The sequence below is a fragment of the Streptomyces sp. NPDC058663 genome (assembly GCF_042716745.1).
Taxonomy (GTDB): domain Bacteria; phylum Actinomycetota; class Actinomycetes; order Streptomycetales; family Streptomycetaceae; genus Streptomyces.
Window position 1 is genome coordinate 54285 of record NZ_JBHXRV010000012.1, and the last position, 57671, is coordinate 111955.

The window sequence follows — 57671 nt, forward strand, 5'->3', positions numbered from 1 at the left end:
CTGGCGGGGCGCCTGTCCGGAGGCCGGGCTCCCCGACGCCCCCCGGTGGCCCGCCGACCAGTGCGCGTACGTGGTCTTCGAAGGCGGCCACGTCGTCGTCTACCGCATTTCGGACGGTGCGGGCGGCCACCGGGTGAACTGGGTCTGTTACACCACCCCGCCCATCGGCCTGTGCGTCCCGCCGGACGGCGGGCGCGGTCCGGCTCCTGCCCTCGCGGACCACCTGGCCCGGCTGGCGCGGCACCGGCTCCCGCCGTTCTTCGCCTCCCTGCTGGAAGTAACGCCGCCCGCCGAGCGCTTCGTCCAGCCCCTGTACGACTTCACCGCGCCCCACTGCGCCACCGACCGCCTGGCCCTGGTCGGCGACGCGGCGACGGTGGCCCGCCCGCACACCGGTGCGGGCGCGGTCAAAGCCCTCCAGGACGCGGCGGCCCTCCAGTCGGCGCTGACCGCGTCCGCCACCTGGGCCGGGGCGCTGTCCGCCTACGACGCGGAGCGCACCCCGGCCGGCCACACGATGGTGGAGCTGGGGCGGACGCTGGGCCGGGCGCTGGTGCAGTCGACGCCTGCCTGGCACGCCATGTCCGGGGCGGACCTGGCCGAGTGGTGGCGGACGGCGGACGGTGGCGGGGCGTTCGGGGGCCGGGCGTTGGGGCGCCGGCCGTAGGGTCTCAGCGCGCGGTCGTCACCGTCCGGGCCGCCGAGAAGTCGCCCCACTTTCCGTCCGGCAGTTTCGCGCGCAGTTTGACGCTGTAGCGGGTGCCCGGCGGTTCTGTGACGGTGAAGGTGTACGTGGCGGGGCCCGGCGGCGGGGCCGCGCCCCAGGCGATGGTGGTGGCGAACCTGCCGTTCAGGTACAGCTGGTACTCCCGTACGTCGCCACCGGTGCGGGGCGGGGTCCAGCTCAGCACGACGGTGCGCTCGCCCGTGCCGGCGGTACGGGCGGCGGCCGTCAGCTCTGTCGGGGCGGTGGAAGGGCCCTGTCCCGGGGCCGGAGCCGTGGTCAGGTCGACGGAGCCGCTGTCCGGGGAGGAGTTCTCTGCGGCGTCGCGCGCCCGGACCGTGAAGGTGTAGACGGTGCCCGGGCGCAGACCGCCGACGCGGGTGGCGGTTTCGGTGCCGCGCACGCTGTGGATGCGGGAGCCCTCCTGGTAGACGTCGTACGCGGTGACGCCGCCCGCGTCCGTGGCCCGCCCCCAGCTCAGGGTCACCGCACCGGTCCCGGCCACCTTCCCGCGCAGCCCGGCGGGGGTGGTCGGCGGCGTGCGGTCGTCGGGGGCGGCGGCCGGGGTGCGAGCCGTGACGGCGGCGGACGGCGCGGAGAGGTTCCCGGCGAGGTCGCGGGCCCGGACGGTGAAGGAGTACGCCTTCGACGGGGCGAGCCGCTCCACATCGACCATGGTGTCCGGCGCGGCGACCGACTCGACCCGCGCGCCCTTCTCGTACACCTCGTAGGCGGCCACTCCCCGGTCGTCCGCCGCGGGGCTCCACATGACGTGGACGGAGGTGGCACTGCCCGCCTGGGCGGTGACCCCGCCGGGCGTGGTGGGTTTGCTGCGGTCGAGCGGGGCACGCGCCTCGGCTCCGCCGCACGCGGTCACGGTCAGCAGGAGGGCACTACAGGTCAACGCGGCGTACACGGTGGGGCGTTGCACGACTGGACCTCTCATCCGTGGGGGGGGGAGGAAGGAGAGCAATGGTCCAGACCTGTATGCCATGGACTCCCGCCCCGTACAAGAGGCCGGTCATGGCTCAATCTCGAACATCATCTCGAACGCGTTGGCTCGTACGAGGACACGCCAGGGCCCCCGAGGCCTTCCCGCACCGCCCCACCCCGGGCCGCACGGCCCCACCCCCGCGCCACGGCGACGACGGGCGGGGCCGCCCCGCGACACGGCCCTGAGCAGCGGCGAAGGCTGTCGCCACGGCCTCGACCGCGACCGGCGGCGGCCGGGCGGTACGACGCGACGCCGCCGAAGAGCACCCTTTCGTGGCACTAAACATCTCCCATCAACGCCCGAGGCCGGGAACGTTTGTTCTTCTCGGCATACGGACATCCTGTGAGCGGGTGTCGACAGCGGCCAGAAATCCACCCCGGATTCCCCGCAACTGGCCTGTGGGGCGGAGGAGTTGGGGGCCACGGTGGCCACGGGACACAGGGAGTCATGAGCGTGGAACCAGACAGGATCAGCTCAGCCAGCATCAGCGAAGAACTCGCCGGCACGATCAGGGCGAACGTCAAGCACCGCTCCGCAGAGTACGTGCGCCGCGAGACGGCCGGGGCCGCGCGCCTCGCCGGCCTCACCCGCGACGAAGCGCCGCGACCGGGCGACACGGCGCTCCGGCTGGACGGAGCCCTCACCCTGCCCCCCAGGGAGTTCCCCGCCCCGGACGGCCCGGGCGCCGCACGGCTGCGGGAGCTGGATGCCGAACTCGCCGTCGTGCGGGAGGCGTTCCCGGCCCTGGAGCCCGACATCAAGCTGTGCAGGCTGGTCAGCGAGATGCTGGAGGGTGCCTGGCGCGAGCGGGCGGAGGGCGCTCCGCGGTCCGCCCCCGCCCCCGGCGGGGACATGCCGTGCACCTGCCTCCTCTGTTCCCGGCTGCCGGTCCCGCCGCCGCGCCGGATCGGCGACTACGCCTTCCGCAGGAGCGACGGGCAGCCCCTGGCCGTGAAGACCTGGCCCTACCGGCAGGAGCTCGACTGCGTACTGACCGGCGGCTGGGTCTGGAACCGGGCGCTCCAGGACGCCGACACCGGACGCGCGCTCAGGTACCGGTACGAGGACGACATCCTCACCTTCCCCGAGTACAAGCGCACCGGGATGGCCCTGGACATCTCCGCGACCACCCGGGCCGTCCGTGCGGGCCTCGCCGAGAACTTCGACATCAACGGGGCCCGCGCGCTGGTCAGCGGGATCTTCATCAACTACAAGCGGGCGGTGGACGAGTACTGGATAGGGCTGCACCGCAAGGGCGAGGTCACGCTCCCGCAGTCCACCCCCCTGGACCGGAGCACGTACTGCATGCTCCAGACGATGGACTGCCTGTGGTGGCACGTCTCCCCCGACGACCAGCTCTGGCTGGAGGAGAACCTCGCCATCCTCGTCATGTCCCGCATGATCGACGACATGGTCGACGTCAGGGCCGACGCCGCCTCCGGGGAGATCAACAACTTCTGGCTGGCGGACATGCCCGCCCACGACAAGACCATGCTGGCCGCGAGCGTCGTCGCGCTGGTCAAGTACGCGTGCATGCCGGAGTCGCGCGGCGTGCTGTGGAACGTCAACCTGGTGGGGGCCACCGCGGTCTGGATGGGGCTGAACGGCCGGCACGGCCTGTGGTTCGACGGCATTCCCGAAGTGCTGCCCCCGGTCGAGGACTGCGTGCTGTGCCGGCTCCGGCCCAACCCCTGCACCGGACTGCTCACCTCGGGAATCTCCCTGCGCACCGGCCCGCGGCCCACCGTGCGCGAGCTGGGTGCGCGGGCCGCGGAACTCTCCGAGCGGTGCCGGAGCCAGTGCCCACCGGCGTGGGAGCTGTTCCACGAGGAGCTCGCCGGCTTCGAGGCGCTGCACGGCGAATGGCGTGGTGACACCGACACCACCTGGGAAATCCTGCGCAGGACCTATGTCGCGGCGATCGAGGCCTCGCTGACGCACGGCGACGAACGGGGTGACGGCGACGCATGGGGTGACAGCGACCCGCAGGGCGGACGTGAGGTACGCGGTGAGCGCTTCGCGAAGGCCGTCGAGCAGATCCAGCACGACTCGGGCCAGGTCGGTGCGGAGTTCTACCACACGCTGAACATGGGCGGTGCTCCCGGCTGGCGGGAGAACACCGTCCTGCTCATGTACCTGTTCGGTGCCGCACACCCGCACTTCCTGTGGAACAGCCTGGGCCATGTGCCGACCGCCCTGGACGGCGACTGGCTCGACGGCTGAACCGGGCCCCCGGGCCCCCGGACACGCGCTCGCCCGCCGGGCGTCTCAGCTGCTGAAGAAGTCGCTCACCTTGTCCGCAAACTGCTGCGGGCTCCGCTCGTGCATGCGGTGGCCGCCCGGCAGCGAGATCTGTGCACAGTCCGGGATGAGGTCGGCCATCTCCGGCAGCTGGGACTGGTCCATCTCGCTGTCGTGCCCGCCCGTGATCATCAGGGTGGGGGCGACGATCTCGCCGAGCCGCTCCAGCCAGTCGGACGGCGGGTCGGCCAGCTGGGCCTGGATCTCCGGGACCGCGTTCTCGTCGTAGTCGACGGGGCCGTCGCCCGGGAGCACGTCCTGGGCGTCGGCGAACGGGGGCGGCGTGTCCTCCAGTACGAGGCGCTCCACCCGGTCCGGATGGTCCTGGGCCAGCAGGTAGGCGACGACCCCGCCCATGCCGTGACCGACCACACCCGCGCGGTCGATCTTCGACTCCTCGATGAAGCCGAGCACGTCGTCCCGCATCTGCTCGAACGCGTACTCGTCCGGCCAGTCGCTCTCGCCGTGGCCGCGCAGGTCGAGTGCGTACACCCGCCATTCCTCACCGAGCGCCTGCCCGGCCTTCTCCCAGCTCAGGGCGGAGCTGCCGAGCCCGTGGAGCAGGATGACGGGGGCGCCGTGCTGGTCGCCCCAGGAGCGGTACGCCATGCGTACGCCGCCCACGTCGACGACGGAGTGATCTTCCATGACACCGACGGTACAGGGGGTGCCCCCGTACTACCGGGTCGGGTGCGGGGCGGACTCCGGTGTGCGCAGTGCGGCCGACACGCACCGGCGGCCGGCCCCGGGGCTCGCGAAAGTGCGCCCGGGACCGGCCTCCTGTTTTCGTACGGGTCACTCAGTGGGCCGCGGCCACCGGCTTGTCGCCGCGGTGGGTCATCTCCTCGCCCGGCTCCATCGGGGCCGTCACCTCGTCGTCGTCGGCGCGCGTGCCGATGTGGTTGAAGACGAGGTTGAGGACGACGGCCGCGAGGCAGCCGGTGGAGATGCCGGAGTCCAGGATGATCTTCGCGGTCTCCGGGAAGTGGTGGTAGAAGGTCGGGGCGGCGATCGGGATGATGCCGACCGCGAGGGAGACGGCGACGATCAGGACGTTGTTGTCCTTCTCCAGGCCCGCCTTGACGAGGGTCTGGATGCCGCTGGCCGCGACCGAACCGAAGAGCACGATGCCGGCGCCGCCGAGCACCGGGCGCGGGACGACCGCGATCAGTGAGGCGGCGATCGGGCACAGGCCCATCAGGATCAGGAAGCCGCCACCGGCCGCGACCACGAACCGGCTGCGGATCCTGGTCATCGCGACCAGGCCGATGTTCTGGGCGAAGGCGCTGCACATGAAGCCGTTGAACAGCGGGCTGACCGCCGAGCCGAGGGCGTCGGCGCGCAGTCCCGCGGCGATGGTCTTCTCGTCGGCGGGGCGCTCGACGATTTCACCGAGGGCCAGCATGTCGGCCGTCGACTCGGTCATCGAGACCAGCATGACCACGCACATGGAGATGATCGCGGCGGCCACGAACTGCGGTGCGCCGAAGTGGAACGGCGTGGGGAAGCCGACGATGCTCGCCTCGGTGACCGGCGAGAAGTCGGTGACGCCGAACGGGATCGCGATGAGCGTGCCGATGACCAGGCCGAGGAGTACGGCGATCTGCTTGACGAAGCCGCGGGTGAAGCGGCGCAGCAGCAGGACGACCACCAGGGTGATGCCGGCGAGGCCGAGGAAGGTCGTCGAACCGTAGTCCGCCGCCTTGGGGTTGGGGCCCTGCGCCCAGCCGAAGGCGACGGGCAGGAGCGAGACGCCGATCAGGGTGATGACCGTGCCGGTGACCACCGGCGGGAAGAAGCGGACCAGTTTGGAGAAGAAGGGGGCGGCTATGAAGCCGATCGCTCCCGCGACGATGATCGCGCCGAAGATGACCGGGAGCGCGTCCTCCTTGGACTGGCCGTCCGCGATGGCCAGCATCGGGGCGACACCGGCGAAGGTGACGCCGTTGACGAAGGGGAGCCGGGCGCCGATGTTCCAGACGCCGAGCGTCTGGAGGAGGGTGGCGAGGCCGGCCATGAAGAGGCTCGCGCCGGTGAGGAAGGTGAGTTCCTTGCCGGACAGGCCCACGGCGGCGCCGACGATCAGGGGTGGTGCGACGACGCCCGCGTACATGGCGGCGACGTGCTGGAGGCCGGTCGTGGCGAGTTTCAGGGGTGGCATCCCCTGGTCGACCGGGTGTTTCCCGGCGGGGGCCGCCGAATCGGGCGTGGTGTTCTCGGAAGTGGGCTTCTCCTCGTCGGTGCCGTCCGTCGAAGAGCCTTGCGCGGTGAACCTGGGCGTCTTGGCCACAGCGTCCTCCTGTCGTTTCCAGTGCCGTCGTTGGCACGTGATTCAGGGAGGTGGTGCGTATGTGCAAGTGCTGGTGGTGCTCAGGGGGGGGTGCGGAAGGTGCTGTCTTGTGCCGTCGCCCGGGTACGCCGGACCGCCCCGGGGGCGTGAGGTATTGGGCCACGCCCCCGGGAACGGCTCCTGAGCAGCCCGCTCGGCTGCTCAGTTCCGGCCGGGAGCCGTCCCTCCCGGCCGGAATTCTCTGCCCCCGACGAGAACTCGGGGGGCTTGGGTGTACGAGGTGCCGCTCAGCGGGGCTGCGCGGCGATCCGCGCGAGCCGCTGGGACTCGTCCCGCGCACTGCGGGCGATGGCGTCCTCGTCCACCGTGATCAGGTGGTTGCCCTCGACGACGGGCCGGCCGTTGACGAGTGACAGGGTGACCGGTGCCGCCGCGCCGAAGACGATGGCGGTGACCGGGTCGGCGATGGTGGAGTGGCCGAGGCCGTCGATCTTCCACATCACCAGGTCTGCGAGCTTGCCGGCTTCGAGCGAGCCGATCTGCTCCGCGCGGCCCAGGACCTGGGCTCCTCCGTAGGTGCCCAGGCGCAGCGCCTGGCGGGCGTTGAGCGCGCTCTCGCGGTGCTCGGTGTTGAGGCGGTTGATCAGGAGCGCGTTGCGCAGCTCGGTGTGCAGCTCACCGGACTCGTTGGAGGCGGTGCCGTCGACACCGAGGCCGACCGGTACGCCGGCCTTCAGCATGTCGGGGACCCGGGCGATGCCCGCGGCGAGGCGCGCGTTGGAGGAGGGGCAGTGGGCGACGCCGGTGCCGGTGCGGGCGAAGGCGGCGATGTCGGAGTCGTTCATGTGGACGCAGTGCGCCATCCACACGTCGCTGCCGAGCCAGCCCGTCGACTCGAAGTAGTCGGTGGGGCCCATGCCGAACAGCTCGTGGCAGAACTTCTCCTCCTCGACCGTCTCGCTGCCGTGGGTGTGCAGCCGTACTCCCTTGCGGCGCGCCAGCTCGGCGCCCTGCTTCATGAGTTCGGTCGACACGGAGAACGGCGAGCACGGGGCGACCGCGATCTGGGTCATCGAGTCGAAGGAGGCGTCGTGGTGCTGGTCGACGGTCGCCTCGGTGGCGGCGAGCGCGCCTTCCAGGGTCTCCACCGCGAAGTCCGGCGGCAGTCCGCCGTCCTTCTCGCTGCGGTCCATGGAGCCGCGGGCCAGCGTGAAGCGCACACCCATGTCGCGGGCCGCGGTGACGATGGCGGTGGAGAGGTCGCCCGAGTTCTTCGGGAAGACGTAGTGGTGGTCCATGGCGGTGGTGACACCGCCGCGGGCCATCATGGCCAGGGAGCCCCGGGCGGCCGCCGTCACCATCTGCTCGTCGATCCGCGCCCAGGTCGGGTACAGGGCGACGAGCCAGTTGAACAGGTTGTGGTCGGTGGCCAGGCCCCGGGTGATCCACTGGTAGAAGTGGTGGTGCGTGTTGACCAGGCCGGGGGTGACGAGGTGGCCGGTGCCGTCGATGCGGCGGACCACGTTTTCCAGGCCTGCGGGCGCCGCGCCCGCTCCGATGGACTCGATCCGGTTGCCCGCGACGACGACGTGGCCCGACGCGTACTCGGTGTCGTTGGCGTCGACTGTCGCGATCGCGCAGTTCTCGATGACGATGCGCGAAACTTCTGCTGCCGGTGCTGCCATGGTGTTTCCTTTACCTCTGTTTTTATCGGGCACGGCAGGACCCTAGGAGGATTTGAGTGCCACGGGCGTCGCTGGAGTGCGCCGCTCGCGGGTGCCGAGATGGTGGAAGAACAGGTTGAGCAGGACCGCGACCAGTGCGCCGGCGCTGATGCCGGAGCCCAGGACGGTCTGTGCCCAGGCCGGGAAGTCCGCGTAGAAGGTGGGCGCGGCGAGCGGGGTGATGCCCGCGCCGAGCGCCACCGCCACGAGGATGATGTTCGAGCTGTCGTCGAGTCCGGCCTCGGAGAGGGTACGGATGCCGCTGACCGCGATCGAGCCGAAGAGGACGATGCCGGCGCCGCCGAGGACGGGCATCGGGACCATCGAGACAACCGCGCCGAGGACGGGGAAGGCGCCGAGGAAGAGCAGGGCGCCGCCCGCGACGGCGACGACGTACCGGCTGCGCACCCGGGTGAGGGTGACCACGCCGACGTTCTGGGCGAAGGCGCTGGTCGGGAAGCCGCCGAAGACGGGGCCCACCAGGGTGGCGATGCCGTCGGTGCGCAGGCCCCGGGTGAGGGTCCGCCCGTCGCAGTCGCGTTCGCAGATCTTGCCGAGGGCGAGCATCCCGGCCGAGGACTCGGTCATCAGGACCAGCATCACGATGCACAGCGAGAGGATCGCGGCGGGCTGGAACTCGGGGGCGCCGAAGGCGAAGGGCGTGGGCAGCGCGGCGATCGGGGCTTCCTTCAGCCCGCTGAAGTCGGCCAGGCCGAAGGGGATGGCGGCCAGCGTGCCGATCAGCATGCCGAAGAGCAGGGCCACCTGCTTGACGAAACCCTTGCCGAACCGCTGGATGAGCAGGATGACGCCCAGGGTGAAGGCGGCGAGCGCCAGGTATTTCATGTCGCCGAAGTCGGCGGCTTCCTTGTCGCCGCCCTGGGCCCAGGAGACCGGGACGGGCATCAGCGTGACGCCGATCAGGGTGATCACGACGCCGGTGACCAGCGGCGGGAAGAAGCGCAGCAGCCTGCCGAAGAACGGGCCGACGGCGAGGCAGAACACTCCGGCGACCATCACCGCGCCGTAGATGGCGGGGAGCTGGTGTCCGGGCGCGCTGGTCTCGGCGATGGCCAGCATCGGCGCGATGCCGGCGGAGGAGGCGGCGTTGACGAAGGGCAGCCGGTTCCCGGCGAACTGCGTCAGGCCGATGGTCTGCAGGATCGTGGCGAGTCCGGCGATCAGCAGGCTCGCGGCGATCAGCCGGGTCATTCCGGCGGCGTCCAGGCCGCAGGCCTGTCCGATGATGAGCGGAGGGGTGACGACGCCCGCGTACATGGCGGCGATGTGCTGGAGCGCGGCGGGGACGAGCCGCTTGGCGGGGAGCTTCTCGTCCACCGGGTGCACGGGGTCGAGGAGGTCGACCGGCTTCCCGGCAGGAGTGCTCTCCTCCGTGCGGGTGGAACACGGGCCTTCTGCTGCCGGCCCCTTTGCTGGCTGTGCCATGGATGTTCGTTCCCTCCGGTCCGCCGGCGCCGCCCCCTGCTGCGGGCAGGAGAGCGGCGCGGACGTGACCGCGTCAGAGGTTGGTCATGTCGACCGGGATCTGCGGCTCGACTCCGTCCCGGAGGATGGTGGCCTCGATGAGGCCGTACGGGCGGTCGGCGGCGAAATAGACCTCGTTGTCGTTCTTCAGCCCGAACGGTTCGAGGTCGACCAGGAAGTGGTGGTTGTTGGGCAGCGAGAAGCGGATCTCGTCGACCTCGCTACGGCTGTTGATGACCCGCGAACCCATCTGGTACAGCGTCTGCTGGAGCGAGAGGGAGTACGTCTCGGCGAACGCCTGGAGGATGTGCTTCTTGGCCTGCTCGTACGACTTCTCCCAGTTGGGCATCCGCTGGTCGTCGCTGGTCCAGTTGTAACGCCAGGCGGCGGACACGTCGGTGCACAGGATGCGGTCGTACGCCTCCTTGAGCGTCGTGTACTTGTCCTTGACGTAACCCCAGAACTCCGAGTTGGTGGAGTTCATCACCGTCAGGTCCTTGAGCCCGGAGATGATCTCCCAGTTCGTCCCGTCGAAGGTGATCTGGGTGGTGCGCAGCTCCTGGCCCTTGCGGGCGAAGGAGTGGTTGACCTCGTCGGAGCCGATGAACTTGGAGTTGTTGTCCGAGGTGGCGATGCGCTCCCAGGAGTACTCCTCGATCCGGATGCGCGCCCGCTCGATGGGCTCCTGCGAGGTCACGAAGTGCCGGGCGAGGTGGATGCCGAACTGCTCGGCGGACTCGATGCCGTACTCCTTGGCGAAGGCGTACACCGTGTTCTTGGTGGTGTCCGTCGGCAGGACGTTCGCGTTCGATCCTGAGTAGTGCACGTCGTCCATGTCGCCGGAGAGGGCGACCGAGACGTTCAGGTCCTTGATGTGGTGGGTGTCGCCGTCCCGCGTGATCTTGACGACGCGGTTCTCTGCTTTGCCGTACTGGTTCTGGCCGAGAATGGTGGGCATCAGTGCTAGCTCCCTCGATATACGGAGTAGCCGAACGGGTTGAGCAGCAGCGGTACGTGGAAGTGTTCGCCCGGTACGACGGCGAAGGTGATCGCCACTTCCGGGAAGAACGCGCCGCTGTCCCTTGCGCGGGGGGCGTCCTGCTGAGCCTCGGCTTCGGTCTTGCTCTTGCGTACGCTGTGCTTGTTCGAAAAGTAGGTCTCGGTCTCGAAGTCGAGCCGGACGTGGGTCGTGCCCTCCGGCAGGGCCGGGAGGTCCTTGCAGCGCCCGTCCGCGTCGGTCTGCGAACCGCCGAGTGCGACCCATTGCGCCGCGGCGCCGCTGCGGGCGCTGAGCGAGATGGCGACGCCTTCTGCGGGGCGGCCGACGCTGGTGTCCAGGATGTGCGTGGACACCGAGGCGGTGGTGGCAGTACTCATCAGTTCTCTTCTTCCGATTCCACGAAGCGGGTCAGCCGGATGCGGTTGATCTTGCCCAGTTCGGTGCGGACGATCTCCCGCTCCGCCTCGGGCGAGTTCCCGCTCCGCTCACGCACCGCGTCGCGCATCTGCTCCCCGGTGGCACCGGTGGCGCAGATCAGGAAGACATGCCCGAATTTCTCCTGGTAGGCCAGGTTCAGTTCGAGCATCTCGGCCTTGAGTTCCTCGGAGGCGCCGGCCATGCCCCGCTGTTCGCGGGAGGAGGTCGGGTCCCCGGGCTTCGGGCGGCCGATCGGCGGGTGTCCCGCCATTGCTTCGGAGAGGTCCTCGGCGGTGAGCTCCGCGAGGGCGGCGTCACTGGCGAGGAACAGCTCTTCCGCGGAGGCGTACGGGCGCTGGGCGAGAAGCCTGCTCCCCCACGCCGAGCTGGCGCACACCTCGTGGAGCGCGGCCTGGGCCTCACTCGCGGGGAGGGTGTTGAACCGGGAAAGGCCCGGTGTCTGGACCGAAGTCACGGGAGCCTCCGTGGCCTTGTGCTGGACGGGCTGCGCATAGCTAACGCTCTCAACAACTGGACGTCAACAGTTTGTTGAAACTTCGCGAACACAAAAGCCGCCGTCCCCTTGGGGGGACGGCGGCGGCTCAAAATGATCGATCAAATGGGGGTCACCTCACCCCGCATGAAGGCCCGCGGGCGGGGCGACTAGTCCCCCTTGGCGGCGTTTTCCCTGTTCAGGTAGTTGTAGACGGTGAAGCGGGACACGCCGAGCGCCCCCGCCACCGTCTCCACCCCGTGCCGCACCGAGAAGGCGCCGCGCGCCTCCAGGGTCCGTACGACCGACTGCTTGGACTTGCGGTCCAGCTCGGCGAGCGGCATGCCGTGCCCGCGCTCCAGGGCGGCCAGGATGTGATCCAGGGAGTCGGAGAGCTGGGGCAGCCGTACGGCGACGACGTCCTCGCCCTCCCAGGCGAGCACCACGTCGTCGCGCCCGGCCCTGCCCGGCTCCATCAGCTCGGCCCCCATGGCGTCGACGAGCGGCTTGACCGCCGTGACCAGCGGGTGGTCCCCGGGCTCCGTCATGTACCAGCCTCCCCGTTCTCGTCACTGCCGGCGGCCTCGCCGTTCCCGTCGCCGTCGGCGGCCTCGCCGATCACGTTGACCTGCAACGAAACCCGGGTGGCGCCGGCGGCGAGGGACTTGCGCAGCAGGGCGTCGACCGCGGTGAGCACCGCGTCCGCGCCGCCTTCGGCGGTATTGCCGAAGGGGCCCACGTCCACCGCGTCCAGCCCGGCCGCCTGGATCACCTCGCGGGCGGCTACCGCATGCGGGGGCGCCTCGTCGAGATCGAAGGGCTCGGTCGTGAACTCCACTCTCAATCGCACGCGCTCAACCTAGCGGGCGGGAGACGAAATCCGGCAGCCCCTCTTGACAAGTGCGAAGCTCCAGTTGCAACCTTCCATCAAGCAGAAAATAACTTCCGCAATACGGAAGGAGCGCCGAACGCCTTATGGGCTACACGGACCAGCGCTTCGATGTGAACCTCTCGATCCTCTTCACGGAACTCCCGCTCCTGGAGCGTCCCGCGGCAGCAGCCGCGGCGGGCTTCACGGCGGTCGAGCTGTGGTGGCCATGGATCGAGACCCCCACCCCCGACCAGGCCGAGCTCGACGCCCTGAAGAAGGCGCTCGACGACGCCGGCACCCAGCTGGTGGGCCTGAACTTCTACGCAGGGCAGCTTCCAGGACCGGACCGCGGCGCACTGTCGGTCCCCGGCGACGAGTCGGACCGCTTCCGCGCCAACATCGACGTGGCGGCCGACTTCGCCGCCTCGGTCGGCTGCAAGGCGCTCAACGCGCTCTACGGCAACCGCATCGAGGGCGTCGACCCGCAGGTCCAGGACACCCTCGCCCTGGAGAACCTCGTCCTGGCGGCCCGCGCGGCCGACCGGGTCGGGGCGATCCTCCTGGTCGAGGCCCTGAACAAGCCGGAGTCACCGCTCTACCCGCTGGTGAGCGCACCGTCCGCGATCGAGGTCGTCGACAAGGTGAACGCGGCGACGGGACTGGGCAACGCCAAGTTCCTGCTCGACCTGTACCACCTGTCGATGAACGGCGAGGACCTGGGCGAGGTCATCGACGCGTACGCGGAGAAGACCGGCCACGTGCAGATCGCCGACAACCCGGGCCGCGGCGCGCCGGGCTCCGGGAACCTCGACTTCGTCGAGCTGCTCGGCCGCCTGAAGAAGGCGGGCTACCAGGGCTGGGTCGGCCTGGAGTACAAGCCGGGCGACCGCCCGAGCGCGGGCGCGTTCGAGTGGCTTCCGCAGCCGCTCCGCGCCGCCAACTGACGTATTTGACAAGGTTTTTGAGAGAGGCACCCGTATGAGCACGCTTCCCAAGATCGGTTTCATCGGCCTCGGCATCATGGGCTCCCCCATGTCCGAGAACCTGCTGAAGGCCGGTTACGACGTCACCGGGTTCACCCTGGAGCAGGCCAAGATCGACCGCCTGGTCGCCGCCGGCGGCAAGGGCGCGGGCTCGATCGCCGAGGCCGTCAAGGACGCCGACGTCATCGTCACGATGGTGCCCGCGTCGCCCCAGGTGGAGGCCATCGCCTACGGCGAGGACGGCATCCTGGAGAACGCGAAGCGGGGCGCGCTGCTGATCGACATGTCCTCGATCACCCCGCAGACCTCCATCGACCTGGCGAAGGCCGCCGCCGAGAAGGGCCTGCGCGTCCTGGACGCCCCGGTCTCCGGCGGCGAGGCCGGCGCGATCGAGGCCGTGCTGTCCATCATGGTCGGCGGCGAGCAGGCGGACTTCGACTCCGCCAAGCCGGTCCTCGAGGCCCTCGGCAAGACCATCGTGCTGTGCGGGCCGCACGGCTCGGGCCAGACGGTGAAGGCCGCCAACCAGCTGATCGTCGCGGTCAACATCCAGGCGTGCGCCGAGGCCGTGGTCTTCCTGGAGAAGTCCGGCGTGGACCTCGCCGCGGCCCTGGACGTCCTCAACGGCGGTCTGGCCGGCTCGACCGTCCTGACCCGCAAGAAGGACAACTTCCTCAAGCGCGACTTCGCGCCCGGCTTCCGGATCGACCTGCACCACAAGGACATGGGCATCGTCACCGACGCCGCCCGCAATGTCGGTGCGGCGCTCCCCGTCGGCGCGGTCGTCGCCCAGCTGGTCGCCTCGCTGCGCGCCCAGGGCGACGGCGGCCTGGACCACTCGGCGCTGCTCCGCGCGGTCGAGCGGCTGTCCGGCCAGCAGGTCTGACACCCGTCGGGGCCGGTCCGGCGAGCAGGTCCAACACCTGTCGGGGCGTAGGCCCTGACCTGCGGCTTCTTCAACGAAGCCGCCCTCATTCTCCGGGCTGCGGCGGCGCTGACACCTGTCCTGTCGCGCCCAGGCGCCGCCGCGGCCCGGGTCCCACTCTTGCGCCACCCCGCTCCACTCTTAAATTCAACAAACTGTTGACGTCACGTTCTCCGCGTACTTACGCTCCTCACGCCGCCAGCAGATCCCGCAGGAAGGTCCCAAGGTCACCATGTTGAAGCGTGTGCTCACGACCGAGTCAGGCGCCCCGGTCGCCGACAACCAGAATTCCGCCTCCGCCGGTGCCGGTGGCCCGCTCCTCCTCCAGGACCAGCACCTGCTGGAGAAGCTCGCCCGGTTCAACCGTGAGCGCATCCCGGAGCGCGTCGTCCACGCCCGCGGTTCCGGCGCGTACGGCTACTTCGAGGTCACCGACGACGTCACCGGCTTCACCCGTGCGAACTTCCTGAACGAGGTCGGCAAGCGCACCGAGACGTTCATCCGCTTCTCCACCGTCGCGGACAACCTCGGCGGCGCGGACGCGGTCCGCGACCCGCGCGGTTTCGCGCTGAAGTTCTACACCGAAGAGGGCAACTACGACCTCGTCGGCAACAACACCCCGGTGTTCTTCATCAAGGACCCGGTCAAGTTCCCCGACTTCATCCACTCGCAGAAGCGCGACCCCTTCACGGGCAAGCAGGAGCCGGACAACGTCTGGGACTTCTGGGCGCACTCCCCCGAGGCGACGCACCAGATCACCTGGCTGATGGGCGACCGCGGCATCCCCGCCTCGTACCGTCACATGAACGGCTACGGCTCGCACACCTACCAGTGGACGAACGCCCTGGGCGAGGCCTTCTTCGTCAAGTACCACTTCAAGACGAACCAGGGCATCCGCTCGCTCTCGTCCGACCAGGCCGCGGAGATCGTCGGCAAGGACGCCAACTCGCACCAGACGGACCTGCTCCAGGCCATCGAGCGCGGGGTGAACCCGTCCTGGACCCTGTACGTGCAGATCATGCCGGCGGCCGAGGCGGCGGACTACCGCTTCAACCCGTTCGACGTGACGAAGGTGTGGCCGCACGCGGACTACCCGCTGCAGCGGGTGGGCCGGCTGGTGCTGGACCGCAACCCGGACAACGTCTTCGCCGAGGTCGAGCAGGCCGCGTTCTCCCCGAACAACTTCGTCCCGGGCATCACCGCCTCGCCGGACAAGATGCTCCAGGGCCGCATGTTCGCCTACGCGGACGCGCACCGCTACCGCCTGGGCGTCAACCACACCCAGCTGCCGGTGAACGCGCCGAAGAACGCGCCCGCGGACAACTACGGCCGCGACGGCTCCTACGCCACCCGCTACGGCTCGCGCCACGACAAGAACTACGAGCCCAACTCGTACGACGGTCCGGCGCAGACGGACGCCCCGCTGGGCGCCCCGGCCGAGCTGACCGGCTGGACCGGTACCTACACCACCACCCAGCACGTCAAGGACGACCACTTCTTCCAGGCCGGTGAGCTCTACCGCCTGATGTCGTCCGACGAGCAGGCCCGCCTGATCGCCAACATCGCCGGCGGCCTGTCCCAGGTCACCCGCGACGACGTGATCGAGAAGAACCTCGCCCACTTCCACGCCGCGGACCCGGAGTACGGCAAGCGCGTCGAAGAGGCCGTCCGCGAACTGCGCGACGACAAGTAGGCCGAGGCACAGATTTCCAGACCGCGGCCGGGATTTGACGGGAGGTCAGGTCCCAGCCGCTGTCCGTACCGACGGCCCGATTGAGGGGTGGCCGGCGGTACGGACACGAACGAGGCCCGCGGTGGCGGCGAGCCAGTGCGGTGGTGAAGGCGGCCGGGTGCTGCTCCGTGACCTGAGCGGAGTGGCTTTCGACCGCTCATCGCCCCACCGCGGCCTCATTCGTCTCCCCCTTCAGTCTCCGCCCGGCGGCGGAGGCGTCCTGTCGCGCCCAGCTTGCGCCGCCGGGCGGTATCCACCTCCCCCTACGGCACGCGTAAAGGGTGCGGAGCACGGACGGTCCCGTGCTCCGCACCCTTTTCGCATGCCCCGCGAGGTCCTGGGCCTGTGTGCACGCCCCGCGAGGCTCCGGCCGGTCAGTACCCCGAGGGGCGGACCAGGCCCGACTCGTAGGCGAAGACCGCTGCCTGGGTGCGGTCCCGCAGGGTGAGTTTCTGCAGGATGCGGCTGACGTGCGTCTTGACCGTCTGCTCCGCGACCAGCAGTTCCGCCGCTATCTCCGCATTGGACAGCCCTTGCGCCACCAGGGCCAGGACTTCCGTCTCCCGTTCGGTGAGGTCCCTGACCCGGCCCTGCACCGGTTGCCGCACCGTGCCGCTCACCCGGGAGAACTCGGCGATCAGCCGCTTGGTGAGGTTGGGGGCGAGCAGCGCGTCCCCGGCCGCCACCACCCTTACCGCTTGGGCCAGTTCGTCGGCGGAGGCGTCCTTGAGGAGGAATCCGGAGGCGCCCGCCCGCAGCGCCTCGTACACGTACTCGTCGAGGTCGAAGGTCGTCAGGACGAGCACCTTCAGGCGCGCGCCGGGCTGTTCCATGAGGATGCGGGTGGCGTCGATGCCGCCCAGCTCGGGCATCCGGATGTCCATCAGGACGACGTCCGGGTCCAGCTGCGCCGCCTTGTCGACGGCGTCGCGCCCGTTCACCGCCTGCCCGACGACCTCCATGTCGGGTTCGGCGTCGAGCAGGACGGTGAAGCCCTGGCGGACCATCATCTGGTCGTCGGCGATCATCACCCTGATCGTCATGTGCGGACACTCCCGTGGGGGTCGGTGGAGACGCGGTCGGTCAAGGGCAGGGTGGCGAGCACCTCGTAACCGCCGTCGCACAGCGGCCCTGCGGTCAGTTCACCGCCGAGCATGGCGGCACGCTCCCGCATGCCCAGCAGGCCGTGCCCGGCCCCGGGCGAGGGGGCCACGGGCCGGGCGGGGGCGGTGTTGACCACCCGCAGGGCGAGGGCGGTGGGGTGGTGGGAGACGGTGACGCGCACGCAGCTGCCGGGGGCGTGCCGCATGGCGTTGCTCAGGGCTTCCTGCACGATGCGGTACGCGGAGAGCTCGACCCCCGGGGCGAGCCGGCCGGCCGTGCCGGTGGTCTGCGCCTCGACGCTCAGGCCGGTGGCGCGGACGTTGGCAAGGAGGTCGCCGAGCCTCTCGAGGGTGGGCTGCGGGGCCTGCCCCCCGGAGCCGGTGGAGGCGTCGCCCTCCCGCAGCACGCCCAGTACGCGGCGGAGTTCGGTGAGTGCTTCGACGGCGTTCTGCCGGATACCGGCCAGGTTCTCGCGGAGTTCGGGCGAGGGGTTCTCGGCCAGGTGCGGGGCGACCTGGGCCTGGATGGAGATCACCGACATGTGGTGGGCGACGACGTCGTGCAGTTCGCGGGCGATCCTGCTGCGCTCTTCGAGGAGGGTGCGCCGGGCGCGTTCCTCGGCGGTCAGGCCCTCCTGCTCGACGAGACGGCTGCGGGCGAGCCTGGCGCGGCGCTGGGCGGCGCCGGCGAGCGCGGCGACGCCGAGGACCGTCAGGGGGAGACTGTCGAGCCCGGCCGCCGGTGTCGGCACCGCGAGGGCAGCCACCAGCGCCACCCCCACCGCGACCGCCAGGGAGCACACCCGGACCCGCAGCGCCAGCAGGAAGAGCGCCGTGGCGTGCACCATCAGGCCGGAGCCGGTCCACGGCGCGAGCGCGCCGTCCCGAGCGGGGCCGCCCGCCACCAGTGCGCCGACGACCGTGGTGGCCGTGATGAGCCACCAGCACAGCGCGGGCCGGTTCAGCGTCCCCGCCAGAGCCGCGGCCAGGACGGCGGCGATCACCGTGGCGACGCTGCCGTCCAGCTGGAAGTCGGCCTTGAGGTTCAGGAAGGTGCTGAAGTGCATCGCCACCGCGAAAGCCATCACCAGGACGTGCGGCAGCAGGGGCGGCCAGCCGTCCCGCATCCCTGGCATCGGGTCGGCGCGCAGCGTCAGCAGGTCCTCGCGGACCTGCCGTGCTCCCGCCACCACCAGCTGTTTCGTCCGGCGCACGGCCTTCGCTCCCCCCATGAACGTCACCCTATGCACGACGGTCCACCGGCTCCCGGGCGGGAGGTCCCTGCTGGACGATCAGGCCGCCCGCCGGACGGGGGCGGCCGGACGCCGGCCGCGTGCGGGCGCTTCCCTGCTCGTACGCCCGGAACGCCGTCCAGCACACCAGCAGCGCGCACCCGAAGACCGGCAGCCAGCCCAGCCTGGCGAGTACCCAGAACGCGTCGGTGGGCGGGGTGTGCAGTCCGGGCAGCGGGCGGCCTGCGAAGAGGCCGAGGGCGGTGACGGCCATCATCGCGGTCTGGTGCCAGAGGAAGACGGTCATCGCGGAGAGGTTGACCAGGGCGACCGCGGCCCAGGCGAGGGGCCGCCGCAGGGCGCGGCGCAGCGGGCCGAGGAGGAGCAGGGCCGCCCCGCACTGGGCGACGCCGAAGGTGACGGCGGCGAGGGTGGGCGGGTTGAGGTTGGAGAGAGCCGCGCCGGGGACGCCGACCATCGAGGCGGGGTAGCCCGCGAAGGCGACGAGCGCGGCCGTGGCCGCCGCGCCGCCGGCCAGCAGGATCAGACCGGTGGTGCGCAGTTTCCGGGTCTGCAGTCCGCCGCCCGCCCACAGGGCGCCCAGGCAGTACGGCACGAGCCAGCCCGCGCCGAGGTTGATCCAGCCGAGGCCGTCGGGCCCGCCGAGGCCGAAGCGGAGCAGGTCCACGTGCAGGACGACGGCCAGCGGCCACAGCGGATGCAGTCCGGCGACCAGGGGTGTGGCGGCGGTCAGCGCGGCGAAGACCAGCAGGAACCAGAGGGGGGAGAGCACGAGCTTGAGGAGGGTGTTCAGGGTGTCGAAGGCGACCCCGCCGATGAGCATAACCGCGGTGACGAGGGCCCATACGAGCAGGACGGCGGCGACCGGCCGCAACAGCCTCAGCATCCTGGCCGTCAGCCAGTCCCGGTAGCTGTCGCCCCGGGCCCGCGCGGCGGCGTACCCCTGGGCGCCGACATGTCCGCCGACCATGAAGAAGACGGCAAGGGTCTGCAACAGCCAGGACACCGGAGCGAGTTGGGGCATTTCGTGCAGGGGGCTCGTGCCGTGGACGGTGCCGGTGTCGATGACGAGAGCGGTGACCAGCCAGTGGCCGAGGACCACACCGAGGATGGCGAGTGCGCGCAGGGCGTCGATGCCGCGGTCGCGTCGCGGCGGGGTGGCGGCGTCGATACGGCGGGTCAGGGCGCGCACGGCCCTGCGGGGGTCACGCACGACCGCCCCCGGTGGCGGCGGAGCCGTCGACGATGCGGGCGATGTTCCGCAGGGAGACGGATCCCGGTTTCAGGTAGCCGCTGTGGTCGCTGTCGCCCGCGTCGAAGCGCCGTGCCCCGTAGGCCGGGTTCATCGGGTCCTCACCGAAACCGATGGTGAGCAGCGGGAGTTCGAGGGAGACGTGCGGTACGTCGGCGATCCAGTCGGCGCTGCCGCGGCCCGCCCACACGGTGGCGCGGGTGCCGAGCGCCGCGGCGCTGGGTACGCCGGTTCCGGGGCTGCCGTACAGGACGAGGTGGTCGGCGGGGAGGGCGCGGGCGGCGCGGGCGCAGACGACGCTGCCGTAGGAGTGGCACAGGTAGGTGGCGCGGGCGGAGGGGCGTATCCCCGCCAGCTGAGCGCCGAAGGTGCTGAGTTCCTCTGCCGCCGTGTCCGCCCGGTCGGGGGTCACGGCGTCCGTGCTGACGGTGGCCGGAGTGCGGTAGCCGGCCCAGGCGACGACCGCGCCCCGCTCCCCCAGCTCGTCCAGGAGCGCCTGGGCGCTGCGGCGCAGCCGGTCGTAGTGGTCCACGGAGGTGTCGGCGCCGGGGACCAGGACGGCGACCCGTTCGGCCCGTGCGAGGTCGCCGAAGACTTCGGCGGTGCGCCCGCCGTCGCGCCCGTCGAAGGAGAGGAACGTCCGCTCGTACGTGCCGAGTCGGCGCAGAGCGGCGGCCCGCTTGTGGGCTCCGTGCGCCTCTGCGGTGCGGGCGGCGGCGTGGATGTCGGCGCGCCGGGCGGCGTACCGTCCGGCCAGCTCGTCCGGCGTCGCGCGGTGCAGCGGGGCAAGCACCCGGGGGTCGGGGGCGGGCACCTCCGTCGCCCCTGCCGCGCCCACCACGGGTACGGCCACCGACCCGGCGACCAGGGCGGCGAGCAGCGTACGGCGCAGCCGCCCCCGGCGGGAGGTGCGCGGGGCTCGAGCGCGGGCGGGGGTGCCGGGGCGGGGCGTCATGGTGTCGGCTGGTCCTTCCGTACGGGCAACGTGTGTTGCCGGTACCGAAGTTATGGATCACCGGACGTCGTCCGCGTCCCGCGCGGGAGTGCACCTGCCGCGTACCTCTCAGGTATGACGAGGGGTACGCCAGGGGGCTGGGCATACGGAGGGGCCCGGATGCGGCGGCAGTGGCCGGGCACGCCGGGAGGGCCGGCCGCCGCGTGCTGCGGTGACCGGCCCTTCGCGGTGCTGCGTGCGGTTACTTGGCCGCGAACGGGCGGATCGCGGTCGGCGCGTGGCCGGGCTCGGTCACGATGTCCTCCCACTCGTTGACGGCGTCGATGCCCGCGCCGCTCATCGAGATGTTGGTGATGCGCTCCAGGATCGCCTCGACGACGACCGGCACCCGGAACTCGGCGGCCAGCTTCTTGGCCTCCTCGAAGGCGGGCAGCAGCTGGTCGGGCTCGGTGACCCGGATGGCCTTGCAGCCCAGGCCCTCGACGACCTTGACGTGGTCGACGCCGTAGACGCCCAGCTCCGGGGAGTTGATGTTCTCGAACTCCAGGTTGACCTGGAAGTTGATGTCCAGGTTGCGCTGGGCCTGGCGGATGAGGCCCAGGTAGGAGTTGTTCACCAGGACGTGGACATAGGGGATGTTGTGCTGGGCGCCCACGGCCAGCTCCTCCAGCATGAACTGGAAGTCGTAGTCGCCGGAGAGGGCGACGACCTGGCCCTCGGGGTCGGCGGTGGCGACGCCGAGCGCGGCCGGGATGGTCCAGCCGAGCGGGCCCGCCTGGCCGCAGTTGATCCAGTGGCGCGGCTTGTAGACGTGCAGCATCTGCGCGCCGGCGATCTGGGAGAGGCCGATGGTGGTGACGTACCGGGTCTCCGGGCCGAAGGCCTTGTTCATCTCCTCGTACACGCGCTGCGGCTTGATCGGCACGTTGTCGAAGTGCGTGCGGCGCTGGAGCTGGGCCTTGCGCTCCTGGGTGGAGGCGGCCCAGGCGCTGCGGTCGGGCAGCTTGCCGGCCGCCTTGAGCTCCTTCGCCACCTCGACGAAGAGCTCCAGGGCGGCCTTGGCGTCGGAGGCGATGCCGTAGTCCGGCGCGAAGATCTTGCCGAGCTGGGTGGGCTCGATGTCGACGTGGACGAACTTGCGGCCCTTGGTGTAGACGGCGAGGTCGCCGGTGTGGCGGTTGGCCCACCGGTTGCCGATGCCCAGGACGAAGTCGGACTCCAGGAAGTTCGCGTTGCCGTAGCGGTGCGAGGTCTGGAGGCCGACCATGCCGGCGTTCAGCTCGTGGTCGTCCGCGAGGATGCCCCAGCCCATCAGCGTCGGGATGACCGGGGTGCCGGTCAGCTCGGCGAACTCGACCAGGAGGTCGGTGGCGTCGGCGTTGATGATGCCGCCGCCGGCGACGATCAGCGGGCGCTCGGACTCCAGCAGGAGGGAGATCGCCTTCTCGACCTGGGCGCGGCTCGCGGTCGGCTTGTAGACCGGCAGCGGCTGGTACGTGTCGGGGTCGAACTCGATCTCGGTGAGCTGCACGTCGATCGGCAGGTCGATGAGGACCGGTCCGGGACGGCCGGAGCGCATCAGGTGGAAGGCCTCCTGGAAGACGCCCGGAACCTGCGCGGCCTCCAGGACGGTGGTGGCCTTCTTGGTGACCGGCTTGGCGATCGACGCGATGTCGACGGCCTGGAAGTCCTCCTTGTGGAGCTTGGCGACCGGCGCCTGGCCCGTGATGCAGAGGATCGGGATCGAGTCGGCGATGGCCGAGTAGAGCCCGGTGATCATGTCGGTGCCGGCGGGGCCGGACGTACCGATGCAGACGCCGATGTTGCCGGCGTTGCTGCGGGTGTAGCCCTCGGCCATGTGAGAGGCGCCCTCGACGTGGCGGGCAAGCGTGTGCTTGATCCCGCCACCGGCCTGGAGGGCCTTGTAGAAGGGGTTGATCGCCGCGCCGGGCACGCCGAACGCGTGGCTCACGCCTTCGCGCTTGAGGATCTCAACTGCTGCGAGCGCAGCGGTCATACGGGGCATCGGGTCACTCCTGCTTCAGGCCGGTTTTCCGTAATGCGGAAGTACTGTTCTGCTATGTGGAAGCAACATAAGGAGGTGAAGGCGGTCCCGTCAAGAGAGGTGTCCACGGATCGCGCGACGGGCGCCCACCGGCCGGCCCGGGAAAGCGCGTACATCGCGGGCGACAGAAAAGAACGGAAGTGCCTGCAAAGTCTTCACAGTTGGTGTGACCATGGACCACGCAGCGCATCGGGCGGTCACCGCACGTCCCGCCCCGTGTGCGCTGTGCTGTGCACTGTGTGTGCGGGGTGCCGTGCTCTGCGTGCCGCACGTGGCACGCGCACGTCGCACGTCGCACGTCGCACCGAACCCGTACCGCGAGTAACTGTCACTGCCCGGATCCGCCTGGGAGGTCCCCCCATGGGAAACAGCGTGCCGGTGCGGTGCCCCGCCTGCCGCCGAGATCACGCGTTCGTCCCGTCGGTCTTCCCCTGCCCGTGCGGTGCACCGCTGGCCCCGCCGCTGCTGCGCGGCGCCCCGCCGCAGCCGATCACGCACCGGACCTGGACGGACTCCTGGGTGACGGTTCGCTGCCCGTCCTGCGGGCGTCAGGACCAGTGGCCGCAGCCGGAGCTGGGCTGCGGCTGCGGCGCGGTGCTGCGCATCCCGGTCCGCCCGGTGCCGACGGTGCCCCCGGCCGGGGATTCCGCCCGCCACCCCGGCACGGAGCCCCCGGAGGTGCCGGACACCCCGCAGGTGCGTACGGGACCGCCGCCCGGCCGGACACAGGAACCGCGCGCGGAGGGCACCCGTCCGTACGGCAGCCCCGCGGGCGGCTTACCCCCGCAAGGTTCTGCCGCGCGAGGCACCCGGCCACAGGGCCCGGCCACGTCGGACGCTCGCCCGGCAGGGGCCGAGGCGCCGGGCACCCAGCCACAGGACGCGGACGGGCCGGGCACTCGCCCCCGAGGAGCGGACGGGCCGGGCACCCGGCCGCAGGACGCGGATGTGCCGGGCACCCGGTCCCAGGGCGCGGACGGGCCGGGCACCCGGCCGGAAGGCCCCGCGGCACCCAGCACTCCCCCGCACGGCCCCCCGCAGTACCCCGCCGGCGGGCCCGCCCCCCGCCCGCCCTTCCGCCCCCTCACCATCCGCACCGCCAGGGACGCCGTCACCGCGGCCGCGCTCTACCTCAAGTGGCTCGGCTTCCGGGGCATCCTGCAGTCCCCCGAGCACCCGGCGTCCGGCATCGACCTGCGGGCCCCCGGCCTGGTCGCGCAGGTCGACCCGGGCACCAGTCCTTCCACCCTGCGCGACGTGGAGTGCCTGTGGCTGCACGGGCTCAACGCGTCGGCGGTCCCGGTCTTCTTCTCCCTCACGGGTTACGAACCCGCCGCCCGCGCCCGCGCCGAGGAACTGGGCGTCCCGCTGTTCGTACTGGACCTCACCGGCACCCCGAAACCGGCCACCCGCGCGGCCGACGCACTGCTGGGCAGCAGCACGGGCACGGGCGGGTAGCCGGCGACCGCCCGTACGTACGGGCGGTCGGGTGCGGCCCCCGGCCGGGCGCGCATCTGACTGAGCTGGTCAGCGGACCACGTCAAAGACGTTCTTCTGCAGGCCGTTGGCGTAGGCCTCGTGCTCCACGAGCTTCAGCTTCTGGGTGTCCTTGTCCGTGGTGCTGAAGAGCCGCTTGCCCGCACCGAGCAGCAGTGGGAAGACGAGCAGGTGGTACCGGTCGATCAGCCCGGCGTCCGACAGCGACCGGTTGAGGGCCGCGCTGCCGTGCATGATGATCGGGCCGCCCTCGGTCTCCTTCAGTGCGGCGACCTCGTCGAGCGAACGCAGGATCGTGTTCTGCCCCCAGTTCGTCACCAGGTCGTCCTCGGCGAGGGTGGTCGAGACGATGTACTTGGGCATCGCCTTGTACTCGGCGAACTCCGCCATGTCGGGCCACACCGGGCTGAACGCCTCGTAGCTGGTCCGGCCGAACAGCATCGCGGTGGCCTCCTGCTGCTCCCGCCCCTTGATTTCGAAGGCCTCGGACAGGAACTCGACGTCCTTGAAGGTCCAGCCGGAGTTCCGGTAGCCGGGCTCGCCGCCCGGGGCTTCGACGACGCCGTCGAGCGAGATGAAGGCGGTGCTGATCAGTGTGCGCATCGGGACGTCCTCGGTGTCTCGTGTGATGTTCTGCTTCATAGACTGCCGCTCCTGCGGAAAATCATCGGTCATACGTCCCAGGTGACCGGGAGACTCTTCACCCCGAAGATGTCCGCCGTCTCCGGGCGCAGCACCACCTCCTCGGCCGGTACGGCGAGACGCAGCGTCGGAAAGCGCCGGAACAGCGCGGGGAACGCGACTCGCATCTCCACCCTGGCCAGCTGCTGGCCCAGGCACTGGTGGATGCCGTGGCCGAAGGCCAGGTGCCCGCCCTCCTGCCGGCGCAGGTCCAGCACGTGGGGGTCGGTGAAGCGCTCGGGGTCGTGATCGGCGGTGTGGTACGAGAGGACGACGGTCGTGCCCGCCTCGATCAGCTGACCGCCTACCTCGACGTCCTCCAGCGCCGTCCGCATGGACGTCTTGGCGACGGTCAGATAGCGCAGCAGCTCCTCCACGGCCTGGTCGGCGAGGTCGGGTGCGGCGCGCAGCGCGGCCAGTTGCTCCGGATTGCGTAGCAGTGCGAAGGTGCCCAGCGCCAGCATGTTGGCGGTGGTGTCGAGTCCGGCCGCGAGCAGAATCAGACTCATCCCCTTCAGTTCCTCGTCGGACAGGTCGCTGTCGGTGAGCTCGCTGAGTACGTCGTCGGTGGGGTGTGCGCGCTTGGCCGCCACCAGTTCGGCGAGGTAGACCTGGGTCGCGGTGTAGGCCGCGATCAGCTCCTCGTCGCTCGACTCGCCGCCCATGAAGGTGTCGATCTGCTCCTGGAAGGAACCTCGGTCCTCGTACGGCACTCCCAGCAGCTCACAGATGACGATGGTCGGGATGGGCTTGGCGAAGGCGGTCACCAGGTCGGCCGACGGCCCCGCCTTCGCCATGGCATCCAGGCACTCGGCGGTGATCTGCTCGACGCGTTCGGTGAGCAGACGCATCCGCCGCACGGTGAACTTGCCCACCAGCGGCTTCCGGTAGCGGGCGTGCTCGGGGTCGTCCATGAGGAGGAATTCGCCGGGCGGCGCCGGCGGAACCTCGAAGTCGACCACGTTCAGCAGCTCCTTGCGCGAGCTGAAGCGCGGGTCGGCGAGCACCGACCTCACCAGGTCGTACCCGGTGATCAGCCAGCCGGGAATGCCGCCGGGGTGGGTGAAGCGGCTGACGGGTCCGTGCGCGCGGGCCTCGGACAGTTCGGCCGGCGGGTCGAAGGGGCAGCCGGGCCTGCGCTCCGTCGGCATCGCCGTGACGGTGTACGGGGATTCACCCATGACCATTCCTCATCTCGCGATATGACGTGTTCGACTCTCCCTGAAAGCTACGCTGCACATCGAATGACGGTCAATCATCGGAAAGGTATTCCTGCAGGTGAAGCGCCCAATATTGATGCAACGACGCTGCTCTCGAATGCAATGATGCGTTGCAATGAATGCCCTTGAAGGCAATACTGGCCGGCATGCCAGGAGGACGTCTCACCCCACGGGAACGCCAACGCATCGCGGCCGGTCTCGCCGACCGGCTCACCTACGCCGAGATCGCCAGACGGCTCGGCCGGCCGACGTCGACGGTCAGCCGAGAGGTCGGACGCAACGGCGGCCCCCGTGACTACCGGCCGCGGGAGGCGCAGGCGGCGACGGCTCAGCGGTCACGGCGCGGCGCTCCGTCGCCCGCACGCGGGCCGCGCACGTCCACAGTGCCGCCGAACGGTCCGCACGATCCTCGCGGCCCGGGCGGCACGGGCCTCCCGGGCACCGCCTCGGGCGACACCACGGACGGCGCGATGAACGACGCGGTGTACGAGGAGATCATCGAGCTGGTGGTCGGGTCGGGGCTGCCGAGGATGACGGCACGCGTGCACGTGGACCTGCTGCTGGCCGAGGACGGGAGGCGTACGGCGGCGGAACTGGTCCGCAGGCTGAAGGTCAGCCCGGCCTCCGTCTCCGTGTCCGTCAACTACCTGCTCCAGCACGGCTACATCCGACGCGAGCGCGATCCGCTGCGGCGTTGCGACATCTACGTGCTCGACGACGAGGGCTGGTACCACTCGATCGCGGTCAGTGCGCAGCGGACGCTGGAGATGACCCACGCCGCGCTGGCGGCGGCGGACAGGCTCGGCCCCGGGACCCCGGTGGGACAACGGCTGACCCGTGGCGGGACGTTCCTGGACCGCGTCGCCACGGACATGATGGAATCGGCCCGCCACTGGTGCCACCTGCTGTCCTGAGCGGCACGTGCGACGACACCGGCTCCGGGCACGGGCAAACCCCGCCCGCACGGGGCTGCCGTCAGAACGGCAGCCCGCGCACGGCTTCCGTCACGGCTGCCTGCGCACGCCTCCCGTCACGACCGCCCGCACACGGCTCCCGCGCACGTCTCCCTCACGCGTCTTCCGTCACGGCCGTCCCCTCACGCGTCTTCCGTCACGGCCGTCCCCTCACGCGTCTTCCGTCACGGCCGCCCACGCACGCGTCTTCCATCCCGGCCGCCGCTCACTTGAAGTCCTCCTCCGCGTACTCCCCCGCCGACCCCCGTGCGGTCCGCTCGCGCAGTTCGATGCGGCGGATCTTGCCCGAGATGGTCTTGGGCAGCTCGGCGAACTCGATCCGCTTGACCCGCTTGTACGGGGCGAGGACCGCACGGGAGTGCGCGAAGATCGCCTTCGCCGCCTCCGCGCCCGGTTCCCACCCGTCCGCGAGCACCACGTACGCCTTCGGTACGGCGAGCCGCAGCGGGTCCGGTGCGGGCACCACGGCGGCCTCGGCCACCGCCTCGTGTTCGAGCAGAGCACTCTCCAGCTCGAAGGGCGAGATCTTGTAGTCGGAGGCCTTGAACACGTCGTCGCGGCGGCCCACGTAGGTCAGGTGGCCGTCCTCGTCGCGCGAACCGATGTCGCCCGTGCGGTAGTAGCCGTCGGCCATCGCCTCGGCGGTGCGCTCCGGGTCGCCGTGATAGCCGGTCATCAGGCCGACGGGGCGGGCGGCGAGGTCGAGACAGATCTCCCCCTCCGTGGCGCCAGGCCTTCCGGTGACCGGGTCGAGGAGTTCGACGACGTAACCCGGGCTGGGGCGGCCCATCGAGCCCGGCTTGAGCGGCTGGCCGGGGGTGTTGGCGACCTGGACGCAGGTCTCGGTCTGGCCGAAGCCGTCGCGGATGGTGACGCCCCACTCGCGGCGGACGGTCTCGATGACCTCGGGGTTCAGCGGCTCGCCCGCGCCGAGGGCCTCGCGCGGCGGGTGCGCGAGGCGGGACAGATCGGCCTGGATGAGCATGCGCCACACGGTGGGCGGGGCGCAGAACGAGGTGACGCGGGCCCGGTCCATCTCGGACATCAGCCGGTCGGCGTCGAAGCGGCTGTAGTTCAGCAGGAAGACGGTGGCTTCGGCGTTCCACGGGGCGAAGAGATTGGACCAGGCGTGCTTGGCCCAGCCCGGCGAGGAGATGTTCAGGTGGACGTCGCCGGGCCGCAGGCCGATCCAGTACATCGTGGCCAAGTGGCCGACGGGGTAGGAGATGTGGCTGTGCTCGACGAGCTTGGGGCGGGCGGTGGTACCGGAGGTGAAGTACAGCATCAGCGGGTCGGTGGCCGGGGTCTGGCCGTCCGGGACGAAGGCGCTGGGTGCCGTGCGCGTCTCCTCGAAGTCGAGCCAGCCGGCCGGGACCTCGGCCGCGCCGAAGCCCCGTACCGCGATACGGGTGTAGTCGCCCGGTACCTCGTCGAACTTGGTGGTGTCCTCGTCCCGGACGACGACGTGCCGGGCGCCGCCGCGCTCGACGCGGTCGCGCAGGTCGGCGGGGCCCAGCAGCGGGGTGGCCGGGATGACGACGGCGCGCAGCTTCATCGCGGCGAGCGCGGTAAGCCAGAGCTCCTGCTGGTTGCCGAGCATGACCACGATCCGGTCACCGGACGAAACCCCGTGTGCGCGAAGCCAGTTGGCGGTCCGCGAGGAGCGCTCGGAGACCTCGGCGTAGCTCAGGACGGTCTCGCGGCCGTCCTCCTCGACGATGTGCAGGGCGGTACGGGTGTTGCCCTCGGCGATGCTGTCGAACCAGTCGAGCGCCCAGTTGAAGTGGGCCGGACGCGGCCAGCGGAAACCGTCGTACGCGGCCTGGTAGTCCTCGCGGTGCGCCAGCAGGAAGTCGCGGGCGGCCCGGAAGGCGGCCACTCCCGACAGCCCGCCCCCGGCCTCGCGATCACGCTCGCCGGCCCCCGCGCCGGACGCCCCGCCGACACCCCCGCCGGATCCCGCGCCGGCGCTTCCGTCCGGGCCCGCGCCGGATCCCGATCCCGCTCCCGAGTGCGTTGCCGTCATCTGTCCTCCTCGTACCGACCCTGTGCGTGTGCATCCTGTTTCAAGGGGGCCGTCTGCCGCCACCCCCGTACGGGAACCGGCGGCTGTCCGACGGCGCGGGCGCGCGACCACCGAGGAGCCGATCGCCGGGCGCCTGGTTACTCGGGGGCCGTGCCATTCGGGGGCCTGATCCCTCTGGGGGCGTGCCGCTCGGGGGCCCTCGGCTACCCGCCGGCCCTGGTGCCGTAGAACGCGGCGAACCGTACGTCGTGGACGGCTCCGGGGTTCAGCACGGCCAGCAGGTGCGCCGCCTCCTCGGCGATCTCCGTGCGCAGCGCGGCGTCGGCCTTGCCGAAGAGTTCGACGGTGATGCGTGCGGTGCCGTCCTTGGGCGCTTCCTCCGGCCGCCAGATCCCGGCGACCGTGCCGTCCACCAGGAGGGTGCCGTAGTTGACGTTGACGTACCAGGTACGGGAGGCGTATTCGGGCGGTGCGACGCGAGTGCGGTCCGCGTGCGAGAGCAGCAGGTTGTCGAATTCGGGGAGGAGCCGGACGGGGGCCGGGGTGCCCTCGTCCGGGCGGGGCGCGTCGGGGAGGTCGAAGAGTTCGGTGCCGTGCTCGTCGCGGAACACGAGGAGCCGGGAGCGGACCCTTTCGAAGGCGGTACGCAGCCGGGTCAGCCCGCACCAGGCCTGCATGTCCTTGACCGAGGCGGGGCCGAACGCGCCGAGGTAGCGCAGCACGGTCGCGTCGAGGAGCTCCTCCGTGGCGGACGGGGAGAGCTCGGGCTCCGGCCGGCCGAACCACTTGCGGGACGTGGTCAGAGTGACCTGGCCGCTCTCGCCCCAGAGCCCGCGCGGAGTGGTCTGCAGCAGGGGGAGGGCGCAGCGGGCGAGCGTCGCCAGCCCCTGCGGGTCGCTGTCCGGCCACCGCTCCAACAGCCCCTCGCGGAGTTCCTTGAGGCTCAGGGGCCGCTCCTCGACGAGTTCCCTGGCCAACGGCGCGAGCTCGGCCACGTCGACGCCGGGCAGCCGCTTGAGGAAGAGGCGCAGCTCACGGTCGATGACGGGCTGGACCAGCGGGCGCAGGGTGAGGCAGTCGTCGGCGGTGAGGGTGTGCAGGGTGGAGCGCATGGAGACGATACGGGCGACCTCTCGGGAGGCCATCAGCGCCGACAGCTCCTGCGGCACGAACCCTTCGAGGCGGGCGGCGAGGGCCTGGTAAGGCGGCTTGGTGTTCTGCGCCTGGAGGCCGACGAGGTGGTGGACGGCGTCCTTTGCGGGCATGGCCGTACGGGTGAGGAGGAGCTGGCGGGCGAGGGTGGCGCGGTTGAGGGCGCGGCGGGTGAGGACGGGGGTGCCGGCGGGGTGGGACCTGGGACGCGTCGTCATGCCCGCACGCTACTGCCCGTCGCGGGCGGCGTTGGCTCCCAAGGGGAAAGGCACGGCAGACCGGACGACGGTGCCTCTCACGCGGCAACGGGCACCGCACGGCACGCCGGACCGCAGTACCGCACGGCCCGCGACGGGCACCGCACGGCGTGCCGTACCCCAGCCCCCTGCCACTCCCCGCCAGCGGCGGCGCACGGCACGCGGGATCGCGTCGCCCTCCTACCGTGCCGGTCCCCTTTACCCCGTATATCCTGCTTCGTAGTCCGACGGAGGAGAGCGGGTCGCACCGATGGCAGCGAAGAAGCGCTCGTGGCGCAGGCAGCCTGCGCTCACGCATGCCCCTCCCCCGCCGCCCGTACCGCCCACCCGCCACCGGCCCGAGCCGCACGCCCACGAGAGTGTGGTCAACGCCGCCGTCTACCGCGACGGACTGCGCGTCTCCACCCCCAGCACCCTCGCCCAGACCTTCCGCCAGCTCCGTGAGCACCCGGACGGCATGGCCTGGATCGGCCTGCACCGTCCGACCGAGCCCGAACTCCTCTCCCTGGCCGATGAGTTCGATCTGCACCCGCTCGCCATCGAGGACGCCCTCGAAGCCCATCAGCGGCCGAAGCTGGAGCGCTACGGCGAGACCCTGTTCGTGGTGCTGCGCGCGGCCCGTTACCTGGACGCCGCGGAGGAGGTCGACTTCGGCGAACTGCACGTCTTCGTCGGCCGCGACTTCGTGATCACGGTCCGGCACGGTGCCGCTCCCGACCTGTCCGCCGTAAGGCACCGGATGGAGCAGGCCCCGGAACTGCTGGCCCTGGGCCCCGAGGCGGTGCTGTACGCCATCCTGGACGCGGTGGTCGACGGGTACGCCCCGGTCGTCTCCGGTGTCCAGACCGACATCGACGAGATCGAGACGGAGGTGTTCCGCGGCGACCCCGAGGTGTCGCGGCGCATCTACGAACTCTCCCGCGAGGTGGTCGAGTTCCAGCGCGCCACCCGCCCCCTGATCGGCATGCTGAACGGCCTGATGGCGGGCTTCACCAAGTACCGCACGGACGAGGAACTCCAGCGCTACCTGCGCGACGTCGCCGACCACGTCACCCACACCAGCGAACGCGTCGACGGCTTCCGCCAGGCCCTCACCGACATCCTCACCGTCAACACGACCCTCGTCACGCAGCAGCAGAACGCGGAAATGCGGGCGCTGGCAGTGGCGGGCTTTGAGCAGAACGAGGAGATCAAGAAGATCTCAAGTTGGGCAGCCATCCTCTTCGCCCCCACACTCGTGGGAACGATCTACGGCATGAACTTCGACCACATGCCGGAACTGCACTGGGTCTACGGATACCCCTTCGCGATCCTGCTGATGGCAGCAGTGTGTGCGAGCCTGTACTTCATCTTCAAGCGGCGGGACTGGTTGTAACGAGTGCCCCCGGAACGCCGGTCGGCCGCGCGTCTGCGATCGATCTGGAGGGCCGTGTCGTGGCCCCGGGGAGATCTGGGGAGGCTGCGCCGCACCGAGGAGGGGCCGTCGCTCCCCCTCCTGAACTCTCGGCACCTCTCACACGGCTCCGCTCCCGGACGACCTGTGCTCTTGGTGGGAATGGACGCCAGGCCGACCCCCCGTCGCACCTCGCGCAGCCTCGCCGGCAGGATGTCAAAACCACCTGACAGAAGAGCCGTAAACTCACAGAGGAGGTGACGCACCTGCTCGTCACCGAGGTCACAGTCCGGCGGCGCCTGGGCGCTGATCATCCCGGCAACGTCCTCGTCGCCGAACCATTCCGCCCCCACGCCCAAAGGTCTCGGCGCGGGGGCCCAAATGGTCGAGCGGCAGATCCGACCACTCGCCCGCGGCCGATTCCCACCGCACGCCGCACCCGCACGCCGTGGCGTCTTGGCCCTGCCTCACCGGCCGTCACGTGGCTCGACGCGGAAGTCGAAGGCGACAGTGCCCGGGTCGACGGCCGTCACTCCGCCGTCCACCGTCAGTACCGCCCCGTTGACCAGCGAGGCGGCCGGGGAGAGCAGCCAGGTGATGGCTTCCGCCACCTCGCGCGGCTCGCCCGGGCGGCCTGCCGGGCTGAGCCGGGTCGCCTCCTCGTAGGCCGCGTCGACGCGATCCGCGGCGGAGTCCCCGGCTCCCAGGCCCACTTCGTCGGCGAACCGTGCCATCCGACGGTCGGCCATGTCGGTCCGCACCCAGCTCGGGCACACCGTGTTGGCCCGCAGCCCGCGCCCGCCGTAGTCCACGGCCAGGGAGCGGCACAACTGGAGCAGGGCGGCCTTGGAGGTGGCGTACGCGGCGTTGCCCACGCCGTTGCGGAGCGCGGACACCGAGGCGACGGCGACAACCGAACCCCGCGTCTCCAGCAGGTGCGGCAGGGCTGCGCGGAGGAGGAGGAAGGGGCCCGTGACGTTCGTACGCATCACGGTGTCCCAGTCCTCCACGGACAGCTCCCCCACTCCGCCACCGCGACCGATGCCCGCGTTGAGCACCAGCCCGTCCAGTCGGCCGTACGCGGCCATGGCGGCATCCACCAGCCCCTGGACCGCGTCGGGGTCACCGACGTCGGCCGGGTGGGCCAGGGCGCCGGTCTCTCCGGCAACGCGCTCCAGCGGTTCGGCCCGCCGCCCCGAGACAACCACGTGGTGCCCGGCGGCCCGCAGCAACCGGGCGGTGGCCGCCCCGATACCCGTCCCGCCCCCGGTGACAACGACAACTCGGCGGTCGATCCCCGACATGAGGCCCTCCAGTCATGATCACGTGAGCCGTCCATCGTAGGCGGGCCCATCTTCCGGACGCTTGTCGGGTGTCGCCGCGAACGAGCGGGGGTGCCGGTCCCCAACGGCCCATGGCAGGAATGGCCTCGGCGGCCGTCGATCACCTTCCGTTCAAGACGGTGGCACCGATCGCCTTCTCGCACGCACCCTCGTCGGCCTGGTCGCTCAGGGGCGCGCCCTACGTTCCTGGACGGCAGGGGCTGGCGATACCGGAGGGAGTCCGTGACGAATCCATCCTCGCGTGCGCGGGGAGCAGCCTCCGACGGCCAGATGCTGGAGGCGGTAATCGGTCTATCCCCGTGTGCGCGGGGATGATCCCACCGAGATCGTCTGCGATCTGCTCCCGATCGGGCTGACGGCTGCGAACTGCTCGAGCCTGTGCTTCACCATTCAGAGGCGCGACCGTTCTCTGAGCAGTCGCAGTCCCCGCGTCGGCCGTGCGGTCCGCCCCGTGGCGGCCCGGCCACCTGCTGGTGGCAGGGGGCTTCCGCACCTCTGTTACGCCGCAGCGTTGAGACGCTGTGCCAGGCCCCCGTCGACCGGGAACTCGATGCCCGTGGTGAAGGTGGCGTCGAAGGCGAGGAAGAGGGTGGCCGTGGCGAACTCCTCTATCGTGCCGACGCGTTTCATCGGGGTCTCCTGGTCGCCCGCTTCGAGGAAGGCGGACCGTTCCTTGTCGGTCCAGGTGGGGACCGCCATGGTCGGTGTGTTGATGTAGCCGCCGCTGATCGCGTTGACCCGGATGTTGCGTGGGAGCAGTTCCGCCGCGAGCACCTGGGCGAACGAGCGGGCGCCGGCCTTCGAGGCCGAGTAGGTGGCCATCTGGGGGTAGCCCATGACAGTGGTGACCGAGGTGGTGAAGATGATCGAGCCGCCCTCCTCGATCAGCGGAGCGAGGCGCTGCACGGTGAAGAAGGCGCCCTTCGTGTTGATGGCGAAGGCGTGGTCGTAGCTGGCCTCGGTGACCTGGTCGAACGGCTCGATGGATGCCGTGCCGGCGTTGATGTGCAGGAAGTGGACCGTGCCCAGTTCCGTCGCGACCAGCTCCCCGAGGGCGTTGATGTCGGCCGTACTGGCGATGTCGGAGCGGACGGCGTGCACCGCGTCGCCGAACGGGGCGAGCTCGTCGCGGGCGGCCTCCAGGTTCTTCTCGCTGTGCCCGGTCAGCAGCACCTCCGCGCCGCCGGCCAGCAGGGCCCTCACCACCCCCAGCCCCATGCCGTGCGTCCCGCCGATGACGACCGCCCGCTTGCCCGCGTACCGCCCTTCGGGCCGCTCCCTCTCCTGGTGGCCTTCGATGTGGTGTGCACGTGTCGTGGTGGCTGCCTGGTTGTTCGTGGCTGCTTCGCTCTTCATGGCTACTTGGCCTTCCTTACGGATTCGATGGTGCGCGAGAGGCTGGCGGCGCCGTGACCGGCCTCGAGCTGCTGCCTGAGGGCGGTCTCCAGCGGGTCGAGGAGTTCGGTGCCGATGCCCCGGGCCCGGGTGGCGGAGAGGATGTTGGCCAGGCCGACCGCGTTGATGCTGATGTTGGAGACATCCGTGGCGTCGTAGTCACCGGAGTCGATCTCCGCCGCGAAGCCGGGCAGCGCCGCGGCCGCCGAGCCGAGCCAGCGGATGAGATGTCCGGTGATGTCCTCAGCCTTGATGCCCGCGGTCTCCGCGAGGGCGACCGCTTGGAAGAAGCCGGCGAACATTCCATACATCCCGCTGAGCAGGGCCAGGTCATGGACAGGGGTGAGGGAGGGGTCGGTGCCGACGAATTCGGCGGTGCCCAGTAGCTCCAGCTGGGGGCGTACGGCTTCGAAGGCGGTGGCCGAGCCGCTGTAGAGCACGAAGGACTCGGGTTTGCCGAGGGTCTGCGGCACCGCGTAGACGGCTCCGTCCAGGTACTGCGCTCCGTGCTCCGCTGCCAGCGCCGCCAGTTTGCGGGTGCCGTCGGGGGTGCTCGTGGTGAGGTTCAGCAGCGTCTTGCCTGCCAGGGCGGAGGCCGCGGGGGTGAGGACCGTGAGTGCGGCCTTGTCGTCCAGGACGTTGATGATCACCAACTCGCTCTCGGCGATGGCCTCGGCGGGGGTTCCGGCCCGCCGTGCGCCCCGCTCGACGAGAGCGTCGGCCTTGGCCGCGGTGCGGTTCCACACGGTCGTACGGTGACCGCTGTCCAGGTACGTCGTGGCCAGTGCCCGGCCCAGGTTGCCGAGGCCGAGAACGGCGATGGTGGGGTTGGGGGAGGGAGTTGCCGGAGTCTGGGTGGGTGCGAATGCCGGTGCCGCGGCCGCGGGGGCTTCGGTGGAGGCGCGCGGGGCGGTGGCGTTCTGCGGTGTGGTGTTCATGGGGATCACTCTGCTGACCTGTGCTGTCGGTCTGCTGTTGGAATCCTGTTGGCCGGTGTCGGCCCGGCTGTTGGGTGGTGCGGGTCTGGCTGCTGGCCCTGTGCCGGTCCAGCACCGCTGAGTGCCTGGTCTGCTTCCGGGCCTGGTCCCGTCCGGCTTCCCGTTGGCGCGTGGCTTGCCTGCCGGCCTGCCCCGTCCGGGCGCCGACCGGTGCCCGCGTCTACCTGCTGGCCCGGGTCCGCCCGGCGACCGGCCAGTGCCCGGGCGTCGGTCGGCGGCCTGACACGTCCGGCTGCCGACCGACGCCCGAGGCGCCATCAGACAGTGCCTGGCCCGCTGTTGGCGCGGGACGTCCGGGGCTGAAGGCGCCGCACACCCCGGGATATCGTTCACGCATGCGATTCGGGGTGCTTGGTGCGCTGACGGTGTGGACCCGGGACGGGAATCCCGTGGCGGTCCCCGGGTCGAAGGTCCGTGCCCTGCTCGCCGACCTGCTGGTGTCCCCGGGGCGCCCCGTGTCGGTGGACCGTCTGGTGGACGACCTGTGGGGGGACCGGGAGCTGCCCGCCCATCCGGCCAACACCTTGCAGGGCAAGGTCTCGCAGTTGCGTCGCGCGCTGGAGAAGGGCGAACCGGGTGCGGGGCGCCGGCTGGTGCGGTCCACCGCGGCCGGATATGCGCTCGTACTGGAGGATGCCGAGGACTGGGACGCCGGGCGGTTCGATGCGCTGGCCGCGCAGGCTCGCGCGGAGTCGGACGCCCGGGTGCGCGCCGGGGTGTTCGCGGAGGCGCTGGGGCTGTGGCGCGGGGCGGCGTTCGAGGACTTCGTCGACGAGCCGTTCGCCGCGGGAGCCATCGCCAGGCTGGAGGAGCAGCGGCTGACGGCTGTGGAGGACTGGGCGGACGCCTCGCTGGAAGCGGGCGAACATGCGTTACTGGTCGCTGAGTTGGGCGCATTCGTGGCCCGTCATCCACTACGTGAGCGGCTGCGGTCGGTACAGCTGAGGGCGCTGTACCGGGCCGGGCGGCAGAGCGAAGCCCTGAAGAGCTACGCGGCCCTGCGTGAGCGGCTGGGCGACGACCTCGGGCTCGATCCGAGCGCCGAACTGGCCGCGCTGCACGCCGCGATCCTGCGCCACGACCCCGGACTGGACGGGCCGCGCGCCCGGCGGCCCTCCCGGCCGAGCCCCGCCGCGCCACCTGGCGGGGCAGCCCAGAACCCCGCCCCGGCATTCCCGTCTGACTCATCCCCCACCCAGTCCTCCGGCGCCGTCGAGATTCCGCCGGGGCAACCCCGTACGAATCTCCCCGCACCCGTGACCGCACTCGTCGGGCGCACCGCGGCGGTGGCCGAGGTGCGTGAACTGCTCTCCACGGGACGGATATTGACGCTTACCGGGCCGGGCGGGGTGGGCAAGACACGGTTGGCGGTCGAGGCTGCGAGACGTTCGAGGGGCGAGTTCGCCGACGGTGTCTGGATCGTCGAAATGACTGCGGTGGACGGTGACTTGGCGGCGGTCGCCGAAATGGTGCTGCGGGTTCTGGGGGTGCGCGAGGAAGCGGGCATCAGTTCCGGGCATGGTGGCCGGGAGGCCGTCACCGGGGACGGGGGTCGGGAGGGCGTCACCGGGGATGGGGGCCGGGCGGCTGTCGATCGCTTGGCGGGTGCCCTGCACGGCAAGCAGCTGCTGCTCGTCCTCGACAACTGTGAGCATCTGGTTCCGGCCGCCGCCGAGTTGGCGCGGCGGCTGGTGAGCGCCGTGCCCGGTCTCCGCATCCTCGCGACCAGTCAGGAGCCGTTGGGCCTGGGCGGCGAGGTGCTTTTCCCCGTACCGCCGTTGGAGCTTCCGGCCGCCGGGGCGGGCGATGCTGCGGCCGTACGGGAGTCGACGGCCGTTCAGCTCTTCGTGGCGCGTGCCGCCGGGGCGCCGGGATTCGCCCTGGACGCCGGGAACGCCGAGGCCGTCGCGGAGCTGTGCCGGCGGCTCGACGGCATTCCGCTGGCGCTGGAGCTGGCGGCTTCGCGGGTACGGACCCTCGGCGTGCACGGACTGCTGGCCCGCCTCGACGACCGCCTCGAACTGCTGGCGGGCGGCTACCGCGACGCCCCGGCCCGGCAGCGCACCCTACGCGCGATGATCGACTGGAGCTGGGGGCTGCTGACCGCCGCCGAGCGGATCGTGCTGCGCAGGCTCGCCGTGCACGCGCAGGGCTGCACGCTGGAGGCAGCCGAGGCCGTCTGTTCCGGGGACGGTGTCAAACCGGTCGAGGTCCTCGACCTGCTCGCCCGGCTGGTCGACCGTTCTTTGGTGGTGGCCGTCGACTGTGCGACGGGGCCGCGCTACCGGCTGCTGGAATCGGTCAGGGCGTACTGCTTCGAGCAGTTGCTCGAAGCCGGTGAGGGGCGGGAGGTCCGCCGTCGGCATAGTACGTACTACATCGAACTGGCTGTCGTCGCCGCCCCGTTGCTGCGAGGCGACGAGCAGCGGCACTGGCTCGGCCGGCTCGACGAGGAGAGCGCCAACATGCGCGGCGCGCTCGCCTTCGCCGTCTCCGAAGGGCGCGCCGTCGAAGCGCTGCGGCTGGTCGACGCGTTGTCGTGGTACTGGGTGCTGCGCTCGCGCCTCACCGAGGCCCGCAGGTCGCTTGCGTCGGCCCTCGCGCTGCCGGTGGAGGGTGCAGGCGCATATGCCCTGCGATCGGCCGGCGCCCCTCCCCCGGTAGCCGCCCCCCTCCAGGTAGACACCCCTCTCCCCCTTCCCGCGCCGGACGCGGACCGGCTGCGTGCCCGTGCGGGTGCGTGGGCGGCCGGGCTGGAGATCCTGGCGGGCGGGAGTGGCGACGGGGAAGCGTGCCGGGCCCGGGTCCTTGCGGCACTCGCCCCCTGGGACGCCCTCGACGATCCGGCCGGACTCGCCGCCGCGCGTTGGTTCCTGGGCTCCACCCTGATGGGTTTCGACCTGTCCGTGGGTGAGGCGCTGGTCGACCAGGCTCTCAACAACTTCCGTTTACTGAATGACAGTTGGGGCGTCGCGGCAGCGTTGAGCGTACGTACCCGGCACGCGTTGGGCCGCAGCGACCTCGTCGCCCTGGAGCGCGACGGGACCGAGAGCGCCCGCCTCTTTGACGAACTGGGCGACCGGTGGGGGCGGTTGCAGACGGTCTTCCCGCTCGCCTCGCTCGCGGAGATCTCCGGCGACTACGTACGGGCCGCTCAACTGCACCAGGATGGGTTGGAGATGGCCGAGGAGCTCGGCATGTGGATGGAGGCGTCCAAACGCCTGACCGGGCTCGGCAGGATCGCCCTGCTCTCCGGCGACCACGTACGTGCCCGGGACATGCACGAGCGGGCACTGAAGCTGGCCGCCGACCAGAACTTCAGGGACGGGGAGGTCAGTGCCGAGATCGGGCTCGCCCTCGGCGCGCGCAGGTCGGGCGACCTCGACGCCGCCGCCGGGCATCTCCGTCCGCTGCTGGCGTGGTTCCGTCGGCTGGACTTCGGACCGGGGCTGACCCTGGTGCTGGCCGAACTCGGTTTCGTGGCCGAGCAGCGGGGTGACGCCCTGGCCGCTCTCGCCCACCACCGCGAGGGCCTGGAGCTCGCTCGCGGACTCGGTGATCCACGGGCCCGGGCGCTGGCCCTCGAAGGGCTGGCGGGCGTCCGGTCGTTGCAGGGCGGGCATCGCGAGGCGGCCCGGCTGCTGGGGGCGGCCACGGCGGCCCGGGAGTCGGTGGGGGCGCCGCTGCCGCCGGAGGAGCGGGGCGACGTGGACCGCATCGCGGCCCGGGTTCGCGCGGTTCTGGGCGAAGCGCCCTTCGAAGCCACCTTTGCCGCAGGTGCGGCGTCGGCGGAGCGCAGCCCGGTGCACGCCAGTGACACGGAGCCCGCTACCGGTCAGCCGGCACCCGCTTCCGGTCAGGCTGCACCGGCCGACGGTCCGCCTCCCCCGGACGGCGGCGCTGAGGAGCCCGTCGGCCACCGCCGGGCGCAGGCCGACGGTCGCGCACCGGCCGACGACCGCGCGCCGGCCCCGTAACCCAGGCCACAACCCCATCCCCGTAAACCTAGGGCACCCGGCACCCGACGCCCGGAGCCCGGCACCCCTCCCCCACCCAGAAGTCCCCGCACCAGGCACCCGAAACCCGCCCCCACCCAGAAGAGCCCCGCAGCCGAAGCCGCGGGGCCCTTCGTCCGTGCGCGCCGGGGCGCTCGCCTCACGCGCCTGCTCGGCGGCTGCGGATCAGCAGGTAGAGGAAGTACGGGGTGCCGATGACCGCCGTCATGAGGCCCGCGCCCAGCTGGGCCGGGGCGATGACGGTGCGGCCCACGAGGTCCGCCGTACCGACCAGGAGGGCGCCCAGGAGGACCGCGACCGGGACGACCCGGGTGTGGCGGCGGCCGACCAGGGCGCGGGCCGCGTGCGGGGCGACCAGGCCGACGAAGCCGATGGTGCCCGCCGCGGACACCGCCGTGGCGCTGAGCAGGACGCTCAGGGACAGGAAGCCGAGGCGGCCCTGTCCCAGGCTCAGGCCCAACAGCCGGGGGGTGTCCTCGTCGAGGGAGAGCAGGTCGAGTTCGGTGCGCCGGGCCACGGCGACCGCGATGCCGAAGACCAGGACGACGGCCAGCGGGACGACGTCGGGGAAGGTGCGCCCGTAGGTGGAGCCGGACAGCCAGGTGAGGGCCTTGATGGCGTTGAAGGGGTCGGTGAGGATGACCAGGAGGGCGATCAGGGCGGTGGATCCGGTGGCGACTCCGAAGCCGACCAGCACCAGCCGGTTCTGCTGGAAGCCGCCGCGTGCCGCGAGGCCGAAGACGAGCACGGCCGCGGCCACGGCGCCGCCGAACGCGGCCGCCGCCACCTGCCACGTTCCGGCCGCCGGCACGGTCGTGACGAGGAGGACGGCGCCGAGTGCCGCGCCTCCGGAGACGCCCAGGGTGCCGGGTTCGGCGAGCGGGTTGCGGGTGACGGACTGGACGAGGGTGCCCGCCAGGGCGAGTGCTGCACCGGCCAGCAGTGCGGCGGCGACGCGTGGCACCCGGGTGTCCAGGACGAAGGTGACGGCCCTTCCCGCGTTGCCCTGGGCCCAGTTGGCGACGTCGCCGAGGAGGAGCTTGCTGTCGCCGATGAGTACGGCGGCGATCGTCAGGCCGACGAGGAGGGCGACCAGTACGGCCGTGGTGGTGACGAAGACGCCGCGGCTGCGCAGCCGCAACCGGTCGGGCGCGGCGGCACCCACGGTGTCCTTGGTCCTGGTCGCCATGACGATCAGGAACACCGCTCCGGCGAAGCTGGTGACGACACCGGTGGGTACGGCGACGGCGGTGTCGGCGGGCACCAGGGCGCGCAGCAGGACGTCCGAGCCGAGGACCAGTGCGGCGCCGACGAGTCCGGTGAAAGGCAGGGCCGCGCGGGTCTTCGTCAGCCCGCGCAGTCGGCGGGCCAGCGGGCGGACCAGGGCGGGCGCGCACAGGCCGACGAATCCGATCGGCCCGGCGAGTGCGACCGCGGCGGCCGACAGGAGGGCGGCGAGCACGACCGTGAGGACTCGGGTGCTGCGGACCGGGACGCCGAGTCCGCGGGCGGCGTCGTCGCCGAGCGCGAGGGCGTCCATCCGGCGGGCGAGCAGCAGCAGTCCGGCGATGCCGAGCACGGCGAGCGGCAGCATCCGCACGATGCCGTCGTAGCCGGACTGGGCGATGGCTCCCTGGTTCCACTGGAAGAGGCCCTCGGTCTCCTTGGGGAACAGGAGGAGGAGCCCCTCGGTGACGGCGTTCAGGCCCAGCAGGAGAGCGCTGCCCGCCAGGACCAGGCGTACGGTGCCGGCGCCGAGCCCGGAGAGGCCGAGCACGACGGCGGCGGCGGCCAGTCCGCCGGCGAAGGCGACGCCGGTGGTGGCGAACAGCGGCAGGGAAAGACCGGTGACGGCGACGACGCCGAGCGCCAGATAGGAGCCCGCGTTGACGGCGAGGGTGTCGGGCGAGGCGAGGACGTTGCGGGTGACGGCCTGGAGGGCGGCGCCTGCGACGGCGAGCACCGTGCCGATCAGCAGTCCGGCGACCATGCGCGGTATCCGGGCGGCGACGACGACGGACGCGTCGCCCGTCTGGGCCTGGCCGGTGAGTGCCTTCCACACCTCGGGGACACCGACCGAGGTGGTGCCCTGGGTGATGTCGACGAAGGCGAGGACGGCGACGAGGAGGAGCAGGGCGGCCGTCACCGCGGCCGCACCCGTCCGGGTACGGGCCGCCGTCGGGCGGGTGGCGGGGGTGATTGCGGTGACGGCCATGGTGCTACTTCTTCAGCGCCTCGACGACGGAGTCGACGTAGTTGTTCATCGACAGCGGGCCGCCGAACATCCAGATGCCGTCGGGCAGTTGGTGCACGTTGCCCTTCTTCACGAACGGCAGCGACTTCCACACGTTGTCCTTGGCGAGCATGCCGGTGAAGGGGGTGCTGGCCTTGTCGCTCTTGTTGCCGATGTAGGCGAACTCCACGTCGCCCAGCTTGGTGAGGCCCTCGACGTCGGTGGCGGCCAGGCCGTACGCCTTGTCGCCCTTCTGCGTCCACGGGTTCTTCAGGCCGAGCTTCTCGTTGACCGCGCCGATCAGCGAACCGCTCGTGTACGGGCGGATGGAGACCTGGTTGTTGACGACGTAGCCGTCGGCGAAGGCGAACTTGGCGCCCGCGTGGCCGGCGTCGGCGATCGCCTTCTTGCCGGAGGCGACCTTCGTGTCGAAGTCCTTCAGCAGCTTCTCGGCCTTCGCGGTGGTGCCGGTGGCCTTGGCGATGGTGTTGATGTCGTCGGTCATCCGGCCGATCGGGTCGGCCGCGTCGGCCGCCTTGAGCTCCAGCACCGGGGCGATCTTGCGGAGCTGCTTGAGGGCGGCCGGCGGCAGGTCGGTGGTGGCGATGACCAGGTCGGGGGCGAGGGCGGCGACGGTGTCCATGCTGGGCTCGCCGCGGGTGCCGATGTCCTTGGCGTCGTTCTTCAACGGGGCGGCGGTGTTCCAGGCCTGGTACCCCTTGACGTCGGCGACGCCGGCCGGGGCGACGCCCAGCGAGATCAGGCTCTCGACGACGTTCCACTCGGTGCCGACGACCTTCTTGGCGGGTCCTTCGAGGACGACCTTGGCGCCGTGGACGTCGGTGAGGGTGATCTTCTCGGCGGTCTTCGGCTTCGCGGCGTCGGCGGCGGGCTCGGTGGTACCGCAGGCGGACAGGGTGAGGGCCGCCGCGGTGGCTGCCGCGGCGGTGAGGAGGAGGCGTCTCATGAGGTGGCGCTGAGCCTTTCGCTTCGCATGTGGTGGCGGCCTATCGCGCGGGTGCGCAGCCTGCCGGTAAGAGGGTCGGAGTCGACTTCGATACGGATGCCGTAGGTGGCGGTGAGCCGCTCGCCGGTGAGCACGTCCTCGGGGCTGCCGTCGCACACGACGCGTCCCGAGTCGAGCAGGACGACGCGGTCGGCCACGGCGGCAGCCTGGTCGAGGTCGTGCAGGACGGCGCCGACGGCGATGCCGTGGTCGTCCGCCAGGTCGCGCACCAGGTCGAGGAGTTCGACCTGGTAGCGGAGGTCGAGGTAGGTGGTGGGCTCGTCGAGCAGCAGTACGCCGGTCTCCTGGGCAAGACAGCCGGCGAGCCACACCCGCTGGAGCTGTCCGCCGGAGAGGTGCTCGGCACCCCGGTCTGCGAGTGCGGCGACGCCGGTCATGGCCAGCGCGCGGTCCACGGCGGCCGGTCCTTCCGGGTCGGCCTTGCCCCAGCGGCCCCGGTAGGGGTAGCGGCCGAACTCGACGAGGTCGCGCACGGTCAGTCCGCTGGGGGTGGGGCGCCCCTGGGTCAGCAGGGCGACGTTCCGCGAGAACTCGCGGGCGCTCAGGGCGAGCGCGTCGACGTCTCCGTCGATGACCAAGTGGGCCGTCCTGGGCCGCTGGAGCCGGGAGATGGTGCGCAGCAGTGTCGACTTGCCGCTGCCGTTCGGTCCGACGAGGACGGTCACTTCGCGGGGACGGAGCGTCAGGGCGGCGTCGTGGACGACGTCGACGCCGTCGTACGCCACGGTGACGCCCGTGGCACGCAGTTCGTGGCCGGGGGGGCGTTCATGACCACGGGGACGCCGGGCCGCGGAAGTCTCTTCACCTGCTTGCACGCCGGGAAGGTTAGCCTAACCTTAGGTCGCGTTGAAAGAGGGTGCCGAGATTGTCTTGAAAGTAGCTTGCGGAGGTGCTCTTCGGGCTGCTCACGGCATCCTCGGGCCCGCGGCCAACTCGGCTCGGGCGGCGGCCCTTTCAGTGACAACACTGCCGGTGGGCCGCCGTTGTACTGCCGAGGGGCCGCTGTTGCGCTGCCTGCGGGCCGCCGTTGCCCGTTCGGGCCCGGAGCTCCCGTCCCTCTGTACGAACACCTCCGCCCGGGCCCCGGTCAGTCGCTGGTGTGCCTCTTGCGCGCCCACACCGGCAGCACGTACCAGCACAGCAAGTACCAGGTGACGACTCCGGCAACCAGCCACGGTGCGTACGCGTTGTGGGTCACCGCCCGCATCACCAGCAGCAGCGCCGAGGACAGCGTGGCCAGCAGCAGGAGCAGACCGAGGAAGGTCAGCCGGGACGCCCAGACCACGGCCTGCGGTTTGATCTTGCGGCCGGAGACGATGCGGTGGAAGGAGACAGGGCCGATGAGCGCCCCGGTCGCGGTGGCGCCGAGCACCACGGTGATCACGTAGATCATCTTGTCGGTCTCGCCCAGGCGCTGGAAGCCCGGCTGGAAGACCACCGTGAGCAGGAAGCCGAAGAGGATCTGCACGCCGGTCTGGGCTACGCGGATCTCCTGAACCAGCTCGCCCCACTGGCGGTCCGCACGCTCGTCCTCGGTCTCGCTCCGGCCCCCGGAGCGTCCGTTCCTGCCTCTGTCCCCGTTTCCGTCCCCGCTCCCGTTTCCGTCCCCGCCCCCGCTTTCGTTGCTGACCGGTCTATGGCCGGCCCCTCCGCCGTCCGGCCGGCCACCCCTGGCCTCCCGGCCGCAGGCCCGGCCGTCCACGGCCTGCCCCTCGCCCGTCCGCTCCCGGGTTCCGCCGGTGTCGGTCCGCCCGTGATCGGCACGCCCCTGGGGACTGCCGCTCTCGTTTGCTGCTCCGGCCCCGGTGTCGGTCTCGGCCATGTCCGTCCTCCTCGCCGTCCACGCACCAGGGGCGCACCCCCGTCCACCCGGGGCGCCCGCCCGTCGGCGCGGGTCCACTCGCCCTTATCGAGCGAACAATCGACCGCATACCCTTTCGGGTGGCAGACATGAGCTCCACGAGCGGTTCCGTCCCACGTCCGACGCCTGTCGTCACATGGCGAGCGGACGGGGCCGCGGAGAAAATTGCCGTACGGCAACTGTGGCACCATGACCCACGGAACGCCCGTTCGGAAGTGAGCTGGTCGTGCCGGTGCCGCCCCCTGCGCGGGCCGGTGTCGAGCAATTTGCGTGAAGGGGTGGGACTGGACGATGAGTACTGGTGCGGAGACTGGCAGGCGGCGTACGTCCTCGGGGACTGCGCGCGCGGACGGAACGGCCACCAAGGCCGCCAAGGTTCCGGCGGCCGCCTCGGCGAAGCCGACGGGCACGGCTGGCCCGGCGGGCACTGCTGGCCCGGCCGCGCCCGTGGGCGCCGCGGGATCGGTGGGCGAGCCCGAGCTGAGGCAGCTGCTCGCCGGGCTGACGGCCGTACGCGACGGAGACTTCGGCACCCGGCTGCCCGACGACAGGGACGGCCTCCTGGGTGAGATCGCTCTCGTTTTCAACGGCATGGTCGACCAGCTGTCGCTGTTCACCTCCGAGGTCACCCGGGTCGCCCGCGAGGTCGGCACCGACGGCCGCCTCGGCGGGCAGGCCGAGGTTCCGGGCGTGGACGGCACCTGGAAGGACCTCACGGACTCCGTCAACGCGATGGCGGGCAATCTCACCACCCAGGTGCGTGACATCGCCCAGGTCGCCACGGCGGTCGCCAAGGGCGATCTGACCCGGCGGATCGACGTGGACGCGCAGGGTGAGATCCACGAGCTGAAGAACACCATCAACACGATGGTCGACCAGCTCTCCTCCTTCGCCGACGAGGTGACCCGGGTGGCCCGCGAGGTGGGCACCGAGGGCAGACTCGGCGGGCAGGCCGACGTCCAGGGCGTCTCGGGCACCTGGAAGGACCTCACCGAGTCCGTCAACGTGATGGCGAACAACCTCACCTCCCAGGTGCGCAACATCGCCCAGGTCACCACCGCCGTCGCCAAGGGCGACCTCTCGCAGAAGATCCGGGTGGACGCGCGCGGCGAGATCCTGGAGCTGAAGGAGACCATCAACACGATGGTCGACCAGCTCTCGGCCTTCGCCGACGAGGTGACCCGGGTGGCCCGCGAGGTGGGCACCGAGGGCAACCTGGGCGGCCAGGCAACCGTGCGCGGCGTCTCGGGCACCTGGAAGGACCTCACCGACAACGTCAACGTGATGGCGTCCAATCTGACCGGCCAGGTCCGCTCCATCGCCCAGGTCGCCACCGCCGTCGCCAAGGGCGACCTCTCGCAGAAGATCAACGTCGAGGCCAAGGGTGAGGTCGCCGCGCTCGCCGGTGTGATCAACACCATGGTCACCACCCTCTCCGCGTTCGCCGACGAGGTCACCCGGGTCGCCCGCGAGGTCGGCACCGAGGGCATCCTCGGCGGCCAGGCGCACGTGCCGCACGTGGCCGGCACCTGGAAGGACCTGACCGACAACGTCAACTCGATGGCGAACAACCTCACCGGGCAGGTCCGCAACATCGCCCAGGTGACCACCGCCGTCGCCCAGGGCGACCTCACCCGCAAGATCGACGTCGACGCGCGCGGTGAGATCCTGGAGCTCAAGACCACCATCAACACCATGGTCGACCAGCTGTCCTCGTTCGCCGCCGAGGTCACCCGGGTGGCCCGCGAGGTGGGCTCCGAGGGCAGGCTCGGCGGGCAGGCCGAGGTCGAGGGCGTCTCCGGCACCTGGAAGCGCCTCACCGAGAACGTCAACGAGCTCGCCGGGAACCTCACCCGGCAGGTGCGCGCCATCGCCGAGGTGACCAGCGCCGTCGCCGAGGGCGACCTCACCCGCTCCATCACGGTGGACGCCTCCGGCGAGGTCTCCGAGCTCAAGGACAACATCAACTCGATGGTGGAGTCCCTGCGCGAGACCACCCGCGCCAACCAGGAGCAGGACTGGCTCAAGACCAACCTGGCCCGGATCTCCAGCCTCATGCAGGGCCAGCGCGACCTCACCGTCGTCGCCGAACTGATCATGGACGAGCTGACCCCGCTGGTCGGCGCGCAGTACGGCGCCTTCTACCTGGCACACGACACCGGCAACGACTCCGCCCTCGGTGCTCAGCTCGAACTGATCGGCTGGTACGGGCACTTCCAGGGCACCGAGGACCGCCCGGTCCGCTTTGAACTGGGCCAGTCCCTGGTCGGCCAGGTCGCCCGCAGCCGCCGCACCATCGCCGTCGACGAGCTGCCACCGGGGTACGTCACGGTGTCCTCCGGCCTCGGTTCGGCCGACGCACGCAGCCTGCTGGTGCTGCCGATCGTCGTCGAGGGTCTGGTGCTCGGTGTGATCGAGCTGGCCTCGGTGGGCGGCTTCACCCCGGTGCACCGGGACTTCCTGGAGCAGCTGATGGAGACGGTCGGCGTCAACGTCAATACCATCGTCGCCAACGCCCGTACGGATGAACTTCTCGGTGAGTCCCAGCGGCTGGCCGCCGAGCTGCAGTCCCGCTCCGAGGAACTCCAGTCGCAGCAGGAGGAGTTGCAGCACTCCAACGCCGAACTGGAGGAGAAGGCGGCGCTCCTCGCGTCCCAGAACCGGGACATCGAGGCCAAGAACCTGGAGATCGAGCAGGCCAGGCAGGAGCTGGAGGACCGGGCGCAGCAGCTGTCCATCGCCTCCAAGTACAAGTCGGAGTTCCTGGCGAACATGAGCCACGAGCTGCGCACCCCGCTCAACTCCCTTTTGATCCTGGCCCAGTTGCTCGCCCAGAACCCGACCCGCAATCTCTCCCCCAAGCAGGTAGAGTACGCGGGCGTCATCCACTCGGCGGGCTCCGACCTGCTCCAGCTGATCAACGACATCCTCGACCTGTCGAAGGTCGAGGCCGGAAAGATGGACGTCAACCCGGAGCCGGTGGGCCTGCGCAAGCTGCTGGACTACGTCGAGGCGACCTTCCGCCCGATGACCGCGCAGAAGGGCCTGGACTTCCGGATCAGCGTGGCTCCCGGCGCGCCCGCTGAGCTGGTCACCGACGACTCGCGGCTGCGCCAGGTACTGCGCAACCTGCTGTCCAACGCGGTGAAGTTCACCGAGTCCGGGGCCGTCGAGCTGCGCATCGACCCGGTGTTCGGCGCCGACCTGCCGCCGCTGGTGCGCCCGCACGGCCCGGCCGTCGCCTTCCGTGTCATGGACACCGGCATCGGCATCGCCGACCAGCAGCTCGAAGCGATCTTCGGGGCGTTCCAGCAAGCGGACGGCACGACCAGCCGCAAGTACGGCGGTACCGGGCTGGGTCTGTCGATCAGCCGGGAGATGGCCCATCTGCTCGGCGGTGCGATCCAGGTGACCAGCGCGCCCGGCGAGGGCAGCACCTTCACCCTGTACATCCCGGTGGCCCGCTTCGAGTCCCCGGACGCGTACGCGGACCCCGCGGACCGTAAGGGTGACGCGGCGGGGCTCTCGGCGCCCTCCCCCGTCGTACCGGCGCAGCAGCGCAGGCTCCTGGTGATAGAGGACAGGCCGCGCGGGCTGTTGTCGCTGGTCGCCGAGAGTGCGGTGGCCGAGCTCGCCGAGGGCTCGATGCCGGATGCCAGGGGCCCGGTGCACGTACGCACCGCCGTCGGCCCCGAGGAGGCGGCTGCCGCGCTGGCGGCCGACCCGTGCCACTGCGTGGTGATCGGCCTGGACATGCCCGACGGGTCCGCGATGCGGCTGCTGCAGGCGCTGGACGGCGATCCGGCGCTGCATCAGGTGCCGGTGCTGGCTCACCACACCCGGCCGCTGGAGCCTGCGCACGAGCGGCAGCTCACCGACTGGTCGCGGACCAAACCGCTGGAGCTGCTGCCCAGCCTGGACGAGCTGCGCGAGCGCATCGCCCTGCATCTGACGGCCGAGCGGCCCGCCGACGTGCTGCCGCTGGTGCGTCCCGTGGCGCCGCCCGCCGAGGTGCCGCCCGCGCCCGAGCCGGCCCCGGACGGGTCGCTGGACCTCACGGGCCGGGTGGTCCTGGTGGTCGACGACGACGCCCGCAACGTGTACGCGCTGACGGGCATCCTCGAACTGCACGGCATGCGCGTCCTTCATGCCGACAACGGGCGCAAGGGCCTTGAGGTGCTCGCCCTGCACGGCGGGGTGGAGCTGATCCTGATGGACGTGATGATGCCCGAGATGGACGGGTACGCGGCGACCGCGGCGATCCGTGCCATGCCCGAGCACGCCGAGCTGCCGATCATCGCGGTGACGGCGAAGGCGATGGAGGGCGACCGGGACAAGTGCCTGGCAGCGGGGGCCAGCGACTACATCACCAAGCCCGTGGACGCGGGCGACCTGGTGGACCGCATGCGCACCTGGCTCTCCCGGTGAGCGGGGAGGAGACGCAGCAGTCCCGGCCGCTGGACGCCCTGGCCGCGACCATCGAGCAGCTGCGCCGCGACCTGACGCTCTCTCAGGAGTCGGCCGACGCAAGGGCGTTGATCGGTATCGCGACCGGCATCCTGGTCGAGCGCGGGCAGGGCGGACCCGCCGAGGCCGCCCTGCACCTGGAGCATCTGGCGGAGACGGCACGGGTGCCGCTGCTGGAGCTGGCCGCCGACATCGTGCACGGCGCGGCCGGTGACGACGTGGCCGAGACACTGCCGGTGTCCGCTTCCTCGTCCGCGGCACGCGCCGCGGCGGGGGCCGGCGAGGAGGGGCGTCCTTTCGTGCCCTCGCCGGGTGGCAGCAGCGACGGGACACGGCCCGGGAACGTACTGCGGCTGCGGGCCGCCGAGACCGGCTCGATGACCGGGGACGCGCAGACCGCCGTCCACTCCCTGTTCGAGCAGGCGCTCGCCCCGCTGGGCGCGAGCGCGCTGGCGCTGTGGGCGGCCGGGCGCGACGGCGCGCTGATACTGGCCGGGCACGCGGGCTTCTCTCGCGGCGAGGCGCAGCGCTGGCGCTACGTACCGCCGGGGGTGGGGACGTGGGCGCAGCAGGTGCTCACCGAGCGCCGTCCGCGGTGGTACGGGTCGCTGCCCGCCGGCACCCCGGGGATCGGTCTGCGGCACGGCACCGACGGGGCGCGCAGTGTGCTGCCCGCCGAGGTGGGCGGCCGGATCCTGGGTGTGCTGGAGGTGTGCTGGCCGCAGCCGCAGCCCCCGCTGACCTCCGCCGCCACCCGGCAGCTGGACGCGCTGGCGGACCTGTGTGCGCACACCCTGCCGGGCACCGACGTGTCCGCCACCGCGGCGGGAACACCGCCGGACGAGAAGGCGGGCCCGCTGGCGGACCTCGCCGACGGACTGCTGGACCCGGCGCTGATCCTGCTGCCGCTGCTGAACGAGCAGAACACGGTGGTCGACTTCCAGATCGCGTACGCCAACGAGCGGTTCACCGACCTCGCGGGCCGCTCCCGGGCGGTGCTGACGGGGATGCGCTGGCTGGAGGCGTACCCGCTGAGTGCCCGCGAGGGCGGGCTCTACGAGCACCTGCTGCGCGTGCACGCCACGGGAGAACCGTTCCGCTCCGGGCGGATGACCCTCGACGCCCAGGTCGACGAGGTGCCGCTGGTGTCGGTGGCTTCGGTGGGCATCGGCCGCTACGGCGACTCGGTGCTGCTGAGCTGGCGGCTGGAGGACGAGGCGTCCCGGCTCGCCTCCCTGCTCCAGCACGCCCAGCGGCTCGGCAGGATCGGCGGGTTCGAGGAGAACACCGTCACCGGCGGCATCCTGTGGAACAGCCAGCTCTTCACCCTGTTCGGACTGCCGCCCTCTTCCTCCCCGGTACCGCTGGAGCGGCTGCACCTGCACGCGCACGACGACGACTCGGTGGCCATCGGCCGGTTCCTGCGGACGCTGCTGCACCACCGCCACTCGGCGTCCACGGCGTTCAGGCTGCGCCGCGCGGACGGCGTGATGCGGCACATCCGTATCGTCGCCGAGCCGGTCACCGACCCGGCGGGCAACATCATGTCGGTGCGCGGCGCCTACCAGGACGTGTCCTCGCAGCACTGGACGGAGGTGGCGCTCGCCGCGACCCGGGACCGGCTGGCCGACTCCGAGGAGATGGCGGCGGCCCGCAGCAGGCTCGCCCTGCAGCTCCAGCAGGCGATCATGCCGCCGACCCGGGACGCCGTGGACACCTCCGGGCTGCTGGTCGCGGTGCGCTACCGGCCGGCCGAGGAGGAGCACCTGGTGGGCGGCGACTGGTACGACGCGGTGGCCCTGCCCGACGGCAAGGTGCTGCTCGCGGTCGGCGACGTGGCGGGGCACGGCATCCACGCGGCCACCGGCATGGTGGTGCTGCGCAACGCGCTGCGCGGTCTCGCCGCCACCGGTGCGGGACCGGCCCAGCTGCTGGGCTGGCTCAACTCGGTGGCCCACCACCTCGCCGAACAGGTCACGGCCACCGCCATCTGCGGCATCTTCGACCCCGCCACCCGGCAGCTGCGCTGGGCCCGTGCGGGCCATCCGCCGCCGGTGCTGGTACGGGGCGGGGCCGCGGCGGCGCTGCCGATGCCGCCGGGGATACTCCTCGGTGCGATCGGCGAAGCGCTGTACACCGAGTACGAGTTGATGCTGGAGGCGGGCGACCGGCTGCTCATGTACACGGACGGGCTGATCGAGCGGCGCGACCGCACGGTGCAGGAGTCCCTGGACCAGTTGCTCGCGCTGGCCGGGACGGCCCCGCCGGAGCTGGAGAAGCACCTGGACCGGCTGCTGACCCACAGCCGCTCGGACACCGACGACGACACCTGTCTGATCGGCATCGAGGTGCGCTGAGCCTGCGCCGCTCCCGGGCCGGGTGTACGCGCCGGGTCCTGCGCAGGTCAGGTCGGCGCGAGTACGGGGCGGGGGCCCGGCGCGGGTTCAGCCTGCGGGGGCCGGGGTGGAGGGCCCGGCGCCGGGGGCCGCGGTGGAGGTCCCGCCGCCGGCTTCCGGCGACGGGTCTCCTGGTGCGTCGCCGTCCCCGCCGAAGCCCGGGTCCGGCCGTACCGCGTCGGTGAGGCCGGCGCGGGCGGCTTCCAGCTGGGCGGCGAAGGCGATCCCGAGGAACAGGGCGACACCGGTGAGGTTGGCCCACAGGAGCAGTGCCACGAACGCGGTGAGCGGCCCGTAGACCGCTCCGAAGGTGCCGCTGCGGGCCACGTAGAAGGCCAGCAGCCAGGTGGAGCCCACCCACAGCACCAGATGGACGGCCGACCCGAACGCCAGCCAGGTGTAGCCGGGCTGGCGCCTGCGCGGCGACCAGCGCAGGATCACCGCCGAGGCCACCCAGGCCAGCAGCACCCCGGCCGGGATGTCCAGCGCGTGCCACGGGCCGAGCCAGGAAGCCGGTCCGCCGAACGCCTCGGCCAGCGCGTCCCCGACGGCGTCGCCCGCCACCAGCCACAGGAAGCCGAGCACCAGCGGCACGCCGGCTGCCAGCGCGAGCAGCAGGCTGCGGCCGTACTTGCGGGCGAAGGGGCGGTCGCGTTCGATGCCGTAGATCCGGTTGGCGCCGCGCTCGATCTGCGCCATCGCGGAGGTGAGATTGACCATGGCGAAGACCAGGCCCGTCCACATGGCAACCGCCGTCCAGCCGCTGGTGGCGGCGCTGCGCCGGGTCTCGGCGAGGGCTTCCTCGACCAGCCCGGTGCTGTTTCCCGGCACGATGCCGGTCAGCGTCAGCTCCACCACCCGGCCGATGCCTTCGGTGTGCACGGTGGCCGCCGCCCCCACCGCCGCGATGAGGAACGGCACGATGCCGAGCACCATCTGGTAGCCCAGCGAGCGGGCGTGGCTGAACCCGTCGGCGTACCGGAACCGCGCGAAGGCGTCGTGCAGCAGCTTGCGTCCGCCGTAGTGGCGCAGTGCCGTGAGCGCTTCGTCGCCGGAGAGTTCGTCCCCGATCATGTCCCGGGTCTGCGGCACATGAACTGCAGTTCCCATGCGGCATACGCTACCGCCGCGCGGCGGCTACTCGGGACGGCCGGGCAGGAGCGGCGGATTCGCCAGGCGCAGGAGTTCCACGGCCTGCTCCGGGAACCAGTCCCCCGCCTTGGGATCGACCGTGTCGCGCTCCGGGTCCTTGGGCCCCGGGGTGCCGCGCAGGCACAGGCCGTCGGACTCCCCCGGTGTCTTGATCCACAGCTTGGCGTCGTGCAGCGGGTCGCCGGTGCGGGTGGTGGGGGGCACGCCCAGGCCGCGTCCCGGCGGGTTGCACCAGTCCTGCGGGTCGGTGTACTTGCCCGCGGGCGGCTTCCACGGGCCGGTGCCGTTGCGGCTGGTGTCGGTGACGAAGTGCTTCATCCGGGACGGTGGCGTGGTGACGTTCTTGTCGAGCCAGGCCTGGGCCGCGGCGCGCGGGCCCTTCTGCGAGGGGCAGTCCGCAGCCTTGCCGCCGGCCTCGACGTAGGCCAGGCAGGACGAGATCAGCTTGCCGTACCAGGAGTTGGCCTCGTCGGTCTGGTGGTTGGAGGCGTTGGTGTAGAAGCCGGTCGCGGAGGTGATGCCGCCCTTGACGAGGCGGGGCACGATGCTGGCGGTGTCGTGCCAGCCGGCGTGGCCGGTGTCGAGGTAGACGCGGGTGTGGCGCAGGGCGGCGAAGGTGCTGACCGCGTAGTTCACTTCCTCGTAGCGGGCGGCCGTCTTCGTGCCCTGGGCGTCGTCCTGGCCGCAGTCGGAGGGCACCAGGGCCAGCGAGTCGGGCTCCAGCACGACCAGTGCGTCGCGCTTGCCGATGCCGCGGGCGACGCCGTCGATCCAGGCCTTGTACTCGGCCGTGTTGCTCGCCCCGCCGCCGGAGTAGTTCGAACAGTCGCGGCCGGGGATGTTGTAGAGCGCGAAGACCGGCATCGATCCGTCGATGGCCGCGTCCCGGGCGACGGCGCGGGCGTCCTTCTCGACGGCCGCGGGGCTCTGGTCGCCGTACCAGACGGCGTGCGGGGTGCGCACCATCCTGATGATCCCGGCGGCCTCGCGGAGTCCGGCGGCGGCGCCGCCCTGCGACAGCCGCAGGGCCTGCTTGTACGCGTCGGGGTTGGCGAGGGGGGTGTAGAGGCGTGGGCTGCCGGCCAGCGCGGGGGCGGGCGGCCCCGCTGCGGCAGGGGCGCCGGGGGCGGGCTCGGGTGCGCCGGAGGCCGGTCCCGAGGTCATGGCCCACAGGACGCCGGCCGCGAGCGGCGGCACCGCGGCCAGGGCGAGGGCGCCGCGGCGCACCGTGAGCCCTTGGAGGCCTTTGTGGCGGGCGTGGTGGGCGGGGCGCAGGGTCGGCACGGGGCCGGTGTGCCGGGTCGGTGGCACGGGTTCGGTGTGCCCTGGAGGCTGGGCGGGTTCGGAGTGCCCGGCGGCGTGTTCGGGCTCCGTGTGCCGGGCGGGCTGTGCGGGTTCCTGGGGGCGCATGGGTCACTCCTGGGTCGCGAGGACGTGCGGGAGCGGTTCCCGCACGAGAGTTGCCCAGGGCCATGTGCGCGTCAAGAGTGAGGTGGCTTCCGATGCTCCCGGGCCGCGAACTCACGGTGCATCAGGTCGGGGCCGGCCGCAGAACGAAGCCCGTTCTCCGGGGCCGGACGGGTGAGGTGGGCCGTCCCGGGGGTGACATGGCGTCAGGCAGCGGAGGCCGACCGCCTTGCCCGCGGGGCCCGCCCGTGCGACGGGGCCCCCGTGCCGTGCGGGCCCGCACCGTCCAGGTCCCGCCCCCTCAGAGCCCCGCCCCCTCAGAGCCCCATCCCCAGTGGCCCAGCCTTCAGGCGACGGACCCGATGCGCCCCGCGGGCCCCTGCGAGGCGTCGTGGTGGATGGGGGTGTGCGCGCCCGTCAGGGACACTCCGCTGCCGCCCCGGCGGGCCGCGACGATCTCCGCGGCGATCGACAGGGCCGTCTCCTCCGGGGTGCGGGCACCCAGGTCGAGCCCGATCGGGGACCTCAGGCGGGCCAGTTCCAGTTCGGTGACGCCCACCTCGCGCAGCCGCTCGTTGCGCTCCAGGTGGGTGCGGCGCGAGCCCATCGCGCCGATGTAGGCAACGGGGAGCTTCAGGGCGAGTTCGAGGAGCGGCACGTCGAACTTGGCGTCGTGGGTGAGGACGCACAGCACGGTCCTGGCATCCACGTCCGCCGACTCGAGGTAGCGGTGCGGCCAGTCGACGACGATCTCGTCCGCCTCAGGGAATCGGGCGGCCGTCGCGAAGACGGGGCGGGCGTCGCACACGGTGACGTGGTACCCGAGGAACTTGCCGACCCGCACCAGGGCCGAGGCGAAGTCGATCGCACCGAAAACGATCATGCGGGGGGCGGGGACGCTCGACTCGACGAGCAGCGTCAGCGGCTGCCCGCAGCGCGAGCCGTCCGCACCGATGGTGAGGCTGCCGGTGCGGCCCGCGTCGAGCATGGCGCGGGCTTCGGACGCGGCGGTGCGGTCGAGCTCGGGGTGGCCGCCGAGGCCGCCCTCGTACGTGCCGTCGGGGTGGACGAGCAGGGCCCGGCCGAGCAGTTCGCGCGGGCCTTCGGTGATGCGGGCGAGGGCTGCCGCCGTCCCCCGCGCGGCAGCGGCGTACGCGGAGGCGTAGATCTCCCTGGCGGGGGCGTCGCGGCCCACCGGCGTCACCAGGATGTCGATGACGCCGCCGCAGGTCAGGCCCACCGCGAAGGCGTCCTCGTCGCTGTAGCCGAAGCGTTCGACGACGGGCTGCCCGTCCTGCAGGGCCTGCTGGCACAGCTCGTAGACGGCGCCCTCCACGCATCCTCCGGAGACGGACCCGATGGCCGTGCCTTCGCTGTCGACGGCGAGGGCGGCACCGGGCTGCCGGGGCGAGCTTCCGCTGGTGGCCACGACCGTGGCGACCGCGAATTCCCGGCCCTGCCGGGCCCACCGGTCGAGCTCTTCGGCGATGTCCAGCATGACGGTCTCCTCTGACAGGTCGGGGGGAGCGGGGAGGGGCGGGGCCTGTCCTGCTGATCCCGCGGGACAGGCCCCAGGGGTACGGCTACCCGACGCCGAGCCAGCTCTCGATCGGGTGGAGGGCGAAGTAGACGATGAAGATCGCCGTCAGCGCCCACATGAAGGCACCCAGTTCGCGTGCCTTGCCCTGGGCCACCTTGATGACGGTCCAGGCGATGACGCCGGCCGCGACACCGGTGGTGATGGTGTAGGTGAACGGCATCAGGACGACGGTCAGGAAGACCGGGATGGCGGTGGCCCGGTCGGCCCAGTCCACGTGCCGCGCGTTCTGCATCATCATCGCGCCGATCACCACCAGGGCGGCGGAGGCCACCTCGGCGGGCACGATCGCGGTGAGCGGGGTGAAGAAGAGGCAGGCCGCGAAGAAGAGGCCGGTGACGACCGCCGAGAGGCCGGTACGGGCACCCTCGCCGACGCCGGTCGCGGACTCCACGAAGACGGTCTGGCCCGAGCCGCCCGTCACGCCGCCGATCGCGCCGCCGGCGCCGTCGATGAACAGTGCCTTGGACAGGCCCGGCATGCGGCCCTTGTCGTCGGCGAGCTTGGCCTCGGTGCCGACGCCGATGATGGTGGCCATCGCGTCGAAGAAGCCGGCCAGCACGAGGGTGAAGACGATCATGCCGACGGTCAGTGCGCCGATGTCGCCCCAGCCGGTGAACTGCACGTCTCCGAAGAGCGAGAAGTCCGGCATGGAGACGGCGCTGCCCTTGAGCTCCGGGGCGCCGCTCGTCCAGCTCTTGGGGTCGATGTCGATGATCGCGTTGAGGAGGATCGCCAGGACGGTGCCGGTGACGATGCCGATCAGGATCGCGCCGGGCACGTTGCGGGCCTGCAGCATGAAGATGAGCAGCAGGGTGACCGCGAAGAGCAGCACCGGCCAGCCGGCCAGTTCACCGGTCGGGCCAAGGGCGAGCGGGGTGGCCTTGCCCGGGTGCACGAATCCGGCCTTGACCAGGCCGATCAGGGCGATGAAGAGGCCGATGCCCATGGTGATGCCGTGCTTGAGCGCGAGCGGGATCGCATTCATGATCATTTCGCGCAGTCCGGTGACCACCAGGAGCATGATCACCACGCCGTACATCACACACATCGCCATGGCCTGGCCCCAGGTCATCTGGGGTGCGACCTGCGAGGCGAGTACGCCGGAGACGCTGAGCCCGGCCGCCAGGGCCAGCGGGACCTTGCCCACGAAGCCCATCAGCAGGGTGGTGACGGCCGCGGCCAGCGCGGTCGCGGTGATCAGCGCGGGCTGGCTGAGGACGCCGCCCTCGACGTCCTTGCCGCCGAGGAGCAGGGGGTTGAGCAGAAGGATGTAGGCCATCGCCATGAAGGTGGTGATGCCGCCGCGCACCTCGCGGGCGACGCTCGACCCTCTGTCGGAGATGTGGAAGTACCGGTCGAGCCAGGACCGGCCGGCGGGCTGGCGCGTACCCGCGCCGGCGTCCTCCGCCGCGGTCTTCGGCTCAATGGACTGCTGGGTCATGATGCCTTGTCTCCCAAGGTTCAAAGGGGCATCCGGAGCCGGCTCGGAAAGGGGGCGGCCGCGGAATTCGGGGACTGATCGAGGGCTGCACGACCCGGAGGACGGTCCGAGACGAAAGCGCGTGATGACGGGTGACACAGGGGGAACTGCCGCTAGCGATGCGGAAGCCGTGGCCCCGGGCGGCGGGGCGGGCGGAAGTGTGACGTTCCTTCAGGCGGCGCCGCCCGGGGGGTTCGGTGGGGACCGGGGTCTCAGGTCCCGGTGAGGTGCTCCGGGCGTACCGGAGTCCGGTTGAGCTCCAGACCCGTGGCCGCCCGGATCGCCGCGAGCACGGCGGGGGTGGAGGACAGGGTCGGTGCCTCGCCGATGCCGCGCAGCCCGTACGGCGCGTGGTCGTCGGCGAGTTCGAGTACGTCGACGGGGATGGTCGGCGTGTCGAGGATGGTGGGGAGCAGGTAGTCCGTGAAGGAGGGGTTGCGCACCTTCGCGGTCTTCGGGTCGACGACGATCTCCTCCATGATGGCGATGCCCATGCCCTGGGTGGTGCCACCCTGGATCTGGCCGATCA

At 71.4% G+C, this 57671-nt stretch carries 42 protein-coding genes (2 of these 42 cut by a window edge); 11 read left to right on the top strand and 31 right to left on the bottom strand.

All coding sequences use genetic code 11. The features are described from left to right. Positions 1–667: the 3' portion of an FAD-dependent monooxygenase gene (locus ACFWVV_RS11450; RefSeq protein ID WP_384346665.1), read on the top strand. Its footprint begins 524 nt before the window's first position; only the last 667 of its 1191 coding nucleotides appear in the window; its start codon lies off the left edge, out of view; the stop codon is at positions 665–667. Positions 668–671: 4 nt separating this feature from the next. Here the strand turns inward: ACFWVV_RS11450 and ACFWVV_RS11455 are convergent, their stop codons facing one another. Continuing rightward, a complete protein-coding gene (locus ACFWVV_RS11455; RefSeq protein WP_384346662.1) occupies positions 672–1670 on the bottom strand; it encodes a fibronectin type III domain-containing protein in 999 nt (332 codons plus the stop codon). Positions 1671–2165: 495 nt separating this feature from the next. On the opposite strand from ACFWVV_RS11455, the gene ACFWVV_RS11460 reads away from it, so the two are divergent. After that, complete coding sequence (locus ACFWVV_RS11460; protein WP_384346659.1) at positions 2166–3941, top strand: hypothetical protein; 1776 nt, start codon at positions 2166–2168, stop codon at positions 3939–3941. 45 nt (positions 3942–3986) lie between these two features. Here the strand turns inward: ACFWVV_RS11460 and ACFWVV_RS11465 are convergent, their stop codons facing one another. The 9 genes from ACFWVV_RS11465 to ACFWVV_RS11505 form a co-directional block, all read right to left on the bottom strand. After that, a complete protein-coding gene (locus tag ACFWVV_RS11465) occupies positions 3987–4667 on the bottom strand; it encodes an alpha/beta fold hydrolase (protein WP_384346656.1) in 681 nt (226 codons plus the stop codon). Between the two features lie 151 nt (positions 4668–4818). Continuing rightward, complete coding sequence (locus ACFWVV_RS11470) at positions 4819–6180, bottom strand: nucleobase:cation symporter-2 family protein (RefSeq protein WP_384346816.1); 1362 nt, start codon at positions 6178–6180, stop codon at positions 4819–4821. A gap of 416 nt (positions 6181–6596) precedes the next feature. Next, complete coding sequence (locus ACFWVV_RS11475) at positions 6597–7994, bottom strand: 8-oxoguanine deaminase (RefSeq protein WP_384346653.1); 1398 nt, start codon at positions 7992–7994, stop codon at positions 6597–6599. Positions 7995–8036: 42 nt separating this feature from the next. Further along, on the bottom strand, positions 8037–9479 hold the full coding sequence (locus ACFWVV_RS11480; RefSeq protein ID WP_384346651.1) for a nucleobase:cation symporter-2 family protein: 1443 nt from the start codon (positions 9477–9479) through the stop codon (positions 8037–8039). A gap of 73 nt (positions 9480–9552) precedes the next feature. Then, positions 9553–10476, bottom strand: a complete 924-nt coding sequence (pucL, locus tag ACFWVV_RS11485; protein WP_384346649.1) for a factor-independent urate hydroxylase — start codon at positions 10474–10476, stop codon at positions 9553–9555. Positions 10477–10481: 5 nt separating this feature from the next. Beyond that, positions 10482–10895, bottom strand: a complete 414-nt coding sequence (uraH, locus tag ACFWVV_RS11490; protein WP_384346646.1) for a hydroxyisourate hydrolase — start codon at positions 10893–10895, stop codon at positions 10482–10484. Further along, on the bottom strand, positions 10895–11410 hold the full coding sequence (uraD, locus tag ACFWVV_RS11495) for a 2-oxo-4-hydroxy-4-carboxy-5-ureidoimidazoline decarboxylase (protein WP_384346643.1): 516 nt from the start codon (positions 11408–11410) through the stop codon (positions 10895–10897). The genes uraH and uraD overlap by 1 nt, the downstream gene beginning before the upstream one ends. 188 nt (positions 11411–11598) lie before the next feature. Continuing rightward, complete coding sequence (locus ACFWVV_RS11500) at positions 11599–11976, bottom strand: helix-turn-helix domain-containing protein (protein WP_384346640.1); 378 nt, start codon at positions 11974–11976, stop codon at positions 11599–11601. Further along, positions 11973–12278, bottom strand: coding sequence for a hypothetical protein (locus tag ACFWVV_RS11505; RefSeq protein WP_384346637.1), 306 nt, complete (start codon positions 12276–12278; stop codon positions 11973–11975). Before ACFWVV_RS11505 ends, ACFWVV_RS11500 begins: the two co-directional genes overlap by 4 nt. A 125-nt stretch (positions 12279–12403) precedes the next feature. Here ACFWVV_RS11505 and ACFWVV_RS11510 point away from each other — a divergent pair, with 125 nt between their 5' ends. From ACFWVV_RS11510 to ACFWVV_RS11520, 3 genes are all read left to right on the top strand, one after another. Then, positions 12404–13243: a TIM barrel protein gene (locus ACFWVV_RS11510; protein WP_384346634.1), complete on the top strand. Its 840-nt coding sequence runs from the start codon at positions 12404–12406 to the stop codon at positions 13241–13243. Between the two features lie 34 nt (positions 13244–13277). Further along, positions 13278–14168, top strand: a complete 891-nt coding sequence (locus tag ACFWVV_RS11515) for a 2-hydroxy-3-oxopropionate reductase (RefSeq protein ID WP_384346631.1) — start codon at positions 13278–13280, stop codon at positions 14166–14168. A gap of 271 nt (positions 14169–14439) precedes the next feature. Further along, positions 14440–15900, top strand: a complete 1461-nt coding sequence (locus ACFWVV_RS11520) for a catalase (protein WP_384346628.1) — start codon at positions 14440–14442, stop codon at positions 15898–15900. Between the two features lie 413 nt (positions 15901–16313). On the opposite strand, the gene ACFWVV_RS11525 is transcribed toward ACFWVV_RS11520, so the two are convergent. From ACFWVV_RS11525 to gcl, 5 genes are all read right to left on the bottom strand, one after another. Next, positions 16314–16982 carry a response regulator gene (locus ACFWVV_RS11525; protein ID WP_384346625.1) on the bottom strand — a complete coding sequence of 223 codons (669 nt, stop codon included), beginning with the start codon at positions 16980–16982 and terminating at the stop codon, positions 16314–16316. Further along, positions 16979–18274, bottom strand: a complete 1296-nt coding sequence (locus tag ACFWVV_RS11530) for a sensor histidine kinase (protein WP_384346622.1) — start codon at positions 18272–18274, stop codon at positions 16979–16981. The genes ACFWVV_RS11525 and ACFWVV_RS11530 overlap by 4 nt, the downstream gene beginning before the upstream one ends. Before the next feature lie 10 nt (positions 18275–18284). Then, complete coding sequence (locus tag ACFWVV_RS11535; protein ID WP_384346619.1) at positions 18285–19508, bottom strand: acyltransferase; 1224 nt, start codon at positions 19506–19508, stop codon at positions 18285–18287. Beyond that, positions 19501–20502, bottom strand: a complete 1002-nt coding sequence (locus ACFWVV_RS11540; RefSeq protein ID WP_384346616.1) for an alpha/beta hydrolase — start codon at positions 20500–20502, stop codon at positions 19501–19503. Before ACFWVV_RS11540 ends, ACFWVV_RS11535 begins: the two co-directional genes overlap by 8 nt. Positions 20503–20743: 241 nt before the next feature. Beyond that, a complete protein-coding gene (gene gcl, locus ACFWVV_RS11545) occupies positions 20744–22528 on the bottom strand; it encodes a glyoxylate carboligase (protein WP_384346613.1) in 1785 nt (594 codons plus the stop codon). Between the two features lie 399 nt (positions 22529–22927). Here gcl and ACFWVV_RS11550 point away from each other — a divergent pair, with 399 nt between their 5' ends. Then, positions 22928–24025: a hypothetical protein gene (locus ACFWVV_RS11550; protein WP_384346610.1), complete on the top strand. Its 1098-nt coding sequence runs from the start codon at positions 22928–22930 to the stop codon at positions 24023–24025. 69 nt (positions 24026–24094) lie between these two features. Here ACFWVV_RS11550 and ACFWVV_RS11555 read toward each other — a convergent pair whose 3' ends face one another. Beyond that, positions 24095–24667, bottom strand: coding sequence for a dihydrofolate reductase family protein (locus ACFWVV_RS11555; RefSeq protein ID WP_384346813.1), 573 nt, complete (start codon positions 24665–24667; stop codon positions 24095–24097). A gap of 68 nt (positions 24668–24735) precedes the next feature. Further along, entirely contained in the window at positions 24736–25926 is a 1191-nt protein-coding gene (locus ACFWVV_RS11560) for a cytochrome P450 (RefSeq protein ID WP_384346608.1), read from the bottom strand. A 185-nt stretch (positions 25927–26111) separates the two neighbouring features. Between ACFWVV_RS11560 and ACFWVV_RS11565 the strand changes: the two genes are divergently transcribed. Further along, positions 26112–26879 (top strand): MarR family transcriptional regulator, encoded by a 768-nt coding sequence (locus ACFWVV_RS11565; RefSeq protein ID WP_384346605.1) that lies wholly within the window; start codon positions 26112–26114, stop codon positions 26877–26879. Positions 26880–27144: 265 nt separating this feature from the next. On the opposite strand, the gene ACFWVV_RS11570 is transcribed toward ACFWVV_RS11565, so the two are convergent. Both ACFWVV_RS11570 and ACFWVV_RS11575 read right to left on the bottom strand, forming a co-directional pair. Continuing rightward, positions 27145–28965 carry an AMP-binding protein gene (locus tag ACFWVV_RS11570; RefSeq protein WP_384346602.1) on the bottom strand — a complete coding sequence of 607 codons (1821 nt, stop codon included), beginning with the start codon at positions 28963–28965 and terminating at the stop codon, positions 27145–27147. Positions 28966–29168: 203 nt separating this feature from the next. Further along, positions 29169–30335: a winged helix DNA-binding domain-containing protein gene (locus tag ACFWVV_RS11575; protein WP_384346599.1), complete on the bottom strand. Its 1167-nt coding sequence runs from the start codon at positions 30333–30335 to the stop codon at positions 29169–29171. A gap of 289 nt (positions 30336–30624) precedes the next feature. Here ACFWVV_RS11575 and ACFWVV_RS11580 point away from each other — a divergent pair, with 289 nt between their 5' ends. Beyond that, entirely contained in the window at positions 30625–31749 is a 1125-nt protein-coding gene (locus ACFWVV_RS11580; protein ID WP_384346596.1) for a magnesium and cobalt transport protein CorA, read from the top strand. 485 nt (positions 31750–32234) lie between these two features. Here ACFWVV_RS11580 and ACFWVV_RS11585 read toward each other — a convergent pair whose 3' ends face one another. The 3 genes from ACFWVV_RS11585 to ACFWVV_RS11595 form a co-directional block, all read right to left on the bottom strand. Then, complete coding sequence (locus tag ACFWVV_RS11585; protein ID WP_384346593.1) at positions 32235–33071, bottom strand: SDR family NAD(P)-dependent oxidoreductase; 837 nt, start codon at positions 33069–33071, stop codon at positions 32235–32237. Positions 33072–33608: 537 nt separating this feature from the next. Further along, entirely contained in the window at positions 33609–34466 is an 858-nt protein-coding gene (locus tag ACFWVV_RS11590; RefSeq protein ID WP_384346590.1) for an SDR family NAD(P)-dependent oxidoreductase, read from the bottom strand. A gap of 2 nt (positions 34467–34468) precedes the next feature. After that, positions 34469–35443: an NAD(P)-dependent oxidoreductase gene (locus ACFWVV_RS11595; RefSeq protein ID WP_384346587.1), complete on the bottom strand. Its 975-nt coding sequence runs from the start codon at positions 35441–35443 to the stop codon at positions 34469–34471. 395 nt (positions 35444–35838) lie between these two features. Here ACFWVV_RS11595 and ACFWVV_RS11600 point away from each other — a divergent pair, with 395 nt between their 5' ends. Beyond that, positions 35839–39480, top strand: a complete 3642-nt coding sequence (locus tag ACFWVV_RS11600) for a BTAD domain-containing putative transcriptional regulator (RefSeq protein ID WP_384346584.1) — start codon at positions 35839–35841, stop codon at positions 39478–39480. 178 nt (positions 39481–39658) lie between these two features. On the opposite strand, the gene ACFWVV_RS11605 is transcribed toward ACFWVV_RS11600, so the two are convergent. The 4 genes from ACFWVV_RS11605 to ACFWVV_RS11620 form a co-directional block, all read right to left on the bottom strand. Further along, positions 39659–41734, bottom strand: a complete 2076-nt coding sequence (locus ACFWVV_RS11605; protein WP_384346581.1) for an iron ABC transporter permease — start codon at positions 41732–41734, stop codon at positions 39659–39661. A 4-nt stretch (positions 41735–41738) separates the two neighbouring features. Beyond that, on the bottom strand, positions 41739–42719 hold the full coding sequence (locus ACFWVV_RS11610; RefSeq protein ID WP_384346578.1) for an ABC transporter substrate-binding protein: 981 nt from the start codon (positions 42717–42719) through the stop codon (positions 41739–41741). Then, the gene (locus ACFWVV_RS11615; protein WP_384346575.1) at positions 42716–43594 is read right to left on the bottom strand and encodes an ABC transporter ATP-binding protein; all 879 of its coding nucleotides are present in this window, start codon (positions 43592–43594) and stop codon (positions 42716–42718) included. Before ACFWVV_RS11615 ends, ACFWVV_RS11610 begins: the two co-directional genes overlap by 4 nt. Before the next feature lie 272 nt (positions 43595–43866). Continuing rightward, complete coding sequence (locus tag ACFWVV_RS11620) at positions 43867–44601, bottom strand: DUF6328 family protein (RefSeq protein WP_384346572.1); 735 nt, start codon at positions 44599–44601, stop codon at positions 43867–43869. 330 nt (positions 44602–44931) lie between these two features. Here ACFWVV_RS11620 and ACFWVV_RS11625 point away from each other — a divergent pair, with 330 nt between their 5' ends. Together ACFWVV_RS11625 and ACFWVV_RS11630 are read left to right on the top strand one after the other, a co-directional pair. Next, positions 44932–49068 carry a HAMP domain-containing protein gene (locus ACFWVV_RS11625; RefSeq protein WP_384346569.1) on the top strand — a complete coding sequence of 1379 codons (4137 nt, stop codon included), beginning with the start codon at positions 44932–44934 and terminating at the stop codon, positions 49066–49068. Continuing rightward, entirely contained in the window at positions 49065–51464 is a 2400-nt protein-coding gene (locus tag ACFWVV_RS11630; protein ID WP_384346566.1) for a SpoIIE family protein phosphatase, read from the top strand. The genes ACFWVV_RS11625 and ACFWVV_RS11630 overlap by 4 nt, the downstream gene beginning before the upstream one ends. Before the next feature lie 87 nt (positions 51465–51551). On the opposite strand, the gene ACFWVV_RS11635 is transcribed toward ACFWVV_RS11630, so the two are convergent. From ACFWVV_RS11635 to ACFWVV_RS11655, 5 genes are all read right to left on the bottom strand, one after another. After that, positions 51552–52613 carry a YihY/virulence factor BrkB family protein gene (locus ACFWVV_RS11635; protein ID WP_384346563.1) on the bottom strand — a complete coding sequence of 354 codons (1062 nt, stop codon included), beginning with the start codon at positions 52611–52613 and terminating at the stop codon, positions 51552–51554. A gap of 27 nt (positions 52614–52640) precedes the next feature. Next, complete coding sequence (locus ACFWVV_RS11640; protein ID WP_384346560.1) at positions 52641–54065, bottom strand: glycoside hydrolase family 6 protein; 1425 nt, start codon at positions 54063–54065, stop codon at positions 52641–52643. Positions 54066–54408: 343 nt separating this feature from the next. Continuing rightward, positions 54409–55560, bottom strand: a complete 1152-nt coding sequence (locus tag ACFWVV_RS11645) for an XdhC family protein (RefSeq protein WP_384346557.1) — start codon at positions 55558–55560, stop codon at positions 54409–54411. An 85-nt stretch (positions 55561–55645) separates the two neighbouring features. After that, positions 55646–57103 (bottom strand): NCS2 family permease, encoded by a 1458-nt coding sequence (locus tag ACFWVV_RS11650; RefSeq protein ID WP_384346554.1) that lies wholly within the window; start codon positions 57101–57103, stop codon positions 55646–55648. Positions 57104–57354: 251 nt separating this feature from the next. Beyond that, positions 57355–57671 carry the final stretch of a xanthine dehydrogenase family protein molybdopterin-binding subunit gene (locus tag ACFWVV_RS11655; protein WP_384346551.1) on the bottom strand. It continues 2068 nt past the right edge of the window, so only the last 317 of its 2385 coding nucleotides appear in the window; its start codon lies off the right edge, out of view; the stop codon is at positions 57355–57357.

Bases quoted from the DNA above. Each gene is read 5' to 3' on its own strand.
- ACFWVV_RS11455 (WP_384346662.1), bottom strand. From the start codon at position 1,670: ATGAGAGGTCCAGTCGTGCAACGCCCCACCGTGTACGCCGCGTTGACC.
- ACFWVV_RS11460 (WP_384346659.1), top strand. From the start codon at position 2,166: ATGAGCGTGGAACCAGACAGGATCAGCTCAGCCAGCATCAGCGAAGAA.
- ACFWVV_RS11465 (WP_384346656.1), bottom strand. From the start codon at position 4,667: ATGGAAGATCACTCCGTCGTCGACGTGGGCGGCGTACGCATGGCGTAC.
- ACFWVV_RS11470 (WP_384346816.1), bottom strand. From the start codon at position 6,180: ATGCCACCCCTGAAACTCGCCACGACCGGCCTCCAGCACGTCGCCGCC.
- ACFWVV_RS11475 (WP_384346653.1), bottom strand. From the start codon at position 7,994: ATGGCAGCACCGGCAGCAGAAGTTTCGCGCATCGTCATCGAGAACTGC.
- ACFWVV_RS11480 (WP_384346651.1), bottom strand. From the start codon at position 9,479: ATGGCACAGCCAGCAAAGGGGCCGGCAGCAGAAGGCCCGTGTTCCACC.
- pucL (WP_384346649.1), bottom strand. From the start codon at position 10,476: ATGCCCACCATTCTCGGCCAGAACCAGTACGGCAAAGCAGAGAACCGC.
- uraH (WP_384346646.1), bottom strand. From the start codon at position 10,895: ATGAGTACTGCCACCACCGCCTCGGTGTCCACGCACATCCTGGACACC.
- ACFWVV_RS11500 (WP_384346640.1), bottom strand. From the start codon at position 11,976: ATGACGGAGCCCGGGGACCACCCGCTGGTCACGGCGGTCAAGCCGCTC.
- ACFWVV_RS11510 (WP_384346634.1), top strand. From the start codon at position 12,404: ATGGGCTACACGGACCAGCGCTTCGATGTGAACCTCTCGATCCTCTTC.
- ACFWVV_RS11515 (WP_384346631.1), top strand. From the start codon at position 13,278: ATGAGCACGCTTCCCAAGATCGGTTTCATCGGCCTCGGCATCATGGGC.
- ACFWVV_RS11520 (WP_384346628.1), top strand. From the start codon at position 14,440: ATGTTGAAGCGTGTGCTCACGACCGAGTCAGGCGCCCCGGTCGCCGAC.
- ACFWVV_RS11525 (WP_384346625.1), bottom strand. From the start codon at position 16,982: ATGACGATCAGGGTGATGATCGCCGACGACCAGATGATGGTCCGCCAG.
- ACFWVV_RS11530 (WP_384346622.1), bottom strand. From the start codon at position 18,274: ATGGGGGGAGCGAAGGCCGTGCGCCGGACGAAACAGCTGGTGGTGGCG.
- ACFWVV_RS11540 (WP_384346616.1), bottom strand. From the start codon at position 20,502: ATGACGCCCCGCCCCGGCACCCCCGCCCGCGCTCGAGCCCCGCGCACC.
- gcl (WP_384346613.1), bottom strand. From the start codon at position 22,528: ATGCCCCGTATGACCGCTGCGCTCGCAGCAGTTGAGATCCTCAAGCGC.
- ACFWVV_RS11550 (WP_384346610.1), top strand. From the start codon at position 22,928: ATGGGAAACAGCGTGCCGGTGCGGTGCCCCGCCTGCCGCCGAGATCAC.
- ACFWVV_RS11555 (WP_384346813.1), bottom strand. From the start codon at position 24,667: ATGCGCACACTGATCAGCACCGCCTTCATCTCGCTCGACGGCGTCGTC.
- ACFWVV_RS11560 (WP_384346608.1), bottom strand. From the start codon at position 25,926: ATGGGTGAATCCCCGTACACCGTCACGGCGATGCCGACGGAGCGCAGG.
- ACFWVV_RS11565 (WP_384346605.1), top strand. From the start codon at position 26,112: ATGCCAGGAGGACGTCTCACCCCACGGGAACGCCAACGCATCGCGGCC.
- ACFWVV_RS11570 (WP_384346602.1), bottom strand. From the start codon at position 28,965: ATGACGGCAACGCACTCGGGAGCGGGATCGGGATCCGGCGCGGGCCCG.
- ACFWVV_RS11575 (WP_384346599.1), bottom strand. From the start codon at position 30,335: ATGACGACGCGTCCCAGGTCCCACCCCGCCGGCACCCCCGTCCTCACC.
- ACFWVV_RS11580 (WP_384346596.1), top strand. From the start codon at position 30,625: ATGGCAGCGAAGAAGCGCTCGTGGCGCAGGCAGCCTGCGCTCACGCAT.
- ACFWVV_RS11585 (WP_384346593.1), bottom strand. From the start codon at position 33,071: ATGTCGGGGATCGACCGCCGAGTTGTCGTTGTCACCGGGGGCGGGACG.
- ACFWVV_RS11590 (WP_384346590.1), bottom strand. From the start codon at position 34,466: ATGAAGAGCGAAGCAGCCACGAACAACCAGGCAGCCACCACGACACGT.
- ACFWVV_RS11595 (WP_384346587.1), bottom strand. From the start codon at position 35,443: ATGAACACCACACCGCAGAACGCCACCGCCCCGCGCGCCTCCACCGAA.
- ACFWVV_RS11600 (WP_384346584.1), top strand. From the start codon at position 35,839: ATGCGATTCGGGGTGCTTGGTGCGCTGACGGTGTGGACCCGGGACGGG.
- ACFWVV_RS11605 (WP_384346581.1), bottom strand. From the start codon at position 41,734: ATGGCCGTCACCGCAATCACCCCCGCCACCCGCCCGACGGCGGCCCGT.
- ACFWVV_RS11610 (WP_384346578.1), bottom strand. From the start codon at position 42,719: ATGAGACGCCTCCTCCTCACCGCCGCGGCAGCCACCGCGGCGGCCCTC.
- ACFWVV_RS11620 (WP_384346572.1), bottom strand. From the start codon at position 44,601: ATGGCCGAGACCGACACCGGGGCCGGAGCAGCAAACGAGAGCGGCAGT.
- ACFWVV_RS11625 (WP_384346569.1), top strand. From the start codon at position 44,932: ATGAGTACTGGTGCGGAGACTGGCAGGCGGCGTACGTCCTCGGGGACT.
- ACFWVV_RS11635 (WP_384346563.1), bottom strand. From the start codon at position 52,613: ATGGGAACTGCAGTTCATGTGCCGCAGACCCGGGACATGATCGGGGAC.
- ACFWVV_RS11640 (WP_384346560.1), bottom strand. From the start codon at position 54,065: ATGCGCCCCCAGGAACCCGCACAGCCCGCCCGGCACACGGAGCCCGAA.
- ACFWVV_RS11645 (WP_384346557.1), bottom strand. From the start codon at position 55,560: ATGCTGGACATCGCCGAAGAGCTCGACCGGTGGGCCCGGCAGGGCCGG.
- ACFWVV_RS11650 (WP_384346554.1), bottom strand. From the start codon at position 57,103: ATGACCCAGCAGTCCATTGAGCCGAAGACCGCGGCGGAGGACGCCGGC.